This is a genomic window from Methanosarcina sp. KYL-1 (assembly GCF_024372725.1).
Taxonomy (GTDB): Archaea; Halobacteriota; Methanosarcinia; order Methanosarcinales; family Methanosarcinaceae; genus Methanosarcina.
In genome coordinates, this window is sequence record NZ_VOUA01000007.1 from 115343 (window position 1) to 155862 (window position 40520).

At 48.2% G+C, this 40520-nt stretch carries 53 protein-coding genes and 3 tRNA genes (1 of these 56 cut by a window edge); 50 read left to right on the forward strand and 6 right to left on the reverse strand.

Features of this window, described 5'->3' with window-relative positions; translation table 11 throughout:
- Positions 1 to 191, reverse strand: the beginning of a protein-coding gene (locus FTO70_RS07535) for a hypothetical protein (RefSeq protein ID WP_255335131.1). It extends 631 nt beyond the left edge of the window; only the first 191 of its 822 coding nucleotides appear in the window; it begins with the start codon at positions 189 to 191; the stop codon falls past the left edge of the window.
- A gap of 331 nt (positions 192 to 522) precedes the next feature.
- Here FTO70_RS07535 and artC point away from each other — a divergent pair, with 331 nt between their 5' ends.
- Positions 523 to 1359: an archaeosortase C gene (gene artC, locus FTO70_RS07540; RefSeq protein WP_255335132.1), complete on the forward strand. Its 837-nt coding sequence runs from the start codon at positions 523 to 525 to the stop codon at positions 1357 to 1359.
- Positions 1360 to 1412: 53 nt separating this feature from the next.
- Here artC and FTO70_RS07545 read toward each other — a convergent pair whose 3' ends face one another.
- Positions 1413 to 2498, reverse strand: a complete 1086-nt coding sequence (locus FTO70_RS07545; protein ID WP_255335133.1) for a M48 family metalloprotease — start codon at positions 2496 to 2498, stop codon at positions 1413 to 1415.
- Between FTO70_RS07545 and FTO70_RS07550 the strand changes: the two genes are divergently transcribed.
- The 35 genes from FTO70_RS07550 (at position 2491) to FTO70_RS07720 (ending at position 26878) form a co-directional block, all read left to right on the forward strand.
- Positions 2491 to 2643, forward strand: coding sequence for a hypothetical protein (locus FTO70_RS07550; protein WP_255335134.1), 153 nt, complete (start codon positions 2491 to 2493; stop codon positions 2641 to 2643). The two genes, FTO70_RS07545 and FTO70_RS07550, sit on opposite strands and share 8 nt — an antisense overlap.
- A gap of 217 nt (positions 2644 to 2860) precedes the next feature.
- Positions 2861 to 5281, forward strand: coding sequence for a DUF1616 domain-containing protein (locus FTO70_RS07555; RefSeq protein ID WP_255335135.1), 2421 nt, complete (start codon positions 2861 to 2863; stop codon positions 5279 to 5281).
- Between the two features lie 689 nt (positions 5282 to 5970).
- Positions 5971 to 6549: a PEF-CTERM sorting domain-containing protein gene (locus FTO70_RS07560; protein WP_255335136.1), complete on the forward strand. Its 579-nt coding sequence runs from the start codon at positions 5971 to 5973 to the stop codon at positions 6547 to 6549.
- 148 nt (positions 6550 to 6697) lie between these two features.
- Positions 6698 to 6844, forward strand: coding sequence for a hypothetical protein (locus FTO70_RS07565; RefSeq protein WP_255335137.1), 147 nt, complete (start codon positions 6698 to 6700; stop codon positions 6842 to 6844).
- 226 nt (positions 6845 to 7070) lie between these two features.
- Entirely contained in the window at positions 7071 to 7688 is a 618-nt protein-coding gene (locus tag FTO70_RS07570) for a hypothetical protein (RefSeq protein WP_255335138.1), read from the forward strand.
- Positions 7689 to 7841: 153 nt separating this feature from the next.
- Positions 7842 to 8246 (forward strand): hypothetical protein, encoded by a 405-nt coding sequence (locus FTO70_RS07575; protein WP_255335139.1) that lies wholly within the window; start codon positions 7842 to 7844, stop codon positions 8244 to 8246.
- 24 nt (positions 8247 to 8270) lie between these two features.
- Positions 8271 to 9995 (forward strand): PASTA domain-containing protein, encoded by a 1725-nt coding sequence (locus FTO70_RS07580; protein ID WP_255335140.1) that lies wholly within the window; start codon positions 8271 to 8273, stop codon positions 9993 to 9995.
- Between the two features lie 29 nt (positions 9996 to 10024).
- A complete protein-coding gene (locus FTO70_RS07585) occupies positions 10025 to 10288 on the forward strand; it encodes a hypothetical protein (RefSeq protein WP_255335141.1) in 264 nt (87 codons plus the stop codon).
- Between the two features lie 1487 nt (positions 10289 to 11775).
- Complete coding sequence (gene rpl3p / locus FTO70_RS07590; protein WP_255335142.1) at positions 11776 to 12789, forward strand: 50S ribosomal protein L3; 1014 nt, start codon at positions 11776 to 11778, stop codon at positions 12787 to 12789.
- 6 nt (positions 12790 to 12795) lie between these two features.
- On the forward strand, positions 12796 to 13557 hold the full coding sequence (gene rpl4p, locus FTO70_RS07595; protein ID WP_255335143.1) for a 50S ribosomal protein L4: 762 nt from the start codon (positions 12796 to 12798) through the stop codon (positions 13555 to 13557).
- Positions 13554 to 13802, forward strand: a complete 249-nt coding sequence (locus FTO70_RS07600; protein ID WP_255335144.1) for a 50S ribosomal protein L23 — start codon at positions 13554 to 13556, stop codon at positions 13800 to 13802. The genes rpl4p and FTO70_RS07600 overlap by 4 nt, the downstream gene beginning before the upstream one ends.
- Positions 13803 to 13812: 10 nt before the next feature.
- Entirely contained in the window at positions 13813 to 14529 is a 717-nt protein-coding gene (locus FTO70_RS07605) for a 50S ribosomal protein L2 (RefSeq protein WP_255335145.1), read from the forward strand.
- Between the two features lie 16 nt (positions 14530 to 14545).
- On the forward strand, positions 14546 to 14956 hold the full coding sequence (locus tag FTO70_RS07610; RefSeq protein ID WP_255335146.1) for a 30S ribosomal protein S19: 411 nt from the start codon (positions 14546 to 14548) through the stop codon (positions 14954 to 14956).
- An 11-nt stretch (positions 14957 to 14967) separates the two neighbouring features.
- Positions 14968 to 15423 carry a 50S ribosomal protein L22 gene (locus FTO70_RS07615; RefSeq protein ID WP_255335147.1) on the forward strand — a complete coding sequence of 152 codons (456 nt, stop codon included), beginning with the start codon at positions 14968 to 14970 and terminating at the stop codon, positions 15421 to 15423.
- Positions 15424 to 16329, forward strand: coding sequence for a 30S ribosomal protein S3 (locus tag FTO70_RS07620; RefSeq protein ID WP_255335148.1), 906 nt, complete (start codon positions 15424 to 15426; stop codon positions 16327 to 16329).
- On the forward strand, positions 16329 to 16532 hold the full coding sequence (rpmC, locus tag FTO70_RS07625) for a 50S ribosomal protein L29 (protein ID WP_255335149.1): 204 nt from the start codon (positions 16329 to 16331) through the stop codon (positions 16530 to 16532). Before FTO70_RS07620 ends, rpmC begins: the two co-directional genes overlap by 1 nt.
- Complete coding sequence (gene rnp1 / locus FTO70_RS07630; protein ID WP_255335150.1) at positions 16522 to 16854, forward strand: ribonuclease P protein component 1; 333 nt, start codon at positions 16522 to 16524, stop codon at positions 16852 to 16854. Before rpmC ends, rnp1 begins: the two co-directional genes overlap by 11 nt.
- A gap of 4 nt (positions 16855 to 16858) precedes the next feature.
- The gene (locus FTO70_RS07635; RefSeq protein WP_255335151.1) at positions 16859 to 17188 is read left to right on the forward strand and encodes a 30S ribosomal protein S17; all 330 of its coding nucleotides are present in this window, start codon (positions 16859 to 16861) and stop codon (positions 17186 to 17188) included.
- Positions 17185 to 17583 carry a 50S ribosomal protein L14 gene (rpl14p, locus tag FTO70_RS07640; protein ID WP_255335152.1) on the forward strand — a complete coding sequence of 133 codons (399 nt, stop codon included), beginning with the start codon at positions 17185 to 17187 and terminating at the stop codon, positions 17581 to 17583. Before FTO70_RS07635 ends, rpl14p begins: the two co-directional genes overlap by 4 nt.
- Positions 17584 to 17593: 10 nt before the next feature.
- Positions 17594 to 17944, forward strand: a complete 351-nt coding sequence (rplX, locus tag FTO70_RS07645; protein ID WP_255335153.1) for a 50S ribosomal protein L24 — start codon at positions 17594 to 17596, stop codon at positions 17942 to 17944.
- Between the two features lie 13 nt (positions 17945 to 17957).
- Complete coding sequence (locus FTO70_RS07650; RefSeq protein ID WP_255335154.1) at positions 17958 to 18665, forward strand: 30S ribosomal protein S4e; 708 nt, start codon at positions 17958 to 17960, stop codon at positions 18663 to 18665.
- Positions 18658 to 19167 carry a 50S ribosomal protein L5 gene (locus FTO70_RS07655; RefSeq protein ID WP_255335155.1) on the forward strand — a complete coding sequence of 170 codons (510 nt, stop codon included), beginning with the start codon at positions 18658 to 18660 and terminating at the stop codon, positions 19165 to 19167. The genes FTO70_RS07650 and FTO70_RS07655 overlap by 8 nt, the downstream gene beginning before the upstream one ends.
- Positions 19168 to 19320 carry a 30S ribosomal protein S14 gene (locus tag FTO70_RS07660; RefSeq protein WP_255335156.1) on the forward strand — a complete coding sequence of 51 codons (153 nt, stop codon included), beginning with the start codon at positions 19168 to 19170 and terminating at the stop codon, positions 19318 to 19320.
- Between the two features lie 11 nt (positions 19321 to 19331).
- Positions 19332 to 19724 carry a 30S ribosomal protein S8 gene (locus tag FTO70_RS07665; protein ID WP_255335157.1) on the forward strand — a complete coding sequence of 131 codons (393 nt, stop codon included), beginning with the start codon at positions 19332 to 19334 and terminating at the stop codon, positions 19722 to 19724.
- 20 nt (positions 19725 to 19744) lie between these two features.
- Entirely contained in the window at positions 19745 to 20275 is a 531-nt protein-coding gene (locus tag FTO70_RS07670) for a 50S ribosomal protein L6 (protein ID WP_255335158.1), read from the forward strand.
- Positions 20276 to 20285: 10 nt separating this feature from the next.
- Entirely contained in the window at positions 20286 to 20726 is a 441-nt protein-coding gene (locus FTO70_RS07675) for a 50S ribosomal protein L32e (protein WP_255335159.1), read from the forward strand.
- A 2-nt stretch (positions 20727 to 20728) separates the two neighbouring features.
- Positions 20729 to 21193 (forward strand): 50S ribosomal protein L19e, encoded by a 465-nt coding sequence (locus tag FTO70_RS07680; protein WP_255335160.1) that lies wholly within the window; start codon positions 20729 to 20731, stop codon positions 21191 to 21193.
- A 15-nt stretch (positions 21194 to 21208) separates the two neighbouring features.
- The gene (locus tag FTO70_RS07685; protein WP_255335161.1) at positions 21209 to 21733 is read left to right on the forward strand and encodes a 50S ribosomal protein L18; all 525 of its coding nucleotides are present in this window, start codon (positions 21209 to 21211) and stop codon (positions 21731 to 21733) included.
- Positions 21734 to 21742: 9 nt separating this feature from the next.
- Positions 21743 to 22372, forward strand: coding sequence for a 30S ribosomal protein S5 (locus FTO70_RS07690; protein ID WP_255335162.1), 630 nt, complete (start codon positions 21743 to 21745; stop codon positions 22370 to 22372).
- Position 22373: 1 nt separating this feature from the next.
- On the forward strand, positions 22374 to 22835 hold the full coding sequence (locus FTO70_RS07695; RefSeq protein WP_255335163.1) for a 50S ribosomal protein L30: 462 nt from the start codon (positions 22374 to 22376) through the stop codon (positions 22833 to 22835).
- Positions 22836 to 22845: 10 nt separating this feature from the next.
- Positions 22846 to 23268, forward strand: a complete 423-nt coding sequence (locus FTO70_RS07700) for an uL15m family ribosomal protein (RefSeq protein ID WP_255335164.1) — start codon at positions 22846 to 22848, stop codon at positions 23266 to 23268.
- A 160-nt stretch (positions 23269 to 23428) separates the two neighbouring features.
- Complete coding sequence (gene secY / locus FTO70_RS07705; RefSeq protein ID WP_255335165.1) at positions 23429 to 24907, forward strand: preprotein translocase subunit SecY; 1479 nt, start codon at positions 23429 to 23431, stop codon at positions 24905 to 24907.
- 97 nt (positions 24908 to 25004) lie between these two features.
- Positions 25005 to 25652, forward strand: a complete 648-nt coding sequence (locus FTO70_RS07710; protein WP_255335166.1) for an adenylate kinase — start codon at positions 25005 to 25007, stop codon at positions 25650 to 25652.
- A 264-nt stretch (positions 25653 to 25916) separates the two neighbouring features.
- On the forward strand, positions 25917 to 26432 hold the full coding sequence (purE, locus tag FTO70_RS07715) for a 5-(carboxyamino)imidazole ribonucleotide mutase (protein WP_255335167.1): 516 nt from the start codon (positions 25917 to 25919) through the stop codon (positions 26430 to 26432).
- Between the two features lie 167 nt (positions 26433 to 26599).
- Positions 26600 to 26878: a sugar-specific transcriptional regulator TrmB gene (locus FTO70_RS07720; RefSeq protein WP_255335168.1), complete on the forward strand. Its 279-nt coding sequence runs from the start codon at positions 26600 to 26602 to the stop codon at positions 26876 to 26878.
- 122 nt (positions 26879 to 27000) lie between these two features.
- Here FTO70_RS07720 and FTO70_RS07725 read toward each other — a convergent pair whose 3' ends face one another.
- The gene (locus tag FTO70_RS07725) at positions 27001 to 27546 is read right to left on the reverse strand and encodes a carbonate dehydratase (protein WP_255335169.1); all 546 of its coding nucleotides are present in this window, start codon (positions 27544 to 27546) and stop codon (positions 27001 to 27003) included.
- An 86-nt stretch (positions 27547 to 27632) separates the two neighbouring features.
- The gene (locus FTO70_RS07730) at positions 27633 to 27776 is read right to left on the reverse strand and encodes a hypothetical protein (protein ID WP_255335170.1); all 144 of its coding nucleotides are present in this window, start codon (positions 27774 to 27776) and stop codon (positions 27633 to 27635) included.
- Positions 27777 to 28267: 491 nt separating this feature from the next.
- On the opposite strand from FTO70_RS07730, the gene FTO70_RS07735 reads away from it, so the two are divergent.
- Entirely contained in the window at positions 28268 to 29506 is a 1239-nt protein-coding gene (locus FTO70_RS07735; protein WP_255335171.1) for a formylglycine-generating enzyme family protein, read from the forward strand.
- A gap of 296 nt (positions 29507 to 29802) precedes the next feature.
- On the opposite strand, the gene FTO70_RS07740 is transcribed toward FTO70_RS07735, so the two are convergent.
- Positions 29803 to 30123 carry a hypothetical protein gene (locus tag FTO70_RS07740; protein WP_255335172.1) on the reverse strand — a complete coding sequence of 107 codons (321 nt, stop codon included), beginning with the start codon at positions 30121 to 30123 and terminating at the stop codon, positions 29803 to 29805.
- A gap of 649 nt (positions 30124 to 30772) precedes the next feature.
- Between FTO70_RS07740 and FTO70_RS07745 the strand changes: the two genes are divergently transcribed.
- The 11 genes from FTO70_RS07745 to FTO70_RS07795 all read left to right on the forward strand — a co-directional run bounded on the left by FTO70_RS07745 (position 30773) and on the right by FTO70_RS07795 (position 38538).
- A complete protein-coding gene (locus tag FTO70_RS07745; RefSeq protein ID WP_255335173.1) occupies positions 30773 to 31393 on the forward strand; it encodes a DUF106 domain-containing protein in 621 nt (206 codons plus the stop codon).
- Positions 31393 to 31935 carry a (d)CMP kinase gene (gene cmk, locus FTO70_RS07750; RefSeq protein WP_255335174.1) on the forward strand — a complete coding sequence of 181 codons (543 nt, stop codon included), beginning with the start codon at positions 31393 to 31395 and terminating at the stop codon, positions 31933 to 31935. Before FTO70_RS07745 ends, cmk begins: the two co-directional genes overlap by 1 nt.
- Positions 31936 to 32340: 405 nt before the next feature.
- Positions 32341 to 33363, forward strand: coding sequence for an RNA-guided pseudouridylation complex pseudouridine synthase subunit Cbf5 (locus tag FTO70_RS07755; protein WP_255335175.1), 1023 nt, complete (start codon positions 32341 to 32343; stop codon positions 33361 to 33363).
- Positions 33364 to 33458: 95 nt separating this feature from the next.
- Positions 33459 to 33541, forward strand: a tRNA-Ser gene (locus FTO70_RS07760).
- Between the two features lie 333 nt (positions 33542 to 33874).
- Complete coding sequence (locus tag FTO70_RS07765; protein ID WP_255335176.1) at positions 33875 to 34330, forward strand: 30S ribosomal protein S13; 456 nt, start codon at positions 33875 to 33877, stop codon at positions 34328 to 34330.
- Between the two features lie 23 nt (positions 34331 to 34353).
- Positions 34354 to 35025 carry a 30S ribosomal protein S4 gene (locus FTO70_RS07770; protein WP_255335177.1) on the forward strand — a complete coding sequence of 224 codons (672 nt, stop codon included), beginning with the start codon at positions 34354 to 34356 and terminating at the stop codon, positions 35023 to 35025.
- Between the two features lie 2 nt (positions 35026 to 35027).
- Positions 35028 to 35408: a 30S ribosomal protein S11 gene (locus FTO70_RS07775; protein ID WP_255335178.1), complete on the forward strand. Its 381-nt coding sequence runs from the start codon at positions 35028 to 35030 to the stop codon at positions 35406 to 35408.
- 63 nt (positions 35409 to 35471) lie between these two features.
- Positions 35472 to 36272: a DNA-directed RNA polymerase subunit D gene (locus tag FTO70_RS07780; RefSeq protein WP_255335179.1), complete on the forward strand. Its 801-nt coding sequence runs from the start codon at positions 35472 to 35474 to the stop codon at positions 36270 to 36272.
- Between the two features lie 240 nt (positions 36273 to 36512).
- Positions 36513 to 36600, forward strand: a tRNA-Leu gene (locus FTO70_RS07785).
- A gap of 108 nt (positions 36601 to 36708) precedes the next feature.
- Positions 36709 to 36793: transfer RNA gene (locus FTO70_RS07790), tRNA-Leu, on the forward strand.
- A gap of 350 nt (positions 36794 to 37143) precedes the next feature.
- Complete coding sequence (locus FTO70_RS07795; RefSeq protein ID WP_255335180.1) at positions 37144 to 38538, forward strand: DUF2252 domain-containing protein; 1395 nt, start codon at positions 37144 to 37146, stop codon at positions 38536 to 38538.
- A gap of 179 nt (positions 38539 to 38717) precedes the next feature.
- On the opposite strand, the gene FTO70_RS07800 is transcribed toward FTO70_RS07795, so the two are convergent.
- Positions 38718 to 39236 (reverse strand): gamma carbonic anhydrase family protein, encoded by a 519-nt coding sequence (locus FTO70_RS07800; RefSeq protein WP_255335181.1) that lies wholly within the window; start codon positions 39234 to 39236, stop codon positions 38718 to 38720.
- 354 nt (positions 39237 to 39590) lie between these two features.
- Here FTO70_RS07800 and FTO70_RS07805 point away from each other — a divergent pair, with 354 nt between their 5' ends.
- Together FTO70_RS07805 and tnpA are read left to right on the forward strand one after the other, a co-directional pair.
- Complete coding sequence (locus FTO70_RS07805) at positions 39591 to 39941, forward strand: hypothetical protein (protein ID WP_255335182.1); 351 nt, start codon at positions 39591 to 39593, stop codon at positions 39939 to 39941.
- A 173-nt stretch (positions 39942 to 40114) separates the two neighbouring features.
- A partial coding sequence (tnpA, locus tag FTO70_RS07810) for an IS200/IS605 family transposase (RefSeq protein ID WP_255335183.1) occupies positions 40115 to 40520 on the forward strand: 406 nt, incomplete at its 3' end.

Below are 40520 nucleotides of genomic sequence, written 5' to 3' on the forward strand. Positions count from 1 at the left end.
TTTATCCCGTAGCCGTGCTCAAGTTTCGCCATTTCCAGGTTCCGGTTTACTGCCCGGTCCACGTCATGCCGCAGGATAACGCACTTTTCGGGTTCAAATTTTAGGAAATCCTGCACAGTGCAGGTAGAATAATTTGTGTTTTTGATAGCCTGCAACAGGCATTCGTACTTCTTTAAAGTGAAATCCCTCAAAATTTTCCCCCAAACCATTCCATTTTGCAGAAGAGTTACAGTTTATTTTCCTTCGGGTTGAAAATGCCCCTTGTAAAATATGCCCCCAAGGAAATAAACATGAATTGCCTCTTTTTTGCAAATTTTTATTTTTTTATATTCTTTTTATGTCTGAATTTGTTTATTTAGTTTGTGATTTTCTTCTATATATTGTTTTGTCTGTACACTCATTTTCAGGAATTTTTTAGTTAAGGCTTTTTCAGGTTTTAGGATTTCAACTCCTTCTAGTCTGGAGGAAAATTTAAAAGAATTCATATAAAATAAAGTAGATTAGTATAACTGAGGGCTTGTAATGGGGAAAGAAAACAAAAACCTGATACTTATTTTGCTTGTGCTCGCACTGTTTACAGGAATGGCAGTTGAAATCAGTGAGGGCTCAACTGTTATTGGGGTGATTCTGTTCCTTGTTTCTGTATTTTTACTGACCAGAATTAACTTTAAGAATCTGGGCGGTTCAGGTATCCTTAAAAATTCAAAAAGTTACTTTGTTGCGGGGACTTTCATAGTAGCTGCTGACCTTATCTACAATTTCAAAAATGGAAGTGAGCTTGGAACTCTGGATGTCATGACAGTATTCTTTGGGGCTTCCCTGGCTGGCAGTCAGCTGCAGAACCCTCAAATAAATAGGATCTCCAGGTTTGGGGCATATATTTCATCCGTTTTTGTCGTCCTTTACCTGATTTTCTACACCATGTTTGCCTACTTTAACATTGATTTCATGCATAAGTTTGACCACTACCTCATACTCCTGCCCACCGTGAGCCTGTTAAACCTGGCGGGAATCCCTCTTGAAGTAATAGGTACGGAGACCGTTCGAATAAGCGGTGTTGAGGAAATTGTTCTGGTTATCGGGGGCCCCTGCTCCGGACTGTATTCCATGTTCCTTTTAATCGGAATCGTTTTGGGGTATAGCAGGATTGAAAAACTGAATACGAACAAAACCTTCATGATGTTTGGGCTTTGTGTGCTTGTTGCCTATATTTCAAACCTGTTCAGGGTCATAGTCCTTTATTTCACGGCCTATACATACGGGCAGGAGGCAATGATGGTGGTCCACACGCATCTCGGATGGATCATATTTGCAGCCGTTGCAGCTCTCTTAATGTATTTCATAGAGCGGAAAAAGTAAGGTTGAAAAAAGCTCCAAAGCCTTTTACAATTTCTGGTTCAGTTCTTTAACACTTATCTCGTTCGTTCTTTTTTTACAAAATACCTTAATAGACGAACGTGGGTTCGAAAAAACTGCTTTGTAAACCTGCAGAGACTCTTTTTGTGGTATTTCCCTATTGTTACTTTTGCAGTGATTCCCATAAGCATTAAAACTGCCCCGGTATATCCCGCGGCAATACCTCCGTTAATAAGGAAGTTGAAGTCTTTCAATGCAAAAGTAACCACGACTATAATTACAAACAAAAACACCATATAAGACACAAAACTGCTTGCCATTGCAAGTTTCCAGCTTCTCAGGTCAAAATAACCCGGGACCCGTGAATACTTTTTAATGATACCGTTTTCAGGATAGCTGGAATGGCTGAGTATGTGTGCAGTCCTGGCCCCTATTTCCGGGTGTGTGTCAAATAGTGATATAAATATGTAACTATCCCCCCTGCTCAGGTGCGTATGTGTGCCGAACAGGTGGAAATGGCCGGGGTTAAACTTACTGATAACTGGCTGAAGGGGGATGTATTGTTCAAGAAACTCAAGGTTTTTTGCCAGGACCTTGGGGTTTCTTGTAATTTTGATGCCTTCCGCATCAGCCTCAAATTCCCTTCTTACTGGCCTTGTAAGCTGCACAAGGGTTGCTGCAGGAGGGGCAGCAAGGGCGGTTGCTATAAACCTGAAAACTCTCGGGGCCGGGTCCTCTGGCTGCCCGAAGCCTGAAAGAATCGATCCCCACATCACAAGTTCCGGAAAGGTCATTATTAAGCCTGCAAAAAGTGCCGTGACCGTGTTCAGGCTTACATCCCTGTTTTTTATGTGCCCTATTTCATGGGCAAGAAAAACTTCCAGGTTCAGGTCATCAAAGGTTTTCAGCATCGCCGTTGAAATGGCAATGGATGCATTGCTCCCGTTTTTAACCGTAAACATCACAGGGATTTCAGATTCGAAACTGTACAGGTCGGGGGCTCTTACCTGGGCTCTTGAAGCAAGGGTTTCAAGAATAGTGTACAACAATGACCTCTCATTCCGCGGGACCTTTTGTGCCTTATACCATTTGAGGACCCATCTGCCGCTTGAGAGGTAGATATACACGCTTAAGATGGCCATTACAAGGGCAACGGCTGCCGTAGCAGGGACGCTGCCTGTAAGTGCTGTTGAAATAATAAAGAGAGCTGTAGGTAGTACAAAATACAGGGATGCTTTAAAATTGTTGTTTATAGTAACCCCCTCATACTATTTTGAATCTGATTAAAATTATGCTAATAGCTTAATATGAAACTTTCGATTTTTACTCTTCCTGTTTATGGGCAGCAATTTTAGAAAAGTACACAAGCTTGTAATGCATTTTTTGGAAAAGATGTTCTTATGATAATTTAGTTTCACATCCCTGTATACTGAATTTCTATCGGGACTTTCATATTAATATTTAGAAAGAATTATATGTTTTCAACGAGTTAACTTATTTCACAATGCCAAACTTCAAAAAATGTATTTTTGTTGAAGATTTGCTTGCAGTTACTTTTCTTTCATGTCTGGGGGTTGTCTTCGTACTTGTCCCTCCATTCAATGAAACTTTTCTCCGGATCCCAATAGCTCTGTCTCTCTTCTTTTTCGTTCCTGGCTATACTTTTATAGCTGCACTCTTTCCGGGGAACAAAGAAATTAGCGGCATTGAACGTTTTACATTAAGTGTAGGTTTCAGTCTTGTACTCACGGTTTTTGACGGCTTTTTAATAAGCCTGCTGCCCTGGCGCTACAGGCCTGCCCCAATCGTTGTGTCAATCCTGGGGATGACAGTGTTTTTTTGCATAATCGCATTTTTTACAAGGAAGCACCTTGACGAAAGTGAGCAGTTCTCATTCTCTGTTAAAGAATTCATACGATCCATTCAGTCAGATGATCTTGCTGAAACTGATGAGACCGATGAGGCAGTAGAAGTATCATCGGATTCAACTGAAACCAGGCGTTTCCACAGGTCCAGAAGCAAGGTCAAAGCAAAAGGTTTAAAACACAAACCCGGTCCAAAGGTCGGTCAGATACCTCTCCCTCCCGAAATTGAAAAAGCTCTCGTAATTGCCCTGGTCGGTTCGATAATAATCGCAAGCGGGATGCTTGCATATGCTAAAATTACCCGGGAAAAGGAAACCTTTTCGATGTTGTATCTCCTGGGACCGGATGGAAAAGCTGAAGGCTATCCTTCAGAGAGTTTCATTAATATCCCTATTACGGTTACTGTGGGAATAGATAACCACGAACTTCAGGACGTAAACTACATCTTGCAGATGAAAATAGATGGGGGGGTAATTGAAGAACTGAATATCCCCCTTAAAGAGGGGGGAAGCTGGCAGAAGGACCTGACATATACCCGCTATGAGTTGAAGAACAGTCGGTCAAAGCTTGAGTTTGCGCTTTTTAAAGATGAAATCTCATACTTCCCCTACAGGACTGTCCACCTCTACATACAGAACAACAACTCCTTCACTCATCTTGGTGATGATTATGGAGATATTTCTAAGCTTCCGAAAATTAAAAACGGAGACATGGATTTTGCTTCTGGATGGGCTTTTACCTCAAACACCGAAAATATAACCGGTTCTTATGTGAATGATTCCGGTTTGAATTCCTCTGCTGCGTACCGCATGGTAAACTCATACGAGGGTCTTCTCCCAATGTATACGGTAGAGTACGGCGAACTTTCCCAGAGACTTGAGTGTGAGGAAGAAACCCTTGCCGTAATCTCAGCTTCTGTCAAAGATAACTTCAGCTCCAAATCCCAGGCACAGGGTGATTCTCAGTTCAAGCAGATTGCTGTAGACGGGAAAGTTTTCTGGGAAGACAGTGTCTCTGGAGATGAAGGCTGGCAGCGCATTGAAGTTCCGGTTTCCCTTAAGGCAGGCAAGAACAACCTTACTCTGCGTTTATTGCAAAGAGGAAGTTCCGAACTTGTCCCCCTAGAAGTGCTCTGGGACAACATTTCTCTCAAGCCCATCAGGGAACTCTCCCCGTACCTGGAAGAAGGTTCTCTCGTCGAAAACATCCCTCCGGTTTCAAAGGTGCTTGAACTTCAGCCTTACTCCAGCAAAGAAAGCTTCACGGTCCGGTGGAACGGGACGGACGAAGGTTCCGGGATAGCTTACTATTCTATCTCCTATAGTGTTGATGGGACCACCTGGAAACCCTGGATTGAAAAAACCAACCTGACTTCTTCCATATTCTCGGGAGTAAACAACAGGACATACTATTTCCGTTCAAAAGCCGTTGACAAGGCCGGCAACGTGGAACCCGAGCACGAGACTCCGGACACAATGACTGCAGTTTACACTGAGCTCCCAAAAATAGAGCTCGATATTACTCCAAATCCCTGCAAGGGAAGTGCATGGTTCACAGTAACATCTTCCGTGTCTCTTGAAGACCAGTTCTGTCTGGTTGGGCTGGAAAATATGGACCCTGAAGTTGTTAAGATGACTTCTTCGGACGGGCTTATCTGGAGGGGCAGTTATGTAGCAAGACATAACGGCATCTATTACGTAGAAGCAGTATGCACGGATGTTTTTGGCACGACAACCTCAACTTTTGATGAGTTGCTTGTTGAGAATTCCCTTGCTAACTTTGAGATAGAGGTCAACCCCGAGATTATTGACAGGGGAACAATTGAGATTAAGGTTACTCCCTCAACAGCCTTAAAGAGGCAGCCTTATGTCTCCATATCAGCCAATGAAGATATCGATGTCACTTATCTCACTTATTCCGAGGATGGGGAGTACATCTACACAGCTAAAATCACCCGGGCTATAGATGAAGGAACGCACAAAGTCTCAGTAACCGGATATACTTTGGATTCTGAAAAATTGGAAGGTTCAAGCTCATTTGTAGTCGAACACGCTGATTGAATAGGGTTTTAGTCAGATTTTATTAATACTCATCTAAGATTAAAATTATTCATGTTTCTTTCTGTTTTATGCATTTCATTTTTAACGCAGGTTCTGGGTAATAATTGGAGCATTTCCCTTTTTAAAGTTTCATTATATAATCTTTATTGTTTTTCCCAAATTTTGTAATACGTTATTGCTCATGAACTGTATATTCACATCTTCTACTTCCTTCTTACAAATTTTGAAGTAACAACGTAAAGAATGGGTGTTAATATCCTATATATTTATTTAATTATTTTTTTATTGTGTGTTCGTAGCATTTCGTTTTTTACAAACAGTTTCAAATCTTTATTTTTATATTTTTTTTGAACAACCTTTTATACTTTTGTACAGTACATTCTTAATTGTAAATTAATGGATGAATATTTCTTCACAATATTATTTGTGAAGTATGTCCCTCCAAATGGCACAAAAACGCATGAATATTTTTGGTGTCATATAACAAATTTAGATGTGTGGAACTTAGACCTATTCCCTTAGAATCTGATCGTGGGGGCCAGTTACTGAAAGTTCATTTACAAAAATGACTCTCAAATTTACTAAAACGATAAAATGTTCCTTTAGAGTTAGAGATTTGATCAATAACTCCCCCGCTGCCAAAATATTGGAGTAGTAAAAAATCATTCGCTGAAAAGGGGTTGTTAAATATGAAGAAGTCAATATTGTTACTGGCAAGTGCTTTGCTCATGCTGTCTCTTGCCGGGTCTGCAACGGCTAGCCCGTCTTTTATGTATACGAATCCGGGTGATATCTACTTTAGTCCTTCATCAATAGGATATGCGGCAGTCGTAGTTTGGGACATTAACTGGGATGATGCCCAACCTAATCCTGGACATCATAATAGGATTGCCTCATTGGAACCTGAAGTTGACAATCTAGAAGCGCGGCTAATTATCAAAACAAGTTCTGGCGATTTCGTCACCAACTGGGCAACCAAAGGCAATCCAGTAAGTGTAGTTTATAATACCGAATATAATAATTACGTAGATAAAGGTGTTTCTGGATTTAGTTCAGAGGACGAAGTTTCATATAGATTAGAAGTACAAGGATCCGCAACAGGTCAGATTATATTACGCGATAAGTTTGAAACTGACGGTAATGAGGGGAGTGATTCCGCATGGGCGAGTCCTAGGGCTCAAGTCCCTGAATTCCCGACCGTTGCCCTCCCTGTAGCCGCAATCCTCGGACTTGTCTTCATCTTCGGGCGCAAGAAAGAAGGGTTATAAGCTCATAACTTCTAATCCCTCTTTTTAAATTTTTACTTTTTGTAATTGATGTTTTTATTTGCAAGTGGGGTTAGTGTGTTTTGAAAGTAAAACGGTATCATTGATTCCCGAAAAATTGCTGATTTGAAGAATGAAAGGTGGTATCCGGATGGAATACATACGGAAAACTTGCCCGATCTGTGGGAGTGAATTTGTAGTCCTTAAAAGTGTGGAGGATAAGGCAGTTTACTGCACCCTCGCGTGTCTTTCGCTAGCCCGGGATAAGCTTGGGGAGCTCAGTTTTGCTGCCTGCTGATAACGTAATCTTTACAGTTATCGGGTTAATACAGTGGTTTTTTCTTATGGTGTCCGGGGATTAAATTTTTCTCAAGGGCACAATTTTATCTTTTTTTATGGATTACTTTTTCATGGGTTAATATTATTTTTTTATTGTATTTCTTATTTTTTGAACACAGTTTTTATAAACAAGAACGTACTATTTTTAGTATCCTTTTAAATTAATTAAAAAGGGGAATATTATAATGGTAAGTGTCGGTCAGGAATTGCTGAACGTTCCCTTCGGGGATATGATCAAGGAAATGGCCCTTGCGATTGCGGAAGGGCAGATGGCGCTCGACATGAACTCGGTCCAGGTTGCACAGGCCCTTGCGGCTACCGAACTGGCTCCCGGGAGTGTTGTGATGTATATCGAGGAAACCGTGGACGAAGACGGGAACGTCACGGCAAGCAGAGTGGTCACAAACGATGCCCCCATGTCGCTTCTGACCTACGGGCTCGAGCCGCGTTTCTATGAATTCACGGAGTCCATCATTGAGGTCAAGATGACAATTTCCATGATGAGGGAGACTTCTGCCGAAATGAATTACTCCCGGGAATTCAAGTTCACAAACACCTCAAAGGTCACAGGCAGCATGGAGTCCGGCGGGCTTTCAAAAATCCTCTTCGGAAAGGCAAAGGTAACTGCCGAAAACACAAACACCGTTGCTTACACCTCCACTTTTAATGCAAAGTACAGCTCCAAGTACACCTTCAAAGAGGAAGGGACAAGCCTGCTCAGGACAACCCTCAAGCCGGTCCCTGCACCTGAAAGGTCCATCCCGAAGATAACCGTTAAGGCCCCGTCGGGCGGGTCAAGCTGAGCCTTCCGGGCAAAAAGCTCCTTACTGCCGGCAGGCCACTCAATTTTTGAAGGGTGAAGTGCCGGCAGCTGCAGTACGGCCGTCTTAAGGCTCCCTGTGGGGTCCGGCTGTGCTGGTACATTTTTTCATAACTCGTTTCAAGGAGTTGTTAATGTGGTTAAAAATGGGGAAGAGATCGAGGAAGTACTGATCACCCCCCTCGCCAGGCTTCTGGGCGAAGTCGGGCGTTCCGTGGCCGAGACCCAGAGGACTCTTGACCGGAACTCCATCAAGACCCAGCTTGAGATTGAAGAAGACGAGGGCCTGAAAGACTACGACATTCAGGCAACCTGGTACCATATCCCGGAAGTTGACCTCGAGCTTAAGATGTCGCTTACTATGAAGCTGGAAGAGGAACGGGATTCCAAAAACCTGGTGAGGGGTTATAAGCCGGTGCTCAATGCCGCGCCCTTGAATGCCTCGTACAACTCCCTGTATAGTTACGACGTGCGGGGTTCGAGCAGCATTAAGGCAAAAATCGTATCCATTCCGGCGTCTTCAAAGCTCAGGGAGGAGTAAAGCCCTTTCAGGAGGAGTGGAATGATGAATTTAAGTGAACTCAGGAACAATCTGGAGGTATTCAGAAAGTCGGGGGCAATAAACAGCGCAAGTTATACCACCCTTGCAGCTTCCCTGAAAGATGCGGAAACAGAGCTTGAGTCGGTGCAAAAGGAAGCTTCCGTTAACAAAGAACTTTCAAGCAAGCTGCTTGGGGAAAAGCTGACCCTTGAGCGGGAAAAGCTTGCCCTGTCAGTCCAGGTGGAAAAGCTTTCCAGGGAGAAGGCAGTGCTCGAGTCCCAGGTTTCTGTACTCCAGAGGACCAGGCCTGCCCTGTCGCCGGCAAATCTCGTGAGCACTTTTCGGGCTTCCCTGGAACAAATGGATAAAGGGCTCAAGACGGCACCTTCGGGGACAAATTACCAGGTCAGCAGTATGACCGTGAGCCTGAAGACCAACCTTGCCCTTGAGGGAGAAGAACTGAGGTTCCAGATGCCAAAGGCAGACGACATAATCCTTCCGGAAAACCTCAGCACGATAGAATTCTCCTTAAAGGCGGTCCCCCAAAAGCCGGACCTGACTTCATACGGGGAAGTCCCGGACCTGATCGGGCTCTTGCAGGAAACAGCCGAAGGCAAACTGCTGGAAGCAGGCTTCAAGGTAGGAGAAGTCCTGAAAAAGGAAAGCAGTGCCCCGCAGGGCACGGTCATAGCCCAGCTCCCCTCCGAAGGGTCACTGGCAGAACCCGGCGCAGTTGTGGACCTTGTAATTTCGGGAGCCTCTCCCGTGGAAGTCCCAAACCTTCTGGGGCTTGAGCTTGAAAGTGCAAAACAGGCCCTTGAAAAAACCAGGCTCCGGCTTGGCGGGGTCAGGGAACAGCCCTCGGAAGGAAAAGCTGGGGTAGTGCTTGCCCAGAGCCTCAGGGCAGGTTCGAAGGTAGACGCAGACTCAAGCCTGGTCCTTGTGGTTTCAAGTGATGTCCTTTCCGTCCCAAACCTGCTCGGGCTTGAGCTCGAAAGCGCCAAACAGGTCCTAGAAAAGTCCCTGCTCCAGTTAGGCGGCGTCAGGGAGCAGCCCTCGGAAGGAAAAGCCGGGGTAGTGCTTGCCCAGAGCCTCAAGCCCGGGACGGAAGCAAAAGTAAATTCAAGGATAATGCTTGTGGTTTCCACTGAAATTAAAAAAGAGACTCCTGAGATCATCGTCTCTGAAAAGCCGAAGAGGACTTTTCCTGAAACCATTGTAAAACCGGCATCCGGAACTGTCGTAAAGCCTGTTGCGGAAACTACTGTAAAGCCTGTTGCAGAGACTACTGTAAAGCCTGTTGCAGAGACTACTGTAAAGCCTGTTGCGGAAACTACTGTAAAACCTTCGACTGAGGAGCCCTCCAGGGTTTCGACAGAGCCTGCATTCAAGGCCCCTGTTGAGACTCCTGCTAAAGTTTCGACTGAAATTCCTGCTAGGGTTTCAGCTGATACTTTGCCAAAAAGGGTGGTTTCCGAACCTTCAAAGCCGGAAGTAAGGACTATTCCCAACGTTGTTTCCCAGCCTCTTGAAAAAGCGGTTTCCCTTCTCGGAGGCGAAGGGCTGAAAGTAGGAAAGGTCTCTGAACTCTTAGCCCGGTCTCCTGCAGGAACAGTTATCAGCCAGAGTCCCAGGGCCGGTTCCATAGCCAACCCGCTTATCCCTGTGGACCTTGTGGTTTCCAAAGGGATGCCGGCAATTAACCTGGACAGGAGCAGCATCTCTGGCATTTCCAGTCTGAGGCGTTGATCCTAAAATCTACCCTGAAGGTTTTTTCCATGGTTCTGGAAACGCATCTGATAAAGATTTCCCCGGACGCCTCCCTCCCCCAGATTCAGGAAGTTCTCAAAACTGTCCTTATGGTGGGTGGAAGGATCGAAATGGCATCCGGGAAGACCATCATAGCGAGCTTCGACAATGCATATTCCGATCTTGTCAAGAAAAAGAAAGGTGTAGAGCTTGTTGGTGCGGTGAACTTCAGGGGACGAAAGATTCAGAAAGTCGTAAAAAAGGTTTCCAGAAAGGAAGGATCGAATTCTTAATTAATAGGGGAATTTTTCTAATTCTCCTTCTTTTTTATGCTTCCTAACTTATCTACCCTTTCTACCCTTTCTATCCTTTTATATCCCTATTGACTTCCTAAAGGTACTTTCTGTATGAGGTTAAAATTACTTGTTATGTGTTTTCATCCTGATGTAGTATTAATATCGCGGGAAAATTCCGTTGATCCCTGGTTAATCGGTTGACGTTGTCCGGAATATCCGAAAATGGCGGTTTTCCCCCTTTTCTCCCTGCGGCTGTAGTTTGCCTGCCATTCAGGAAATATAAAACAATGATTTAACTTATACGACCTAACTCCGGTGGTAAATTATCTGGAGCATGATCGAAAATACGATGGAGACGTGTTTCGGGATGTATAATGTTGGGTCCGCATCTCTGAATATTGTATTATGATCGGTGTATCTCTGAATATTGTATTATGATCGGTGTATCCCGGAGTATTATATTATGGTCGAATATTATGGTCGAATATTATGGTCGAATATTATGGCATGACCAATATTATGGTCATGTCGGGCTCTTTTCGAGCGTATTCTGACCAATTATTTTTTGTACTATTGGAGGCTGCCTGTATAGCACTGGGGCCCGTCGTTTGGTGAAACAAAATTGGGGTGACCTGGACTGAACCGGGTATTGAGCACCTGGCCTCGCGTTAGGCTATACTGGACTGTGGGTAAATTAAACTGAATTGCTGGTTGGGCTATATTGGACTATATATCAATATTGCATTCTTTGCGTCCCGGCCTTCTTGATTAAAATTACTTACATTTATCCCAATTGTTGCTGATTATTCTTCCTTATCTTCCCTTTTTTTCTGCAAAGGGTTTATATATTAGATGTGCTATCTAAAGGCAAAGTACATCCGAGATGTGATGATATATGATGCTTCAGGCACCTGTGGTGCTTGAAATCAGTATCTGAATGATCAATGTGATGCTTTAGCACTTACATCCCGGGAATTTCCGGGTGATACGGGCTTTCTGTCATCATTTATGGCTGGATGTCCGGCAGTGAAGAAATCCAGTGAGAAACGTCGGATCAACATGAGTGTCAAAGGGCCAATGCTTTGAAACGCCCGCTTTTGGCGCCACAGGGGCGCCTAAAATCGCACGAAAATGTTTATGTTTTCGATGAGTTGCGGTAGCAGTTGCTGAAATACTGAATGTTTCAAGTCAGGGCTCGGAGAGCCTGGATTTGGGTCTGCCAGGATCGAGAATGCAGTCCTCAATCTCATATCTCCTGCTGAGACAGCGGGCAGAAGGGCTGAATATCTGCAGATGCCTGAAGGAATTAGGGTACTATAGAGCGCATTGCTCTGGCCTGCCCGAGGCTTTATGCCAGGCAGGTCTGGAAAAAATCCCTCCCCCCCTGGTAGGTTCGGGGAATCCAGTGCATTTCTCTTTTGACACTCAGGTTGTGCCGACCGGAGGGGCTGGTATTTTTCAATTGAAATCTACGGAGTAGAAATATGGCAAGCATACACCGACCAAAACGAGGTTCTCTCGCATTCAGTCCGCGCAAAAGAGCCAAGAGCCACATTCCACGGTTCAGGGCCTGGCCGGATGCTGCGGGTGAGCCAAGGCTGCAAAGCTTTGCAGGGTATAAGGTGGGTATGACCCACGTGATCATGGTTGATGATATTAAGAACAGCCTTACCGCAGGTATGGAAATTTCCGTGCCGGTAACTGTCATCGAAACTCCTGCAATAAGGGTCGCAGCTATCAGAGTTTACGGAGAAGACAGCTCTGGTGAAAAGGCAATCGCAGAAGCCTGGGCAGCAGACCTTGACCCGGAACTTGAGCGCAGGATCCCTATACCGGGTATTGAAAGCCCTGCCGAAGCCCTTGATAAGATCGGCAAACTGATCGAAGAAGGCAGTGTAAGCGACATCAGGGCGATTACCTACACCCTGCCAAAGAGCCTGACCGGTGTCCCTAAAAAGGTACCCGACATCATGGAATCCGGAATCAGCGCCCGGGATCTCAACACCAAATTCGAGTATGCAAAATCCATCCTGGGCACTCTTGTAAACATTAACGATGTTTTCAAGAACGGAACCCTTGTCGATACCGCTGCGATTACCACAGGTAAAGGTACGCAGGGTCCTGTAAAGCGCTGGGGTATCAGCCTCATGAAAGGCAAGCACTCCAGACAGGGCAGCCTCCGGCAGATCGGTACTCTTGGTTCCTTCCGTCCTTCCCACGTCTCCTGGCGCGTGCCACAGATGGGTCAGATGGGTTACCACCAGAGGACCGAGTTCAACAAGCGCATCCTGAAAATCGGGGCCGATGGCGAAGAGATCACTCCAGAAGGCGGGTTCCTTAACTACGGACTGGTCCGCGGGGACTACGTGCTGATTAAAGGCAGCGTACCCGGGCCTTCCAAGAGGCTTATAAGGCTCAGAGACCCGATCAGGGCAAAGAAAGCCGACCTCGGAGAACCCAACATCCTCTACGTAAGCAGAGAGTCCAAGCAGGGGTGAAGTAAAATGGCAACAGCAAAAACCATAGACCTTTCTGGAAACGTTGTCAGGGAAATTGAACTCCCGGCTGTGTTCGATGTGGACTACCGGCCTGACCTTATCAAAAAGGCAGTGCTCGCAGCACAGGCAAACAGGCTTCAGCCCTACGGTCCCCGCCTCTATGCAGGAATGGAAACTTCTGCAAGGTCCTGGGGTTCCGGAAGAGGTGTCGCCCAGATTCCCAGGCTTGTAAACAGCAGCAGGGCCGCAAGAGTCCCGCAGGCAAAGGGAGGACGGAGAGCCCATCCCCCAAAACCCGAAACTGACAGGACTGAGAAGGTCAACACTAAAGAACGCCGCTATGCAATCCGCTCTGCAATCGCAGCAACCCGGGACCCGACCCTTGTAAGCCTCAGAGGTCACGTCTTTGAAGCCGAGCTTCCTGTTGTAGCTGACAATGCTCTCGAAAGCCTGGAAAAGACAAAGCAGGTAATTGACTTCCTTCTGGCCGCAGGCGTCTACGATGACGTTCTCAGGGCTAAGTACGGAAGGCACATCAGGGCAGGGCGCGGGAAACTCAGAGGCAGGAAATACAAGCACAAAAAGAGCATCCTGATCGTCGCAGGGGAAAATTCTCCTATCCTGAAGGCTGCAAGAAACCTCTCAGGGGTTGACGCAGTGACAGTGGATTCACTTAACGCCGAATTGCTCGCTCCGGGTACGCATGCAGGGCGCCTTACCATCTGGACTGAAGCCGCAATTGAGAAGCTGGAGGGCGCATTCCAATGAATTCCGTTAAATATCCGTTTGTTACTGAAAAAGCGATGGTGCTGCTGGACGAAAACAAGCTCCAGTTTATCGTGGACACACGGTCAAACAAGCATCAGATCAAAGATGAAGTTGAAAAGCTGTACGGTTTCAAGGTGAATTCCGTGCGGACCATGACCACCATGAAGGGTCTGAAAAAAGCAATCGTGGCCTTTGAGGAAGCTGAAGCTTCTCACGAGATTGCGACCCGAATCGGACTGGTGTGAGGTGTGAGGTATGGGTAAGCGACTCATTTCACAGAACCGGGGTAGAGGTACACCGACCTACAGGGCTCCTTCCCACAAGTATAAAGCAGACCTGAGGCACCCCCGGGTAGATGAAAACACTTCCCTTGCAGGGGAAGTCATAGGCATCGAACATGATCCGGCCCGCTCGGCTCCTATCGCAAAGGTAGCTTTTGAAAACGGGGAAGAATTGTTCCTCCTGGCCTCCGAAGGCATTGCAGTCGGGGACAGGGTTGTCTGCGGAGAAGAAGCCGACGTAAAGCCAGGCAACATTATGCCTATCGGAAACGTCCCGGAAGGTATCCTGGTCTGTAACATCGAATCAAAGCCGAATGACGGTGGCAAGTTTGTCCGCTCCTCCGGAGTATATGCAACCGTTGTAAGCCATGAGCCTAACAGGACTGCAGTGGCCATGCCCTCGGGCAGCATTAAATGGCTGAACCCCAGCTGTAGGGCAACCATCGGCATTGTTGCAGGTGGAGGCAGAGTGGACAGGCCCTGGCTCAAAGCCGGGAAAAAGTATCACAAGATGAAAACCAGGGCTGCAAAGTATCCCAGGGTTTCATGTGTTGCCATGAACCCGCGTGACCACCCATTCGGTGGAGGCGCCTGGAAGCACCCGGGAAGACCTACCACAGTCAGCCGAAACGCCCCGCCAGGAAGAAAGGTCGGGTTGATTGCAGCAAGAAGGACCGGAATGAAGCGCTGAATAAGGGGTATTCGTTATGGCAAAAAAAGTAGCATCAAGGTTACCGAAGAGAAAGGGTGAGTATACCTACCGCGGAAAAACCGTCGCAGAACTTCAGGAGCTCAGTCTTGAAGAGTTCGCGGAGCTTCTGCCTGCCAGGGAACGCCGGAGCATCAAGCGCGGTTTTTCCGAAGAGCAGAAGAAAGTCCTGCATGGGTTTAAAGAAGGAAAGAATGTCCGGACCCACCGCAGGGACATGGTCATCCTTCCCGAAATGCTCGGGCAGACTGTCGAAATCTACAACGGGAAAGAGTTTGTAAGTGTAGAACTCCAGCCTGAAATGGTCGGGCACCGCTTCGGAGAATTCGCACCCACAAGGTCAAAAGTTAACCACGGCAGTGCCGGTGTGGGAGCAACCCGTTCAAGCAAGTTCGTACCGCTGAAGTGAGGTGAAAGGGAATGGCAAGAATCAATTATTCAGTTAATGCAGACCCTGAGGTCACCTCTAAAGCGATGGGTTCTGAACTTCACATTTCTCCCAAGAAGTCCCGTGAGATCTGCTGGAAAATAAAGGGCATGAAAGCTGTAGAGGCAAGGAAGTACCTCGAGGACGTAATTGCTCTGAAGCAAGCTGTACCTTTCAAGAGGCACAGCGAAGGGGCAGGGCACAGGAAAGGCCCCATGGCCGGAGGCAGATACCCTGTCAATGCCTCGAAAGAAATCCTGAAGATCCTCCGAAATGCCGAGAGCAATGCAGAGTACAAGGGCCTTGAACCCTCTAACATGTACATTGCTCACGTGGCCATTAACCGGGGAAGGGTAATTCACGGTTTCATCCCGAGAGCCAGAGGAAGGGCCACTCCCAAAAACACAGATACTGTAAACATCGAGATGATTCTGTCCGAGGTGCGCTAAATGGCAATCGAGAGAAAGTTCGTCAATGACGGGTATGTCAAGGCCTCCATGAACGAGTATTTTGCAGAGCAGCTCAGCAGGGCCGGATACGGCGGCATGGAGCTTAACAGGACCCCCATGGGCACCCAGATTATTATCTACTCCGAAAAACCGGGAATGGTAATCGGGAAAGCCGGAAAGGTCATCAGGAAACTTACCCGGGACGTTGGGACCAAATACAACCTCGAAAACCCGCAGATCGATGCCCAGGAAGTCAAGAAGCCGGAATTAAATGCCCAGATGATGGCATCCAGGCTTGCATCTTCCATCGAAAGAGGCTGGTACTTCCGCAAGGCCGGGCACAACACCATCAGGGCCGTCATGAATGCAGGCGCCCTGGGCTGTGAAGTCGTGATCTCCGGAAAACTCACCGGAGCCAGGTCAAGGGTTGAGAAGTTCGTAGACGGGTACATAAAGCACTCCGGAAAACCTGTAGATGAGGTTGTGGATGAAGGGTTCGCAGTAGCTATCAAGAAGCTCGGAACTCTTGGCTGCAAAGTCAGGATCATTCAGCCTGGAGTAGTCCTGCCCGACTCTTTCCGGATTAAGGAACCCGGCGAAGTCGTCGAAGCCGCCCCTGAAGTTGCGGAAGTTGCCGAAAAAGAAAAAGCGGCAGTAAAACCCAGGGCCCCTGAAGCAGCCAAAAAGGCAGTTGAGGAAACCCCTAAAGTGACTGAAGTTGCGGAACCTGAAGTAACAGAAGAAGAGCTTGAAGCCGAGGTCCCTGAGGACGAAGAAGCCGAACTCATCTATGTCGAAGGGTCGGACGAAGTCCGCAGGCAGGTCAGCGGTGTCTGGCAGCACAAGCACGAAGGCTACGACTACTGGCATCCCATGGCACGGGTACACAAGGAGGCTAAGGAATAATGGCAATCCTCAGGAGCAAAGATATCCGGACCATGAAAGCTGAAGAACGGGCCGATGAGCTGGAAAACCTTAACAACGAACTGGTCAGGGAACGTGCCCTTACCTCTGCAGGAGGGGCACCAGATAATCCGGGACGGATCGGAGAGATCAGAAGGACTATTGCCCGGATAAAGACCATTCAGCATGAGTTAAATGATATCTAAAGTGGAAATTTCGCCTTCGACCCTCATCTTTCACGAATTGATAGGGCTCGATGTTAAGGTAATTCTTTCCACTAATCCAGCACTGATAGGAATCCGGGGACGCGTGGTTGACGAGACGAAAAATATGCTTGTCATAGAAAATGCGGAATCCCGGATACTGAAAATTCCAAAGGCGGATTCGGAATTTATCTTCCGGATCCCTGCCGAGCTCTCAGAAAAAGGCCGCAGATCCGAAACATTCGTAAAAATTCAGGGAAACCTGTTGCTCTCACAACCCGAAAATCGGATCAAGAACATCAAAAAGTTACGCAAATGGGGCTAAACTCATGGCAAGAGATATTGGATTAAACATACCGGCGCCATCAGAGGAATGTGACGATGCATATTGTCCCTTCCACGGTACACTCCCGGTAAGAGGTCAGATCCTCGTGGGAACCGTGGTCAGCAGCAAGATGGACAATACGGTAGTCATCGAACGGAAATACATGAAGATGGTGTCGAAATACCAGAGATATGAAAAGAGACGCTCGAAGATTCATGCACATAACCCGCCGTGCATTTCCGCAAAAGTCGGGGACATTGTCACGATTGCGGAATGCAGGCCTATAAGCAAGACCAAGTCCTATGTGGTCGTCAAAGCGGAGGTGCCCAAATGAAAGGCATACGTTCCAACATCCCTCGCGCCCTTAACGCAGGGGCCAAGATCCCTTGTGTGGACAACACCGGGGCCAAGGTCGTTGAGATCATCTCCGTGAAGAAGTACCGCGGCGTCAAGAACAGGATGCCCTGCGCAGGAATTGGGGACATGTGCGTCGTGTCCGTGAAGAAAGGCACACCCGAAATGAGGAAACAAGTCCTCCTTGCAGTGGTGGTCCGCCAGAAGCAGGAGTTCCGCCGCCCGGACGGGCTGCACGTCTCCTTTGAAGACAATGCAATGGTGATCACGGACGAAGATGGGATTCCCAAAGGCACGGACATAAAGGGCCCGGTTGCCAGGGAAGTTGCTGAAAGGTTCCCGAAGATCGGGACAACCGCATCCATTATTGTCTGAGGTGATAGCGATGGTCTCTAAACAGCCCAGAAAGCAGAGAAAGGCAAGATACACCGCTCCTCTTCATATCAGACAGAAATTTATGGGTGCAAGGCTCAGCGAGGAACTCTCCAAGCAGTACGGGACAAGAAGCGCTGCACTCGTCACCGGTGACACCGTAAAGGTCATGCGTGGAGACTTCAAGGGCACGGAAGGGAAGGTCCAGTCCGTATCCCTTAAGGACGGAACCATTAACGTGGACGGAGTCATTTCCACCAAGGTGGACGGCACCGAAGTCCCGAGGCCCATCTATCCATCCAACGTCATGATCACGAAGCTGGAAATGAAGGACGGGCGCAGAGCGTCAAGCATCAAGAAGTGAGGCAGGTGATTTTGTGACACACCAGAAAAGATTATCAGTTCCAAAGAGCTGGAAGGCAGGTAGAAAGGGTAACAAGTGGGTCTCCACCACCCGCCCTGGACCCCACAGCCAGGCACGCAGTCTTCCACTCGGGATCATAATCCGGGACGTTCTCAAGCTTGTGGACAACAGCAGGGAAGGGAAAAGGGTCCTCTCCGAAGGCAAGATCCTTGTAGACGGGATTCCCAGAAAGGACCTTAGGTTCCCGGTAGGGCTCTTTGACGTAATTTCAGTTCCCCTCATGAACGAGGCATACAGGATGCTTCAGGATGAAAAGGGACGCCTGACCCTCCACAAGTTGAACGAAACGAAAGTAAACAAACTTTGCAGGATCAACAACAAGAACACCCTCAAAGGAGGGAAAGTCCAGCTTAATCTTAGTGACGGGACCAACATCCCCGGCTCCAACGAGTACGGTACCAAGGACTCCCTTATCCTTTCCATTCCCGACAAGCAGGTCGTAAAGCACCTGGAGTTTAAGGTCGGCAACCTTGCAATGGTTGTAGGCGGCCAGCACTCCGGGGAAATCGGAAAGATCAAGGAAATCAAGGAAGTCAAGAGTTCCAGGCACAACATGGTTACAATTTCCGGGGAAACCGAATTTGAAACCATTGAAGACTACGTGATTGTGATTGGCGAGGACAAGCCTGAGATCCGCCTTGGTGGTGAGCTCCATGAGTAACCCGATGCGCACTCCTGTGGTTGAGAAAGTGATCGTCCACATGGGCGTAGGGGAAAGTGGCCAGCACCTGGTAGATGCGGAAGAAATCCTCCGGACTATTACCGGGCAGGGAGTCGTAAGGTGCTTTGCCAAGAGGACCCTTCCGGCTTTCGCTATCAAGAAGAACGAGCCTATCGGCTGTAAGGTAACTCTCAGAGGCGAAAGGGCCGAGGAGTTCCTGGAAACAGCTCTGGGGATCGTCGAGAAAAGCCTTGCCAGGTCCCAGTTTGATTCCCTCGGGAACGTCTCTTTCGGGATTGAAGAACACACCGACTTCCCGGGTATGAAATACGACCCGAACATCGGAGTTTTCGGAATGGACATTATCGTTGTGCTCAAGCGCCCCGGAGAGAGGATCAACAAGAGAAGAATCGCAAAAAGAAAGATTCCTACGGGCCACAGGGTTACCGTAGATGATGCGATCGCCTTCCTGAACGAAAGCTATGGCGTGGAGGTCATGTAAATGGTAGAGACGAAAAAGACGTTCGGAAGAGGAGCAAACGAGTGTAAGCGGTGCGGAAGGAAGCAGGGTTTGGTTCGCAAATACGGCATATACCTCTGCAGGCACTGTTTCAGAGATATTGCCCACGAGATGGGCTTTGAGAAATATTCATGAGGTGATGAAACATGGTTTTACTTGATCCTCTTGCAAATGCCCTTTCCACCATCAAGAACGCTGAATCTGTCGGGAAGAGCTCCTGTGTTATCAGGCCTGCCTCAAAAACCATCGGCAATGTGCTGAAGGTTATGCAGGACCTTGGTTACATCGGTGAGTTCGAATATATCGATGACGGAAAAGCCGGTGTTTACAGTGTTTCTCTCGTGGGAAGGATTAACAAGTGCGGTGCAATCAAGCCGCGGTATTCCGTAGGAGCCGACAGTTTCGAGCGCTCGGAAAAGCAGTTCCTGCCGGCAAAGAACTTTGGTGCACTCATTGTGACCACTTCAAGCGGAGTCATGTCCCAGTACGAGGCCCGTGAGAAGAAGATCGGCGGACAGCTTCTTGCTTATGTGTACTGATCGGGGAGGGAGCACAAGAAATGGCAAAGGAAATTGCAAAGAAAATAAAGATTCCTGAAGGAGTCTCCGTCTCCATTTCCAGGGATGTCTTTACTGCCACGGGCCCCAAAGGTACCATTGAAAGGAAGCTCTGGTACCCTGGGATCAGTATTGACGTAAAGGAAGATGAGGTCCTTGTGGACGCCGAATTGTCCAGAAAGGAGCAGAAGGCCATGGTGGGAACTTTCGCTTCCCACATCAGAAACATGGTCAAAGGCGTAAACGAGGGCTTTGAGTACAAGATGACTGTCGTGTACGCCCACTTCCCTATGCAGGTAAAAGTCGAAGGCAACACATTCGTGATCGGGAATTTCCTTGGAGAAAAGAAGCCAAGGGTTGCAAAAATTCTCGGAGGGACCAAGGTAAAGGTCAGCGGAAACGAAGTAGTTGTCTCCGGAATCAGCAAGGAAGATGTTGGCCAGACTGCGGCAAACATCGAGCAGAAGACCAAGATCAAGAGGTTCGATCCCAGGGTCTTCCAGGATGGAATCTACATTGTCCAGAAGGCCTGAGGTGGTAATGATGGCAGAAGAATTCAATGAAAATGAAGGTACTTCAGTTTCCACCCTTGATATGGATCCTGAATCCAGGCGCTTATTCAATGTGAGAAAGGTCCAGAAGGGGAAGAAGCCCCAGTTCAAGAGGACCTGCAGCCACAAGTTCAAGAGGCTTGACTCTAACTGGAGGCGCCCCAGAGGTCTTCAGGGCAAGCAGCGCAGAAAATACGTTGCAAAAGGTGCCCTCGCACAGGTAGGGTATGGAAGCCCTGCTGCTGTAAAAGGCCTGCACCCCTCGGGTTACACCGACGTGCTGATTTCCAGCATTCCCGAACTTGAGCTTGTTGACCCCTCTTATGAGGCTATCAGGATCGCAGGGAAGGTAGGTACAAAGAAGAAAGCCGTGATCCTGGCAAAGGCTGAAGAGCTCGGGATCAAGGTGCTGAACCCCGGAAGAGGTGAATAAAAATGTCAAACCTGTCCAACCAGAGGAAGTTAGCTTCCAGGATTCTTGAATGCGGGCTTGACAGGGTATGGCTTAACCCCGAAGCCTCCGAGGAAATCGCTTCCGCAATCACAAGGGAAGATGTCCGCGGGCTCATTGAGAACGGCACGATCAAAGCCAAGCCAATCAAAGGCGTGAGCAGAGGCAGAGCCAGAGCTCTTGCTGCTAAACGTAAGTACGGACACCGCAAGGGCCACGGTTCGAGAAAGGGTAGAAAAGGGGCCCGTACTCCGAAGAAGGAACAGTGGGTCAAAAAGATCCGCGCCCTGAGGAGAAGACTCAAAGAGCTGCGTGCAGACGGAGCACTTGAAAAGTCCGTGTACTGCAGGCTCTACAGGAAGGCAAAAGGCGGCGAATACAGAAGCGTTGCTCACCTTGAGTCCCACCTTGAGTCCGAAAAACTGTTAACAAAGGAAGAAGCTAGATAAACGGAGGAGCTGAAGATGGCAACAGGACCAAGATATAAGGTTCCTTTCAGAAGACGAAGAGAAGGCCGCACCAACTATCACCTGCGCCTCAAGTTACTGCTTTCAAAGCGGGACAGGGTAGTCGTGAGAAAGAGTGCGAGGAACATTCAGATTCAGTTAATAGCTCCGACTCCGGAAGGGGACTTAACTTACTCCTCGGCCGTTTCAAGTGAACTTGCAAAGTACGGCTACACCGGATCTACCGGGAATACAACAGCTGCATACCTGACAGGGCTCCTGTTCGGGTTAAAGAGCCTGCAGAAAGGCTATGAAGGAGGCGTGCTTGACATCGGGCTCCAGGCTTCCTCTGCGGGTTCCAGAGTCTATGCTGCCCTTAAAGGGATTGTAGACTCAGGCTTTGAAGTCCCCTGCAGCCCTGAAGTTTTCCCGTCGGATGAGAGAATCCGGGGAGAGCACATTGCAGAGTACAGGGAAGAAAGCTCAGACCTGCCAGAGCAGTTTGAAGCAACCAAAGAGAAAATCTTTGCTGAGTTTAGTTAAGGTGATTAAATGGCATTCGAGGAAGAATGGGTTCCGAAAACCAGGCTTGGAAAGTTGGTTGTCGAAGGACAGGTTGCTTCTATGGAAGAGGCAATCAAGTCAGGCCTGCCTATAAGGGAACCCCGGATTATTGATATGCTCCTTCCGGATCTGGAAGACGAGGTTCTCGACATCAACATGGTCCAGAGGATGACTGACTCCGGGCGCCGTGTCAAGTTCAGAGCAACCGTGATCGTCGGAAACAGGAACGGCTATGTGGGGCTCGGGCAGGCAAAGGACGTGCAGGTAGGGCCTGCAATCCGCAAGGCTATTGACGCCGCAAAGCTCAACATTACCTACATCCGCAGAGGCTGCGGGTCATGGGAATGCGCCTGCGGGCTGCCGCACACCGTGCCTTATGAGGTCAGCGGAAAGGCAGGCAGTGTTACCGTTACCCTGATTCCGGCCCCGAGAGGGCTCGGAATCGCTGCCGGGAACACCGCAACCAAGGTGCTGGAAAAGGCCGGTATCAAGGACGTGTGGACCAAGACCTACGGGACCACCAGGACAACTCTTAACTTCGCAAAGGCTACCTTTGATGCCCTGGCCCAGGTCAATGTGGTGAGGCTGCCTGTGAACTACGGTAAGGAGGAAGCCTGAGATGTATGCAATTGTTAGAGTGAGAGGCCAGGTAAATGTCCGCTACACAATAGAGGACACCATGAAGATGCTTCGGCTGCACAAGGTCAACCACTGTGTGCTTGTGCCCGAAACTCCTCACTACAAGGGTATGGTCCAGAAGGTTAAGGACTACGTTGCATACGGGAAAGTTGATGCGAAGGCGCTTGCGGAAATCCTCGAGAACCGCGGCAGACTTGAAGGCGACACCCGCCTGACCGAGGAATACGTCAGAGAAAACACTGACTATGACTCAATTGAAGCCTTTGCTGAAGCCGTAATCGAAGGAAAGGCAACTCTTAAGGACATCCCCAAACTGAAGCCTGTTTTCAGGCTTCACCCGCCCAGAAAAGGGCACGCAGGGATTAAAAGGACCGTTCAGCAGGGCGGAGTTCTCGGGAACCACGGTGAAGATATCAACGTGCTCCTGCACAAGATGAGATAAGGTGGTTGGAATGGATATAAAGAAGTTCAGAGGATCCAGGACCTGCGGAGGAGGCACCAGCAAGAACAGGCGTGGCGCCGGAAACCGTGGAGGCCGCGGGAAAGCCGGTGGCTGCAAACACCATTTCGTAAGAGCTATGATGAGGGGATACAGCTACGGGAAGCACGGTTTCAAGCGACCTGAGGAAGTATCCAGAGACGTTTCCATAGTTAATGTGGGCGAACTCGACGAACTTGCTCCCTATCTTGTTGAAGAAGGACTTGCAGAAGTCAAGGATGGGGCATACCACATCAACCTTGAGAATCTCGGGATCGAGAAAGTACTCGGAAGCGGACGTGTCACGAAGAACCTTGTGGTTACTTCGGAAGAGTTCTCGGCATCTGCCCGCGAAAAAATCGAAAATGCAGGCGGAAGCTGCATTGACGCCGAATAAGTAATGTCTTCCTGACATTACTTATTTTTCATTCTTTTGGCATTACTTTTTCATATGAGATAAGCTATATACCAAGGTGTTTGTAGTAAAATATAGCAAAAGTAACTTCCACATATTTTCAACAGTATCAATAAAATTACATTTTGAAATGGTGTAATCGATGACTCTCAGGGATACGTTAGAACCGTTTTTTAACAGGTTACCTGCAGTCGCAAGTCCGGAAAAACATGTCCACTTCAAGGATAAGCTCTGGTGGACCCTGGGGATTCTGGTGCTGTACTTTGCTCTGGCAAACGTGCCGCTTTTTGGAATGTCTCGGGATTCGATCGACCTCTTTGAATCATACCGCGCTTTCTTTGCCGGGGCTTCAGGGTCACTGATCCTCCTCGGTATCGGGCCAATTGTCACGGCTTCCATCGTCCTGCAGCTCCTTGTTGGGGCGGATATCATCAAAATGGACCTCTCGGACCCTAAAGATCAGGCATTCTTCCAGGGAGGCCAGAAGTTCCTTGTCCTGGTCATGATCATTCTGGAAGCCCTGCCGCAGCTTCTTGGCGGGTACATCCAGCCGGACCCCGGGCTTGCGACTGAGCTCGGTGTAGGCCTGGGAGTAATCACCTTCCTGCTCCTTGTCCAGATCTTTATCGGAGGCGTTCTGATCCTCTTCATGGACGAGGTTGTTTCTAAGTGGGGTATCGGTTCAGGTGTCGGACTTTTCATCGTCGCAGGAATCTCACAGCAGATAGTTACAGGGATTTTCAACTGGCAGCTTGACACTTCGGGGCTTCCGGTAGGACTGATCCCCAAGTGGATCTACATCGCCCAGAATGTAGGGGCAGACTACCTGTTCTCAGGCGAGGGACTTATGTTCCTGCTTGTCAGGGGAGGAATCCTTGCGCTCTTGAGCACGGTTGTCATCTTCCTGCTTGTGGTCTTTGTAGAGAGTACGAGAATCGAAATTCCTCTCGCCCACAGCGCGGTGAGGGGTGCCAGGGGCCGTTTCCCTGTAAAGCTTGTGTATGCATCCGTCCTCCCCATGATCCTTGTAAGGGCCCTTCAGGCCAACATCCAGATGATCGGGATCATCCTCTATAGCAGAGGGATCACGTTCCTTGGGGAATTCAGCGGTTCAAAACCCCTCAACGGGATTATGTACTACCTTGCGCCCATCAACAGCCCCTATGACTGGATTCCGTCCCTTGTACGGGAATCTTTCGCAGGGTACGGGGCTCCGGCTCCGGCCTTCTGGCAGATCGGGCTCCACGTCTTTGCTGACGCCGTGATGTTGATCGGGGGCGGGATTATCTTTGCCCTCTTCTGGATAGAAACCACAGGCATGGGTGCCAAACCCACTGCTCAGAAGATCTTCAACTCCGGAATGCAGATCCCAGGGTTCAGGAGGAACGTAGGCAGCATTGAAAAAGTCATGCAGCGGTACATCCCAAAGGTCACCGTGATCGGAGGTGCCTTCATCGGGCTTTTGACTCTGGTTGCAAGCCTGCTGGGTACCCTGGGAAGTGCTGGTGGTACCGGTCTCTTGCTGACTGTGAGTATTGTCTACCGCCTGTACGAGGACATAGCTTCCGAGCAGATGATGGAAATGCACCCGATGATCAGGTCCTTCTTCGGGGAGCAGTAAGGGTTGATACCTTAAACCTGCAGCAAAGGAATCTAGCAATAGAGTAACACATTAACCGGAACAATCAAACAACGGACACAAAAATGGGGATCTTCAAATGAATATAATACTCTTCGGGCCCCCAGGTGCCGGGAAAGGCACCCAGGCCAAAAAACTGGTTGATTTCTACGGAATCCCGCAGATCTCCACAGGAGACATCCTGCGGGCAAATGTCAGGGAAGGAACCGAACTGGGCCTCGCCGCAAAGGCGTATATGGACAAGGGTGAACTTGTTCCCGACGAGGTACTGATCGGAATCATAAAGAACCGCCTCAATGAAGCCGATTGTGAGAAAGGCTTTATCCTTGACGGTTACCCCAGGACCGTCCCCCAGGCTGATGCCCTGGCCGTGATCCTGGAAGAGATTGAAAAACCCATCGACATCGTCCTCAATTTTGAAGTCCCGGACGAGGAACTGGTCGAAAGGATCAGCGGGCGCCTCATGTGCAAGTGCGGTGCAAGCTACCACAAGACCTTCAACCCTCCCAAAGAGGAAGGCATCTGCGACGCCTGCGGAGCCGAAGTCTACCAGCGCGCCGATGACACCTCAGATGCTGTCCTGAACCGCCTCGATGTCTATAAGAAACAGACCCAGCCCCTCATCGAATACTACGAGGCAAAGGGCATCTTAGTGACTCTTGACGGCACAAAGGACATCGACGTTGTCTTCGAAGACGTAAAAGGAATTCTGGCAAAGTTTGCCTGAAATTTCCTTTTTCTTTTATTTTGCGTTTTGGCTGTTTTTTGATTTTTGTTTCTGGTTTGATTACTTTCTGTTTTCTGGTTTGATTACTTTCTGTTCTCCTTCATTTTACGTTTTTATCCTTCTTTCCGGTTTTTCGTTCTTTTTTTAGCTCTGAGCCTTTTGATTTTTTTTGTCGGGACGGTTTTTATTTTCCCAAGCTTCCGGGATGTAAAAGTTTAAATAATTTCTCATATATTTTCATATACTCTGGAACTGAGGTAAACCATGACTGATGTCGTAGTAATCCTGGGCAGCAAATCCGATAAGGAAATCGCAAAAAAAGCGATTGAAATCTTCGACCGTTTTGGCATCGAGTATACCATTACGGTTGCATCCGCTCACAGAACTCCGGCAAGGCTTGCCGAAATAATAGAAACCGGCCATAAAAACGGCGTAAAGGTCTTCATTGCCATTGCAGGACTTTCGGCCCACCTCCCCGGCGTTGTAGCCTCAAGCACGATAAGGCCCGTGATAGGCGTTCCGGTAAACTCGGCTCTCGACGGCATAGACGCCCTCCTGTCAATTGCCCAGATGCCTACCGGGATCCCTGTTTCCTGCGTGGGGATCGGAAGAGGAGATAATGCCGCAATTCTTGCTGCCCAGATTATGGCAGTGGAGAACAGGGCGCTGGCAGAGAGGCTTGCAAATCACAGAAAAGAGCTTGTCGAAAAGATCGAAAAGGATGCAGAAAGCCTTTTGAAAGAGCTTGTCCCGGACCGGGAAGAGACAAGCGGTTTATGAAGGGTTTTATTTCTTCATATTTTTACTTTTTTCCATTTCTTGCTTGTGCTTTTCAAGCGTCTCAGGTCTTTAGCATCCTTTATCCGACGCTGCAGAACGATTAAATTTTAAATAGTATGCGGCTGCTTATGTCAGTAGGAACCTTGTGATGGAGAACCTGAGTTAATATGCCCGAAAACTCAATCGATGAACTGATTAAATGGGTTATCAGCGTTGACCGCCGCCTTATCCTTATGGAATCCATGAAAAGGCACACTGCAGTCCGGGCTTCGGATATTGCCCATGAGTCCAGCAGGTCGACGCAGAATATCAGCCGTGCCTTAAAAGAACTTGAGGTCATGGGCCTGATTGAATGCCTTACCCCTGAAAAAACGACCTGGAAAAAGTATATCCTGACCGATACGGGACGAAAGGTCCTGGAAAAACTGGAAGGGAAATACCTTTAATGTTATAACAGGGTCCGGAACTTCCTTACTTTTATCAGTCCCTATTCCAGCTCCCTTTTTTATACTCTTTTTTCATCTCTCTCTTCAGATCCTTTCTTTAGACCCTTTTTTAGACCTTTTTTTCAGACCCCTTCTGCAAGTTTTTTGTATCCGTGCACAAGGTCGATGTTGGCCCTGACCACCGAGCTTTTGAATTCTTTTAAATCTTTTGTAATGTTTTCAAGGGCATCGGCGTTATCCTGGCTGGTGACTACAGTCCCGTCAGGCGCCACTTTGCCGGCTGCGATTTCAACTCCCCTTATGATTGATTTGTGGAGGACCAGCGAGTCTTTCCCTATGATGCAGTCAAACGCCACAGCCCCGAACCCGATAAAGCAGCCCTCCCCTATCCGGCAGGGCCCGTGCACGATGCACCCGTGGGCAAGGGAGGTGTTGCTGCCGATCACCACCTCCGAATTGGAAAGCGAGTGGACCACTACATTGTCCTGCACGTTGCAGCCGCTAAATACAGTGATTGATGACCCCGGCTCGTCTGCCCTGATCACTGCATTGGGCCCGACAAACACATTATCCTCAATGGTTACGTTTCCGATTATGACTGCAGTTTCGGAGATCCAGGCTCTTTTGCTTATCTTTGGGTGCTGTTTGTGGGGGTTTGGAAGGTGCATTCGGTTCAACTCCTCTTCAGGCCTGAAGGGTTTCGGATCAAATCCCTGTATCTTACTTTCAGGCTACTATATCTTTTTATGATAAATTATGATAAGTTATTTAAATTTATTTCCTGAACAGCTTTTTTTGTTGTTAAATCCTTTATCTTTGCCTGTCCTACGAATGGACTTACTTTGAATGCAAAGGACATTTGAAAGGGAAGGCCTGTCGTCTCCTTCCTGCCTATCATTTTGGTTATTTCTCCGAGTTTCTAATTCCGTTAAATAAACAACACCATGAGGCGCTTTTTGCTTATATATTATTAAAATTTATTATATTGGTGAATAGTTCCGAAAATATTAATATAAAATAAATATGTATAGAACTGGCGAAATTATTCTCGCAGAGTGAAAATTAAAGGCCTTTCCAATGTGGGTCTAACCAACAATAATATGCAAAGCGCATTAAAACGGTTAATTTCCTTATAGGAGATGACAAATAACGTCATAATTTTTATATTAATTGTCTAATACTCCTAACAATTATCTAAATAATAATCGTGGCCCAGGAAATCAAATTTAATGTTTATCGACAACAATACTTGAATTAGGCGAGGTGTGTAATTTTATCAATTTTTTATCAGATTTCTATTTGTCATATCAGGGATCCTTTATTTTTCAACATCTTAAAAACTCAGGTTTCAGTTGTTTCAGATACCTATTTTGAGGGCAGGGAAACAGGATGAAAGAATCCGAAAAGGTGGTTGAAGGAATTCAATTCCAGAGCGAAGATGAAAAACTCCTGCTGGAAGAAAAAGAGAGCCTCCGAAAGCTCAGGATGCAGAGGGAGGAAAGGTTAGGAAAAGAAAAGCAGGAGCTTAAAGCACGGCTCGAAGATGGCTTTGAATTACCGGGAAACGGCGGAAATGAAAAGGGACAGGATAAATCACAGTCAGTTCCTTTCTTCTCTCCATCCGGAGTCCCGGCCAGGATTTCAAAAAGCGGAAGTCCGGATAACGCAGGTCCAAAAAAAGGAATCATCGAAAAGCCCCTCAAGAATATGTTGATTATTGGGGCTGTGATTGTCTTTCTCCTTCTGGCCGGTGGCTGGGGGCTGATTTACGGGCTCCTGCCAGCCGCAGAAGATGCCGGGAATCCCATCAACAATCATGCAAATATACCTGTTGACCCTGTTGAGGCTTCACTGTCTTCTTCCCGTCCCGCTCCTGAAAATCCTGAATCGGTCTCTGATTCCCCGGTTGCCTTTTCCGATCTTTCTGACAGTTTCAAAAACTCCATCGAAATGGAGTTCGTCCTGATCCCGGCAGGAGAGTTTCTTATGGGCTCTCCGGAAGAGGAGGCCGGCAGGGGGAAGGATGAAGGTCCTGTGCACCCGGTACAGATCGAAAAGCCGTTTTACCTGGGCAAATACGAAGTTACCGGGGAGCAATGGTGCGAAGTAATGGGGACAGAGCCTCTTTCTCCCGGAGAGTCCGAACTTCCCGCAGCAGAAGTTTCCTGGGAGGATGTCCAGATCTTTATCGAAAAACTCAACAAGCTTGAGGGCACGGCCAAATACCGCCTGCCCTCGGAAGCTGAATGGGAATACGCCTGCCGGGCCGGAAGCAGTTCAAGGTATTCTTTCGGGGACGAAGAATCGAAACTGGCCGAACACGCCTGGTTTGAGTCCACTCCTTATTCCGGGTCCCGGCACCCTGTAGGTCTGAAAGAGCCAAATGCCTGGGGCCTGTACGATATGCACGGCAACGCCTGGGAATGGGTTCAGGACACCTGGCACAACGATTACAGTGAGGCTCCCGAGGACGGCAGGGCCTGGGAGGGTGGAGTCTTCTCCTACCGCGTCACAAGGGGTGGAAGTGTGACAGGCTCCGCAGCAGACTGTCGGGCTGCAAACCGTATCTGGTTCACTCCAAATGCCCGCAGCCCCGACCTGGGCTTCCGCCTGCTGAGGGAAGCCTGATCTTTTTCCTCCTCAGCCCTTTCCTTTCTTTTCCTTTCCTTTCCTTTCCATTCTGAAAAAATTCCAATGTCACATAGCAAAACTTATCCATCTTAAAACTAGTCCTCTTTTTAAAGATGGTTACTTTCACTTCACCGGGGCAGTATCCCCTGACAAAGCCCGTCATGAGCATTTGTAAAATGAAATGAGAAAAATAGGGAAAATTAACGTGGCTTGCGGAGTTCAAAACGAAATAAGAATTCGCTTACCCTTAAAAAAGTCACTCGTGCAAAATCTAACCCCGCAAATCTCTCAGTTTACTTATCTTCATCTCCATGAACCAGGTTTGCAAAATAAGCTTCTTCAATGTAGTTGCACAATTCCAGCACCCTTGTCTTATGCGTCTCCTCCAGTTTGCGGAACGGGTCATCGCACAGGGCATCCTGCATTTTTCCAACGCTTTCAAGATGCTCAAGGGACTTTTCATCCCTCACCTTTTTCTTCAGGACTTCCACGGTTACCTTAACTGCAAAAGCTTTGTCGTTTACGCACTGGTCCCGGAGTTCGTTCAGGGTCCGTGTAATGTCAAGGGCTGCGAGTTCCCCTTCCCTTCTTTCCCCGGCTTTCTCGGCTTCCATTTTTCCATTAGCATTTTACCACTTTAAGTTGGAAGTAAAAAGTAATCCCGGTGAAGCTCGAAGGTTCGATGGTTCGATGCGTGTTCCAGCCGCCAGAACTGAATTATCTCAAAGCTTCTTCACCGCTGCTTCCGGTAGGGCTAAACGTTAAGTTCTGAAGGTGGTAGTGGGATTACGTTCAAGAGCTTCAGATTTGGGATGCCGGCTTTTTGGGTTTTTGAGATTTATCTTCTTCAGTTGCTGGGGTTCTTCTGCGATGCCGACCCGGAACTCGGCCGGACAAGTTCGACGGGGATATACTATTCATGCAGCCCTGTTCGGAGTGATTACTACTTCAACATAAACCTGATTGTAAACTTGAATCGATTACCAGAAGGAAAACCTCTACCTTAATTTACTCAAATAGTATAACTTATATATACATCGAAACTTATTAACCAGAAAAACCCTGTGTAAACATCTTATATTCGGCTCTTCTTCTGGGCCGGTTTATTCGTGCTTTACGTTCATCGGGCTTCACTTTATCGGATTCGTCCTTCTTTTGAAGGAATCATAAGATTCATAAGAGTCAAAAGAATCACACGAATCAAAAGAGTCATAATTAACATTTCGGAATTAACATTTATCAAACCTGAATGGTGAGGACAACTTGGTTTCAGAGACTCTAAAAAAGCAAATCGACCGGTTCCTGCTGGCTTTCGGTTTTTCCCTTATGTTCGGGATAATGATCCTGGGGCAGGACTTCAGGCAGGCTGTAGGAGAGGCCGTCGGGGTTTTGATGGATCCCGTGCTTGCTCTGGTCGGAGCGGAAAATTTCCATCTGGTCCTGCTGGCCATGGCGGCAATTACTGCAATTTATGCGTCCCTTATCCAGAAATATACCATCGACTGGGAACTCATGAGGAACACCCAGGAGCGCATGAAGGTTTTCCAGAAGGAGTTTCGGGAGGCGCAGCTTTCCCAGAACACCTATATGCTGAAGAAGCTTGAAGACCAGCGCAAGGAGATGATGGACGACCAGATGAAGATGTCCAAGCAACAGTTCAAGCCCATGGCCTACATCAGTATCCTGTCCCTTCCGCTTTTCATGTGGGCGTACTACTACATCAGCGGGCACGGTTCAGCCACAATGCTCTTTCCCTTCTGGGGCGAACAGCTGCTTACGGACAAGGCTTTCGGTCCCTTCCAGTACTGGATATACTGGTACTTTATTTCCTCCCTGGGAGTCAGCCAGATTATCAGGAAGGTGCTGAATATCGGTGGGGTCTGATGCTCTTAACGATAAGCGGGCTTCCGGGGTCGGGGACGACCACCATTTCAAGGCTGCTTGCCGAATACTACGAAGTCGAGCTGATCTCTTCCGGGGAAATTTTCAGGAGGCTGGCAAAGGAGAGAGGCCTGAGTCTCTCCGAATTCGGGGCTCTCGCAGAAAAAGATGCCACCATTGACCTGGAAATCGACAGAAACCAGAAAGCTATCGCCCACAGCCAGGACAACATCATCCTTGAAAGCCGGCTGGCCGGGCACATGGCAGAAGGAGTTCCCAATGTCCTGAAGGTCTGGATCAAGGCTCCAATGCTGGTCAGGGTGCAGCGCATCCAGAGGAGGGAAAAATCCCTTTCCTTTGACGAAGAGCTCGAAAAGACGGTTGAAAGGGAAAAGTCCGAGGCCCTCAGGTATAAGAATTATTACGGGATCGATATCACCGACCTCTCCATCTATGATCTGGTAATCGACTCTGCGAAATGGAACCAGTACCAGACCCTGGACATCCTCAGGGTTGCAATCGATTCCCTGGGTGGGCCTGCCTGATTTTTTTCCACCCTTCAATTTTTTCCGGTTCCCGGTTCTTTTCCGGCACTGTTTTTTCGGCGGATGTTTCTTTTCCTGTACTGGCTTTTTCCAGTACCAGGTTCTTTTCCGGCACTGTTTTTTTCCGGTGGATGTTTCTTTTTCTGCACTGGCTTTTATTCTGTGCTTTGATTTCTTGATACGTGGATTTTTATATGAAGCGCAAAGTTTTATCTGCCGGAACCTGATATACCGGACACACGGTTTCAGGTTTATTCTGAATTCCCTGAAAATTGTCAGGGATTTTCCAGAAGTTCCGGAAATTTTCCGGGGACTTTTCGGTTTATTCCGCATCAAACGGTCCGATCCGAACTCAATGTTGTTATTTCAATGTTATACATTCAATTAAGGAGATTGTGATAAACCATGTCATCCGCCGGCAAACTGCCATCAGAAGCTGAAAGGACGCTGGTCAGGAAGTCCGGCGCCTGGACAAATCCCGCATACGGCTGTGCCCCTGAAAAGCGCCCCATTAATGAATATATCAAAAAAGGGGTCGTAAACATAGACAAGCCTGCGGGCCCGACAAGCCACGAGGTTGCAGCCTGGGTAAAGGACATTCTGGGTGTGAGTCGGGCGGGTCACGCCGGTTCTCTTGACCCCAAGGTGACCGGGCTTTTGCCCACCCTGCTCGGGACGGCTACAAAAGCGGTCCCGGCGCTTCGCCTCTCCGGAAAGGAGTACATCTGCCTGCTGAAACTGCACAGGCCGGTGTCTGCAAAGTATGTCCGGGAGGTCTGCGAGGATTTTGTAGGCCCCATCTACCAGTTACCTCCCATAAAGTCGGCAGTTAAAAGGGCACTCAGGGTGCGCACGATCTATTACCTTGAAGTGCTAGAAATCAATGGGACTTCGGTGCTCTTTCGGGTGGGCTGCGAGGCAGGGACCTATATCCGGAAGCTCTGCCACGACATCGGGCTTGCGCTTGGCTGCGGCGGGCACATGCAGGAACTGAGGAGGACAAAGGCAGGCCCGTTTACGGAGGCGACTCTTATAACCCTGCAGGACCTGAAAGATGCTTATGTGTTCTGGCAGGAGGACGGGGATGAATCCGAAATCCGGAAAGTTGTCCGTCCCATGGAATCTGCCGTCTCCCACCTGCCAAAAATCATCCTGCGGGACAGCGCTGTGGATGCGGTCTGTTCGGGCGCCTCCCTTGCGGTGCCGGGCATCACCAGCCTTGACTCAAATATCCGGAAAGGGGATCTTGTCGGGGTCTTTACCCTGAAAGGGGAAATTGTGGCCCTTGCAAAGGCTGAAATGAACACGGAAATGATTATGGGCGCCTCTGCAGGCATTGCGGCCGTTCCTATACGGGTGATGATGGAGGCGGGGACCTATCCGAGAGGTTGGGCTAAAAAAGATGATAATGTCATCCCTCAACCTTAAAAAATCTTTTTCTCTGCACCCGTTTCCGGGATTTCTAGAATAAACTTTATATATTACAATTCCTTTATGGTATAAGCCGGGCCATAAGGTAATGTGCCGAGGTAGTCTAGCGGTAGGGCGCAAGCCTGGAAAGCTTGTGGGGCTTAGCCCCTCGGGAGTTCAAATCTCCCCCTCGGCGTCAAACATTTTTCAGTCCTTTAATTCACTGAAGTTCCGGTTTACAACCTGAAATTCTTTCCTTTTTCTGGATTGGTTTTCTTAGTGTATACCTGTCTTTAACGGCTCTCCTCAAACCCTGCAGGAAACTTATGAGGAAAATTTCTGCAGGCAATTCCTTTTATTCGGGAAAGCGTGGGCAGATAGTCTTATATAGTGGCAATGGCATGTAATGGAACTCATCAGTATATGCTGTAAGGAAGCTCCTATTGAGAGCTGCTCCTGATTTTTCGCATATTCTTCTAAGGGTATTCGATCAGGGGCTACAGGGTGCTGTACTCATTGGAGGAAGTATATGGCAGAAGAACATACAGAAGAATTGATGCATCTTGTTCGTATCATGAATACCGACCTGCAGGGGGCAAAACCTGTGCAGTATGCCTTAACCGGAATTCCGGGAATTGGAAGGCGCGCGGCAAAACTCCTTGCAAAAGGCGCAGGGGTAGACCCCGATGCTGTACTTGGATATCTTCCCGAGGAAGATGTGGCAAAACTCGACGCTGCAATCGGGAAATTTGAAGATATTGTTCCTACCTGGATGCTTAACAGGCAGAAAGATCTCATGACCGGACAGGACAAGCACCTTTTCGGAACAGACATCGTCCTGACCTTCAGAGAGGATATCAACAACCTGAAGAAGGTCCGTGCCTACAGAGGCCTCAGACACGAGAGAGGCTTAAAAGTCAGGGGACAGAGAACAAAATCCACCGGCCGCCGCGGATCAACCGTAGGTGTCAGCAGGAAGAAGTGATTTTCCGGTTGAGGTGATTTGAAATGGCATATCCAGGTAAAAAGAGTAAGAGTTACGAAACGCCAAAACACCCCTGGCAGGAAGCCAGGATGGCTACAGAAGTCGAACTGGTCAAAGCATACGGCCTCAGGAACAAAAAAGAAGTCTGGAAGGCAGCAAGTATGCTCAGGATGTACCGTTCCGAAGCCCGGAACCTGCTTGCAAAGTTTGCAGAAGGCAAGGAAGGTGGGCTTGAAGGACACCTGAAGACTCAGTCCGAAGAGATCCTCTCCAAGCTTATCCGCTACGGCATTACCAAATCAGACGCTAACATCGATGACATCCTTTCCCTGAAGACCGAAAATATCCTTGAAAGGAGGCTTCAGACCCAGGTGCTCCGTCTCGGGCTTGCCAGGACAATTCTCCAGGCCCGCCAGTTCATTACCCACGGGCACATTGCAGTGAACGGAAGGAAAGCAACCATTCCGGGAATGCTGATCTCAAGGGATGATGAGATGCACATCGAGTACTACGGAAGCTCCCCTCTTATTGCTGAATCCCACCCTGAAAGACCTGTCCAGGTGGCATCAGCCCTTGCAGACCGCAGTTTCACCCTCAGAGCAGCTGCCGAAGAGAAGCAGGCTAAAGCCAGAGTTCCTGAGAGAGGAGGCGGAAGAGGCGGTAAAGGCGGAAAGAAGAAAGGAGGGAGGAGATAAACATGGCAGACATGAAATGGGCCGTGGCTCACATCAAGTCCTCATTTAATAACACGATCATCACGGTTACGGACATTACCGGAGCCGAAACCATTGCAAAGTCCTCAGGTGGGATGGTAGTAAAGGCCGCAAGGGATGAAAGTTCACCCTACACCGCCATGCAGATGGCAGGCAACCTCGCTGACCAGCTGAAGGACAAGGGCATCAATGGCATCCACATCCGGGTAAGAGCTCCCGGAGGGAACAAGCAGAGGAGCCCGGGTCCCGGAGCACAGGCCGCAATCAGGGCTTTTGCAAGAGCAGGACTCCGCATCGGCAGGATCGAGGATGTTACCCCTGTCCCGCATGATGGAACTCGCCCGAAGGGCGGAAGGCGTGTGTAAGCGAAACCTTCAATTTTTTCTTTTTTTTGAAGGTAATTTAGAAAATAAGGGAAATTAAGGTATATGACGATGGAAGTAGACATTCTGGAGTTATCGGACAGATCTGCAAAGTTCGTGCTTTCAAAAGTAAGCATGGCTTTTGCTAACGGCATCAGGCGTGCAATGGTCGCCGATGTCCCCACTCTTGCGATTGAGTACGTGAATCTCTACGACAACACTTCCGTGCTCTATGACGAACAGCTGGCTCTCCGTCTCTCCTTAATCCCGCTTGTAACGGATGACGAGACGTATGTGCCGCAGGCAGAGTGCGATGTCTGTGGGGGAGAAGGCTGCCCTGCATGTGAGGTCTCCCTTACCCTGAGTGCGGAAGGGCCCGGAACCGTTTTTTCGCGGGACCTGATCTCTTCTGACCCCAAAATCCAGCCTGCGGACCCCACTGTTCCTATTGTTGAACTCAGGAAGGGGCAGAAACTCGTGCTCGAGGCAATTGCTCATATGGGCTACGGGAGAGACAGCGTCAAATGGCAGGCCGGCGTTGCATGCGGCTATAAGAACGTACCTATTATTAGCATTGAAAACTGTGATGCCTGCGGGCACTGCGCAGCAGAATGTCCCAAGGGCATTATAAGGGTCGAGACCGAAGGGGCAAGAATTTCCGAGGATGACGTCATCAGATGTTCCCTCTGCAAGCTTTGCGAACAGGTCTGTGACCTCAATGCGATAAAGGTAAACTACGATGAAAATGCGTTTGTCTTTACTATGGAGTCCGATGGTTCTTATACAGCCAGGGATCTCATCCTGAACGCCTCAGGCGTGGTTAAAGGCAAAGCCGAAGAACTGATCAGCATTCTGGACCAGCTCTGAGCCTGGCTCAGTGTCGGTTCAAACCCAATTTTTTCCGGTATCCAGGCTTCTGGTCCGGAAAATCTCTACATTCGGGTTTTCTTTATGCCCGGATACATCCGGAACCGTTCAGTTTTTTACGGGATCTTCCGGCAATTCTTACCAGCGTCCCTCACGACTCGAAACGTTTATATATTATCCATGATATTGTGAGGGAGTGCAAGGCGCAAAGCGCGCCGAAAAACAGCAAGAAAACAAGATGCGAGGGTTGCCCAGCCAGGTCAAAGGCGCTAGGTTGAGGGCCTAGTCTTGTAGGAGTTCGTGGGTTCGAATCCCATCCCTCGCACCAAATTTCTTTGTCCTGTTTGCCTGATCACTTACTTTATCTTCCAAATATCATTTTTACAAAAATCTTCATTCAATTCAAAGGATCTGTTCCTTTGTCATAAAACAAGATGCGAGGGTTGCCCAGCCAGGTCAAAGGCGCTAGGTTGAGGGCCTAGTCTTGTAGGAGTTCGTGGGTTCGAATCCCATCCCTCGCACTAAATTTTTTTTAAGTATCCTCTTCTAAAAATATGCTTTTTTAATAACCCTTCTCACATTCCGTTCATCGCCGTTTGTGACCGCAGAATTTACGGTTACGGGGCGAGTCTAATTTCACATGTAATCATACGCTCTATTGCACACTTTCTGGTTTTTCTGTTCGCTCCAAATCTCCTCTAAATAATCAACAGTAGTCCTGGATTCTATTTCACAAAGAAAGGATTTCTTCATGCTTCCCGTAATACCCTAAAATGAACTATTTTTATAGTCATCTGCACATAAATAACCGGCGTTGGTAGCAGAAAATGAATTAGAAAAACGGTAGCTGAATATTACTGGGGGGGACATAATGTCAGATAATGAAAGGACGGCTAACCGTTCGGAACGCCGGGAAAGGGGCAAAGCCCTGCGCAAGGAGGTGTCTCGCAGCAGCCATGGGACCTGGGTGCCTGCCCCTGACCGTCCCGACCCTATAAGCCTTCTCCGGGATCAGGACAGGGGCCGTCTGGAGCACCTGCTGCCCATCAAGTACGGACGCATGCTGGAATCGCCTTTTTCCTTCCTGCGAGGCTCGGCGACCGTGATGGCAGCCGACCTGGCTTCAACACCTGTAACCGGTTTGCAGGTACAGCTCTGCGGCGATGCGCACCTCTTAAACTTCGGCGTTTTTGCCACGCCGGAGAGAAAGCTGGTTTTTGACATCAACGATTTCGATGAGACTTACGCGGGTCCCTGGGAGTGGGACCTCAAGCGCCTGGCCGCAAGCGCAGTAGTGGCCGGCAGGGAGAATGAATTTGGTGAGGATGTTAACAGGAAACTGGCGGAGACTGTTACCAGTTCCTATAGGGATGCCATGTTACGCCTTTCCCTGGCTCCTACTCTGGATGTGTGGTATTTCAACGTGGATGTGGACAGGGTCCTTGAGGCCTTTGAGCGCTCCTCGGGGAAGGCGCGAAAGGGCGCCCGGAAGATGGTTCGGAAAGCCCGCACGCATACGCACGAGCAGACCCTGGAAATGCTCACCGAACTGGTCGATGGGCGGCGGCGGATTCTCAATGATCCTCCGCTCCTGGTGCGGCTGAGCGAGCTGCTGACAGAGGAACAGAAAGCCCAGTTGACTGAGCAGGATATTGAAAAGATGTGGCTGGAGTATCTTTCCAGTCTTCCCGAAGAGCGGCGTCTGCTCCTGTCGCGCTTCCGGGTCTCGGGAGTGGCTTTGCGGGTGGGCGGCATCGGCAGTGTCGGCACGCTCTGTTTAATTGTCCTGCTTGAAGGAGGTGCAAAAGATGATGCGCTTATCCTGCAGCTGAAAGAGGCCGGACCGTCTGTCCTGGAGCCTTACGTCAAAAAGAGGGACTATGGCAACCATGCCCGGCGTGTGGTGCTGGGACAGCGGCTGATGCAGGCCGCCAGCGACATTTTCCTGGGCTGGCATAAGGGATTGCTTACTGGCATCCAGTTCTACTGGCGCCAGCTGAAAGACATGAAGGGTTCTATGGATGTAGCTGCCCTGGATGAGGCCGGCCTGGAGACCTATCTGAAGGTGTGCAGCGTCTGCCTTGCCCGGGCCCACGCCAGGACGGGAGATGCTTCTGCGATCTCGGGATACATCGGCAAAGGGGACGCGTTCGCCAGGGCCATTGCTGACTTCGCCGTGGCTTACGCCGACCAGACTGAACGTGATTACCAGACGCTGGTGGAGGCTGTAGAGTCCGGTAAAATTGCAGCCGAGAAAGGTATATGAGTGGTGATTTTGTCCCCCAGGGGGGAATGATTCATCAAGAATGCCGATAAAGAGGGTGGTTCACAGGTGCCTTCCTCATAATGGCTGTCATCACCGCCATCAAGGTCACTTTGCCTGGAGACTGGATGAAGTCGCCTGTATCGTCCTTTTCCAGGCTGCTTTTCGGCCCTTTTTTCCGATCACTTCAAAATTGCTTTCCTGTACTCCCTGGCCAGTTCGACATATTCCTCCGCATTCTCTCTTACAGCCTCGACCTCTGCTTCGTTAGTTTCCCTTTTTGCAACAGCCGGAACCCCGATAATAAGGTTATTTGCCGGGAATTTCTTCCCCTGGGACACAAGCGCATTTGCTCCCACTATGGAATTTTTCCCGATCTCTGCTCCGTTCAGCACTGTCGCATTCATCCCTATAAGCACATTATCTTCTATTTTGCACCCATGAAGTACCGCTCCGTGTCCGACTGTCACGTTGTCCCCTATCTCAACTCCGTCATCAGTGTCCACATGGATAACCGCATTATCCTGAATACTTGTGCGGTTCCCGATCTTTATTCGGTTTTCATCCCCCCGGATCACCGCGTTAAACCAGATACTTGAGTAATCCCCAATCTCAACATTCCCTATAATATCTGCAGAACCTGCAACAAAAGCCGTTTCAGAGATTTTCGGGCTTTTGCCTTTAAAATCTATTATTGCCATTATCTTTCTCCTTTCGTCAAATGTAATGCCAAATATTGTTTTTTCATGCAATCTATTCATGCAATCTATTCATGCAATCTATTCATGCAATCTATTCATGCAATCTATTCATGTCATGAGATCTACCCATTCCATTTAATCGTGTCATTCGGTCCATGCGGCTCTTGAAGAGGTGCCGCAATTGTCCTAAGAATTATACGCAGGGCAATTAGATACCTATTACCACTCCAAAGTTTCTATGATTTTGTTCAGTTCCGGTAAGGTTGTGAAAGGAATTTTTCACATCTTTACACAGTATATATTTTGTAACAAAAAACGAAAAAATTTTTATTTTTAAACCACTTTGTAAAGCTTATGGCTGGAAAAAATACTGGTGCAGGTAATATAGACTTTGACTCTTTGAACAATGTTCTGCTTGAACTTAACTCCCCTATTGCCCAGGTTTTAGCATCTCTCAATTTCGATCTTGAAATAAGCAGGGAGGCCTGTTTTGATATGCACGGCAAGGCGCTTTTCCTTTTATTTAAGGGCCGTGAGTATCTCAAATCGGAGGATCCTGTAAATTTTGAAAAATTGAAGGAATATTTACTGGATTTTGAGCTGGATGAAGGTGCCAGTTCAAGCCTCGTTAAGGACCTTGTTTTACATACTATTTACCTGAGAGATGTCCTTTACAGGGGATGCCGCCTTAAAAAAGATGTATAAAAAAATAAGAAAGTTAATAAATATATTTTATAAGCCGTGGTTCTTTTTAGCCTGATTCTTTAGGATCAAGTAAGGGCTAATCCCTGCCATTTCAATGGTGGGATACAGCCCGTCAACTTCAACATAATAGCGTTAAATTAATACACACATGGTTACCATATGTATATATTAACATGACCGGAAAAGAACACTGGATACGTGCAAGAGGATGTGTATATAATACAAATTATCATCTCGTATGGTCTACAAAATATAGAAGAAAAGTCCTTATTGGAAAAATAGCGGAAGATTTGAAAGAGCTTCATGGAAAGATAGCAAAAGAAAAAGGTATAACTCTTGTCACTCAAGAAGTAATGCCGGATCATGTGCATCTTTTCATTGTTATGCATCCAAAGTTCGCCCCTGTCGATATTGTGAAAATATTTAAGGGGATTACTGCAAAGAAACTCTTTGAAATGCATCCTGAAATAAGGAGTAGATTATGGAATGGTCATCTCTGGAATCCTTCTTATTATGTTGGAACATGCGGAGATACAACAAAAGATGTAATCCAAATGTATATTGAAACTCAAAAGGTGA

Coding starts and splice junctions, on each gene's coding strand:
- artC (WP_255335132.1), top strand. CDS start 523: ATGGGGAAAGAAAACAAAAACCTGATACTTATTTTGCTTGTGCTCGCA.
- FTO70_RS07550 (WP_255335134.1), top strand. CDS start 2,491: ATGGCCATTACAAGGGCAACGGCTGCCGTAGCAGGGACGCTGCCTGTA.
- FTO70_RS07545 (WP_255335133.1), bottom strand. CDS start 2,498: ATGGCCATCTTAAGCGTGTATATCTACCTCTCAAGCGGCAGATGGGTC.
- FTO70_RS07555 (WP_255335135.1), top strand. CDS start 2,861: ATGCCAAACTTCAAAAAATGTATTTTTGTTGAAGATTTGCTTGCAGTT.
- FTO70_RS07560 (WP_255335136.1), top strand. CDS start 5,971: ATGAAGAAGTCAATATTGTTACTGGCAAGTGCTTTGCTCATGCTGTCT.
- FTO70_RS07565 (WP_255335137.1), top strand. CDS start 6,698: ATGGAATACATACGGAAAACTTGCCCGATCTGTGGGAGTGAATTTGTA.
- FTO70_RS07570 (WP_255335138.1), top strand. CDS start 7,071: ATGGTAAGTGTCGGTCAGGAATTGCTGAACGTTCCCTTCGGGGATATG.
- FTO70_RS07580 (WP_255335140.1), top strand. CDS start 8,271: ATGAATTTAAGTGAACTCAGGAACAATCTGGAGGTATTCAGAAAGTCG.
- FTO70_RS07585 (WP_255335141.1), top strand. CDS start 10,025: ATGGTTCTGGAAACGCATCTGATAAAGATTTCCCCGGACGCCTCCCTC.
- rpl3p (WP_255335142.1), top strand. CDS start 11,776: ATGGCAAGCATACACCGACCAAAACGAGGTTCTCTCGCATTCAGTCCG.
- rpl4p (WP_255335143.1), top strand. CDS start 12,796: ATGGCAACAGCAAAAACCATAGACCTTTCTGGAAACGTTGTCAGGGAA.
- FTO70_RS07600 (WP_255335144.1), top strand. CDS start 13,554: ATGAATTCCGTTAAATATCCGTTTGTTACTGAAAAAGCGATGGTGCTG.
- FTO70_RS07605 (WP_255335145.1), top strand. CDS start 13,813: ATGGGTAAGCGACTCATTTCACAGAACCGGGGTAGAGGTACACCGACC.
- FTO70_RS07610 (WP_255335146.1), top strand. CDS start 14,546: ATGGCAAAAAAAGTAGCATCAAGGTTACCGAAGAGAAAGGGTGAGTAT.
- FTO70_RS07615 (WP_255335147.1), top strand. CDS start 14,968: ATGGCAAGAATCAATTATTCAGTTAATGCAGACCCTGAGGTCACCTCT.
- FTO70_RS07620 (WP_255335148.1), top strand. CDS start 15,424: ATGGCAATCGAGAGAAAGTTCGTCAATGACGGGTATGTCAAGGCCTCC.
- rpmC (WP_255335149.1), top strand. CDS start 16,329: ATGGCAATCCTCAGGAGCAAAGATATCCGGACCATGAAAGCTGAAGAA.
- rnp1 (WP_255335150.1), top strand. CDS start 16,522: ATGATATCTAAAGTGGAAATTTCGCCTTCGACCCTCATCTTTCACGAA.
- FTO70_RS07635 (WP_255335151.1), top strand. CDS start 16,859: ATGGCAAGAGATATTGGATTAAACATACCGGCGCCATCAGAGGAATGT.
- rpl14p (WP_255335152.1), top strand. CDS start 17,185: ATGAAAGGCATACGTTCCAACATCCCTCGCGCCCTTAACGCAGGGGCC.
- rplX (WP_255335153.1), top strand. CDS start 17,594: ATGGTCTCTAAACAGCCCAGAAAGCAGAGAAAGGCAAGATACACCGCT.
- FTO70_RS07655 (WP_255335155.1), top strand. CDS start 18,658: ATGAGTAACCCGATGCGCACTCCTGTGGTTGAGAAAGTGATCGTCCAC.
- FTO70_RS07660 (WP_255335156.1), top strand. CDS start 19,168: ATGGTAGAGACGAAAAAGACGTTCGGAAGAGGAGCAAACGAGTGTAAG.
- FTO70_RS07665 (WP_255335157.1), top strand. CDS start 19,332: ATGGTTTTACTTGATCCTCTTGCAAATGCCCTTTCCACCATCAAGAAC.
- FTO70_RS07670 (WP_255335158.1), top strand. CDS start 19,745: ATGGCAAAGGAAATTGCAAAGAAAATAAAGATTCCTGAAGGAGTCTCC.
- FTO70_RS07675 (WP_255335159.1), top strand. CDS start 20,286: ATGGCAGAAGAATTCAATGAAAATGAAGGTACTTCAGTTTCCACCCTT.
- FTO70_RS07680 (WP_255335160.1), top strand. CDS start 20,729: ATGTCAAACCTGTCCAACCAGAGGAAGTTAGCTTCCAGGATTCTTGAA.
- FTO70_RS07685 (WP_255335161.1), top strand. CDS start 21,209: ATGGCAACAGGACCAAGATATAAGGTTCCTTTCAGAAGACGAAGAGAA.
- FTO70_RS07690 (WP_255335162.1), top strand. CDS start 21,743: ATGGCATTCGAGGAAGAATGGGTTCCGAAAACCAGGCTTGGAAAGTTG.
- FTO70_RS07695 (WP_255335163.1), top strand. CDS start 22,374: ATGTATGCAATTGTTAGAGTGAGAGGCCAGGTAAATGTCCGCTACACA.
- FTO70_RS07700 (WP_255335164.1), top strand. CDS start 22,846: ATGGATATAAAGAAGTTCAGAGGATCCAGGACCTGCGGAGGAGGCACC.
- secY (WP_255335165.1), top strand. CDS start 23,429: ATGACTCTCAGGGATACGTTAGAACCGTTTTTTAACAGGTTACCTGCA.
- FTO70_RS07710 (WP_255335166.1), top strand. CDS start 25,005: ATGAATATAATACTCTTCGGGCCCCCAGGTGCCGGGAAAGGCACCCAG.
- purE (WP_255335167.1), top strand. CDS start 25,917: ATGACTGATGTCGTAGTAATCCTGGGCAGCAAATCCGATAAGGAAATC.
- FTO70_RS07720 (WP_255335168.1), top strand. CDS start 26,600: ATGCCCGAAAACTCAATCGATGAACTGATTAAATGGGTTATCAGCGTT.
- FTO70_RS07725 (WP_255335169.1), bottom strand. CDS start 27,546: ATGCACCTTCCAAACCCCCACAAACAGCACCCAAAGATAAGCAAAAGA.
- FTO70_RS07730 (WP_255335170.1), bottom strand. CDS start 27,776: ATGATAGGCAGGAAGGAGACGACAGGCCTTCCCTTTCAAATGTCCTTT.
- FTO70_RS07735 (WP_255335171.1), top strand. CDS start 28,268: ATGAAAGAATCCGAAAAGGTGGTTGAAGGAATTCAATTCCAGAGCGAA.
- FTO70_RS07740 (WP_255335172.1), bottom strand. CDS start 30,123: ATGGAAGCCGAGAAAGCCGGGGAAAGAAGGGAAGGGGAACTCGCAGCC.
- cmk (WP_255335174.1), top strand. CDS start 31,393: ATGCTCTTAACGATAAGCGGGCTTCCGGGGTCGGGGACGACCACCATT.
- FTO70_RS07755 (WP_255335175.1), top strand. CDS start 32,341: ATGTCATCCGCCGGCAAACTGCCATCAGAAGCTGAAAGGACGCTGGTC.
- FTO70_RS07765 (WP_255335176.1), top strand. CDS start 33,875: ATGGCAGAAGAACATACAGAAGAATTGATGCATCTTGTTCGTATCATG.
- FTO70_RS07770 (WP_255335177.1), top strand. CDS start 34,354: ATGGCATATCCAGGTAAAAAGAGTAAGAGTTACGAAACGCCAAAACAC.
- FTO70_RS07775 (WP_255335178.1), top strand. CDS start 35,028: ATGGCAGACATGAAATGGGCCGTGGCTCACATCAAGTCCTCATTTAAT.
- FTO70_RS07780 (WP_255335179.1), top strand. CDS start 35,472: ATGACGATGGAAGTAGACATTCTGGAGTTATCGGACAGATCTGCAAAG.
- FTO70_RS07795 (WP_255335180.1), top strand. CDS start 37,144: ATGTCAGATAATGAAAGGACGGCTAACCGTTCGGAACGCCGGGAAAGG.
- FTO70_RS07800 (WP_255335181.1), bottom strand. CDS start 39,236: ATGGCAATAATAGATTTTAAAGGCAAAAGCCCGAAAATCTCTGAAACG.
- FTO70_RS07805 (WP_255335182.1), top strand. CDS start 39,591: ATGGCTGGAAAAAATACTGGTGCAGGTAATATAGACTTTGACTCTTTG.